Source organism: Streptomyces sp. NPDC029292, from assembly GCF_055569295.1.
The window spans coordinates 1-57,200 of record NZ_JBVHXR010000004.1 but is presented as its reverse complement, the minus strand read 5'-3'; the positions used below and the strand labels follow the sequence as shown (position 1 = coordinate 57,200).

General features: G+C 70.9%; 50 protein-coding genes, 1 tRNA gene, 2 pseudogenes and 1 riboswitch. Of the genes and pseudogenes, 36 read left to right on the top strand and 17 right to left on the bottom strand.

The window, feature by feature from the left end:
• Positions 1–5: 5 nt before the first annotated feature.
• Together ACZ4WS_RS11395 and ACZ4WS_RS11390 are read right to left on the bottom strand one after the other, a co-directional pair.
• On the bottom strand, positions 6–560 hold the full coding sequence (locus tag ACZ4WS_RS11395) for a hypothetical protein (protein ID WP_467979378.1): 555 nt from the start codon (positions 558–560) through the stop codon (positions 6–8).
• A gap of 47 nt (positions 561–607) precedes the next feature.
• The gene (locus ACZ4WS_RS11390) at positions 608–862 is read right to left on the bottom strand and encodes a hypothetical protein (RefSeq protein ID WP_467979377.1); all 255 of its coding nucleotides are present in this window, start codon (positions 860–862) and stop codon (positions 608–610) included.
• 498 nt (positions 863–1,360) lie between these two features.
• Here ACZ4WS_RS11390 and ACZ4WS_RS11385 point away from each other — a divergent pair, with 498 nt between their 5' ends.
• From ACZ4WS_RS11385 to ACZ4WS_RS11320, 14 genes are all read left to right on the top strand, one after another.
• A complete protein-coding gene (locus ACZ4WS_RS11385; RefSeq protein WP_467979376.1) occupies positions 1,361–2,212 on the top strand; it encodes a hypothetical protein in 852 nt (283 codons plus the stop codon).
• A 197-nt stretch (positions 2,213–2,409) separates the two neighbouring features.
• Positions 2,410–3,621 carry an ROK family transcriptional regulator gene (locus tag ACZ4WS_RS11380; RefSeq protein ID WP_467979374.1) on the top strand — a complete coding sequence of 404 codons (1,212 nt, stop codon included), beginning with the start codon at positions 2,410–2,412 and terminating at the stop codon, positions 3,619–3,621.
• 70 nt (positions 3,622–3,691) lie between these two features.
• The gene (locus ACZ4WS_RS11375; protein WP_467979372.1) at positions 3,692–5,038 is read left to right on the top strand and encodes an ABC transporter substrate-binding protein; all 1,347 of its coding nucleotides are present in this window, start codon (positions 3,692–3,694) and stop codon (positions 5,036–5,038) included.
• A 17-nt stretch (positions 5,039–5,055) separates the two neighbouring features.
• Positions 5,056–5,997, top strand: a complete 942-nt coding sequence (locus tag ACZ4WS_RS11370) for a carbohydrate ABC transporter permease (RefSeq protein WP_467979370.1) — start codon at positions 5,056–5,058, stop codon at positions 5,995–5,997.
• A 2-nt stretch (positions 5,998–5,999) separates the two neighbouring features.
• Entirely contained in the window at positions 6,000–6,902 is a 903-nt protein-coding gene (locus ACZ4WS_RS11365; protein ID WP_467979368.1) for a carbohydrate ABC transporter permease, read from the top strand.
• Positions 6,903–6,907: 5 nt separating this feature from the next.
• Positions 6,908–8,173, top strand: a complete 1,266-nt coding sequence (locus tag ACZ4WS_RS11360) for a 6-phospho-beta-glucosidase (protein ID WP_467979366.1) — start codon at positions 6,908–6,910, stop codon at positions 8,171–8,173.
• Positions 8,170–9,183, top strand: a complete 1,014-nt coding sequence (locus ACZ4WS_RS11355; protein ID WP_467979364.1) for an N-acetylglucosamine kinase — start codon at positions 8,170–8,172, stop codon at positions 9,181–9,183. The genes ACZ4WS_RS11360 and ACZ4WS_RS11355 overlap by 4 nt, the downstream gene beginning before the upstream one ends.
• 389 nt (positions 9,184–9,572) lie before the next feature.
• Entirely contained in the window at positions 9,573–11,033 is a 1,461-nt protein-coding gene (locus tag ACZ4WS_RS11350) for a hypothetical protein (RefSeq protein WP_467979363.1), read from the top strand.
• Positions 11,034–11,047: 14 nt separating this feature from the next.
• Positions 11,048–12,064, top strand: coding sequence for a glutamate ABC transporter substrate-binding protein (locus ACZ4WS_RS11345; protein WP_467979361.1), 1,017 nt, complete (start codon positions 11,048–11,050; stop codon positions 12,062–12,064).
• 77 nt (positions 12,065–12,141) lie between these two features.
• The gene (locus ACZ4WS_RS11340; protein ID WP_467979359.1) at positions 12,142–13,473 is read left to right on the top strand and encodes a hypothetical protein; all 1,332 of its coding nucleotides are present in this window, start codon (positions 12,142–12,144) and stop codon (positions 13,471–13,473) included.
• Positions 13,470–16,028, top strand: a complete 2,559-nt coding sequence (locus ACZ4WS_RS11335; protein WP_467979357.1) for a serine/threonine-protein kinase — start codon at positions 13,470–13,472, stop codon at positions 16,026–16,028. Before ACZ4WS_RS11340 ends, ACZ4WS_RS11335 begins: the two co-directional genes overlap by 4 nt.
• On the top strand, positions 16,029–17,393 hold the full coding sequence (locus ACZ4WS_RS11330) for a PP2C family serine/threonine-protein phosphatase (protein WP_467979356.1): 1,365 nt from the start codon (positions 16,029–16,031) through the stop codon (positions 17,391–17,393). It abuts the gene before it with no gap.
• Positions 17,394–17,537: 144 nt separating this feature from the next.
• The gene (locus ACZ4WS_RS11325) at positions 17,538–18,884 is read left to right on the top strand and encodes a vWA domain-containing protein (protein ID WP_467979354.1); all 1,347 of its coding nucleotides are present in this window, start codon (positions 17,538–17,540) and stop codon (positions 18,882–18,884) included.
• A gap of 73 nt (positions 18,885–18,957) precedes the next feature.
• Positions 18,958–20,232: an FHA domain-containing protein gene (locus ACZ4WS_RS11320; RefSeq protein WP_467979352.1), complete on the top strand. Its 1,275-nt coding sequence runs from the start codon at positions 18,958–18,960 to the stop codon at positions 20,230–20,232.
• A 22-nt stretch (positions 20,233–20,254) separates the two neighbouring features.
• On the opposite strand, the gene ACZ4WS_RS11315 is transcribed toward ACZ4WS_RS11320, so the two are convergent.
• Positions 20,255–21,241: a methyltransferase domain-containing protein gene (locus ACZ4WS_RS11315; protein ID WP_467979350.1), complete on the bottom strand. Its 987-nt coding sequence runs from the start codon at positions 21,239–21,241 to the stop codon at positions 20,255–20,257.
• Positions 21,242–21,366: 125 nt separating this feature from the next.
• On the opposite strand from ACZ4WS_RS11315, the gene ACZ4WS_RS11310 reads away from it, so the two are divergent.
• The 9 genes from ACZ4WS_RS11310 (at position 21,367) to ACZ4WS_RS11270 (ending at position 35,501) form a co-directional block, all read left to right on the top strand.
• Positions 21,367–21,771: a globin gene (locus tag ACZ4WS_RS11310; protein WP_467979348.1), complete on the top strand. Its 405-nt coding sequence runs from the start codon at positions 21,367–21,369 to the stop codon at positions 21,769–21,771.
• A gap of 218 nt (positions 21,772–21,989) precedes the next feature.
• Positions 21,990–25,271 carry an FtsX-like permease family protein gene (locus ACZ4WS_RS11305; RefSeq protein ID WP_467979346.1) on the top strand — a complete coding sequence of 1,094 codons (3,282 nt, stop codon included), beginning with the start codon at positions 21,990–21,992 and terminating at the stop codon, positions 25,269–25,271.
• 22 nt (positions 25,272–25,293) lie between these two features.
• Entirely contained in the window at positions 25,294–28,329 is a 3,036-nt protein-coding gene (locus ACZ4WS_RS11300) for an ABC transporter permease (RefSeq protein ID WP_467979344.1), read from the top strand.
• 130 nt (positions 28,330–28,459) lie between these two features.
• Positions 28,460–29,419 (top strand): ABC transporter ATP-binding protein, encoded by a 960-nt coding sequence (locus ACZ4WS_RS11295; protein WP_467979343.1) that lies wholly within the window; start codon positions 28,460–28,462, stop codon positions 29,417–29,419.
• A 181-nt stretch (positions 29,420–29,600) separates the two neighbouring features.
• Positions 29,601–30,365 (top strand): FadR/GntR family transcriptional regulator, encoded by a 765-nt coding sequence (locus ACZ4WS_RS11290; protein ID WP_467979342.1) that lies wholly within the window; start codon positions 29,601–29,603, stop codon positions 30,363–30,365.
• Positions 30,366–30,530: 165 nt separating this feature from the next.
• Entirely contained in the window at positions 30,531–31,988 is a 1,458-nt protein-coding gene (locus ACZ4WS_RS11285) for a four-carbon acid sugar kinase family protein (protein WP_467979340.1), read from the top strand.
• Positions 31,979–32,836, top strand: a complete 858-nt coding sequence (locus ACZ4WS_RS11280) for a class II fructose-bisphosphate aldolase (protein WP_467979338.1) — start codon at positions 31,979–31,981, stop codon at positions 32,834–32,836. The genes ACZ4WS_RS11285 and ACZ4WS_RS11280 overlap by 10 nt, the downstream gene beginning before the upstream one ends.
• A gap of 293 nt (positions 32,837–33,129) precedes the next feature.
• On the top strand, positions 33,130–34,062 hold the full coding sequence (locus ACZ4WS_RS11275) for an NAD(P)-dependent oxidoreductase (protein ID WP_467979336.1): 933 nt from the start codon (positions 33,130–33,132) through the stop codon (positions 34,060–34,062).
• Positions 34,059–35,501, top strand: a complete 1,443-nt coding sequence (locus ACZ4WS_RS11270; RefSeq protein WP_467979335.1) for a GntT/GntP/DsdX family permease — start codon at positions 34,059–34,061, stop codon at positions 35,499–35,501. The genes ACZ4WS_RS11275 and ACZ4WS_RS11270 overlap by 4 nt, the downstream gene beginning before the upstream one ends.
• A gap of 5 nt (positions 35,502–35,506) precedes the next feature.
• Here ACZ4WS_RS11270 and ACZ4WS_RS11265 read toward each other — a convergent pair whose 3' ends face one another.
• The 3 genes from ACZ4WS_RS11265 to ettA are packed head-to-tail and all read right to left on the bottom strand — an operon-like array spanning position 35,507 to position 38,283.
• Entirely contained in the window at positions 35,507–36,205 is a 699-nt protein-coding gene (locus ACZ4WS_RS11265; RefSeq protein ID WP_467979333.1) for a DUF8185 domain-containing protein, read from the bottom strand.
• Positions 36,202–36,612, bottom strand: a complete 411-nt coding sequence (locus ACZ4WS_RS11260; protein ID WP_467979332.1) for an acyl-CoA thioesterase — start codon at positions 36,610–36,612, stop codon at positions 36,202–36,204. The genes ACZ4WS_RS11265 and ACZ4WS_RS11260 overlap by 4 nt, the downstream gene beginning before the upstream one ends.
• 6 nt (positions 36,613–36,618) lie before the next feature.
• Positions 36,619–38,283, bottom strand: coding sequence for an energy-dependent translational throttle protein EttA (gene ettA / locus ACZ4WS_RS11255; protein WP_467979329.1), 1,665 nt, complete (start codon positions 38,281–38,283; stop codon positions 36,619–36,621).
• A gap of 416 nt (positions 38,284–38,699) precedes the next feature.
• Here ettA and ACZ4WS_RS11250 point away from each other — a divergent pair, with 416 nt between their 5' ends.
• Both ACZ4WS_RS11250 and ACZ4WS_RS11245 read left to right on the top strand, forming a co-directional pair.
• On the top strand, positions 38,700–39,047 hold the full coding sequence (locus ACZ4WS_RS11250; protein ID WP_467979327.1) for a toll/interleukin-1 receptor domain-containing protein: 348 nt from the start codon (positions 38,700–38,702) through the stop codon (positions 39,045–39,047).
• A 136-nt stretch (positions 39,048–39,183) separates the two neighbouring features.
• Positions 39,184–39,441 (top strand): annotated as a pseudogene (locus ACZ4WS_RS11245) (tyrosine-type recombinase/integrase); the annotation flags it as partial.
• Between the two features lie 84 nt (positions 39,442–39,525).
• Here ACZ4WS_RS11245 and ACZ4WS_RS11240 read toward each other — a convergent pair.
• Positions 39,526–40,179: a hypothetical protein gene (locus ACZ4WS_RS11240; protein WP_467979326.1), complete on the bottom strand. Its 654-nt coding sequence runs from the start codon at positions 40,177–40,179 to the stop codon at positions 39,526–39,528.
• 370 nt (positions 40,180–40,549) lie between these two features.
• Here ACZ4WS_RS11240 and ACZ4WS_RS11235 point away from each other — a divergent pair, with 370 nt between their 5' ends.
• The 4 genes from ACZ4WS_RS11235 (at position 40,550) to ACZ4WS_RS11220 (ending at position 41,785) form a co-directional block, all read left to right on the top strand.
• On the top strand, positions 40,550–40,837 hold the full coding sequence (locus ACZ4WS_RS11235; protein ID WP_467979324.1) for a DUF1876 domain-containing protein: 288 nt from the start codon (positions 40,550–40,552) through the stop codon (positions 40,835–40,837).
• A 151-nt stretch (positions 40,838–40,988) separates the two neighbouring features.
• Positions 40,989–41,363, top strand: coding sequence for a hypothetical protein (locus ACZ4WS_RS11230; RefSeq protein WP_467979322.1), 375 nt, complete (start codon positions 40,989–40,991; stop codon positions 41,361–41,363).
• Between the two features lie 27 nt (positions 41,364–41,390).
• Entirely contained in the window at positions 41,391–41,633 is a 243-nt protein-coding gene (locus ACZ4WS_RS11225; RefSeq protein WP_467979320.1) for a hypothetical protein, read from the top strand.
• Positions 41,630–41,785, top strand: a complete 156-nt coding sequence (locus ACZ4WS_RS11220) for a hypothetical protein (RefSeq protein ID WP_467979319.1) — start codon at positions 41,630–41,632, stop codon at positions 41,783–41,785. The genes ACZ4WS_RS11225 and ACZ4WS_RS11220 overlap by 4 nt, the downstream gene beginning before the upstream one ends.
• A 172-nt stretch (positions 41,786–41,957) precedes the next feature.
• On the opposite strand, the gene ACZ4WS_RS11215 is transcribed toward ACZ4WS_RS11220, so the two are convergent.
• Positions 41,958–42,030: transfer RNA gene (locus ACZ4WS_RS11215), tRNA-Arg, on the bottom strand.
• Between the two features lie 310 nt (positions 42,031–42,340).
• On the opposite strand from ACZ4WS_RS11215, the gene ACZ4WS_RS11210 reads away from it, so the two are divergent.
• The 4 genes from ACZ4WS_RS11210 to ACZ4WS_RS11195 all read left to right on the top strand — a co-directional run bounded on the left by ACZ4WS_RS11210 (position 42,341) and on the right by ACZ4WS_RS11195 (position 48,402).
• Complete coding sequence (locus ACZ4WS_RS11210; protein ID WP_467979317.1) at positions 42,341–43,948, top strand: GTPase domain-containing protein; 1,608 nt, start codon at positions 42,341–42,343, stop codon at positions 43,946–43,948.
• 5 nt (positions 43,949–43,953) lie between these two features.
• Positions 43,954–45,993 carry a YfjP family GTPase gene (locus tag ACZ4WS_RS11205; protein WP_467979316.1) on the top strand — a complete coding sequence of 680 codons (2,040 nt, stop codon included), beginning with the start codon at positions 43,954–43,956 and terminating at the stop codon, positions 45,991–45,993.
• 275 nt (positions 45,994–46,268) lie between these two features.
• Positions 46,269–46,736, top strand: a complete 468-nt coding sequence (locus ACZ4WS_RS11200; RefSeq protein WP_467979314.1) for a single-stranded DNA-binding protein — start codon at positions 46,269–46,271, stop codon at positions 46,734–46,736.
• A 277-nt stretch (positions 46,737–47,013) separates the two neighbouring features.
• Complete coding sequence (locus tag ACZ4WS_RS11195; RefSeq protein ID WP_467979961.1) at positions 47,014–48,402, top strand: Cys-Gln thioester bond-forming surface protein; 1,389 nt, start codon at positions 47,014–47,016, stop codon at positions 48,400–48,402.
• Positions 48,403–48,528: 126 nt separating this feature from the next.
• On the opposite strand, the gene ACZ4WS_RS11190 is transcribed toward ACZ4WS_RS11195, so the two are convergent.
• A complete protein-coding gene (locus ACZ4WS_RS11190) occupies positions 48,529–48,888 on the bottom strand; it encodes a helix-turn-helix domain-containing protein (RefSeq protein WP_467979312.1) in 360 nt (119 codons plus the stop codon).
• Positions 48,889–48,968: 80 nt separating this feature from the next.
• Positions 48,969–49,222: riboswitch (cobalamin riboswitch) on the top strand.
• A gap of 28 nt (positions 49,223–49,250) precedes the next feature.
• On the opposite strand from ACZ4WS_RS11190, the gene nicT reads away from it, so the two are divergent.
• Positions 49,251–50,354, top strand: coding sequence for a Nickel transporter NicT (gene nicT, locus ACZ4WS_RS11185; RefSeq protein WP_467979310.1), 1,104 nt, complete (start codon positions 49,251–49,253; stop codon positions 50,352–50,354).
• A gap of 28 nt (positions 50,355–50,382) precedes the next feature.
• Here the strand turns inward: nicT and ACZ4WS_RS11180 are convergent, their stop codons facing one another.
• The gene (locus tag ACZ4WS_RS11180; RefSeq protein WP_467979308.1) at positions 50,383–51,123 is read right to left on the bottom strand and encodes a YcnI family copper-binding membrane protein; all 741 of its coding nucleotides are present in this window, start codon (positions 51,121–51,123) and stop codon (positions 50,383–50,385) included.
• A 30-nt stretch (positions 51,124–51,153) separates the two neighbouring features.
• Positions 51,154–51,735: a hypothetical protein gene (locus tag ACZ4WS_RS11175; protein WP_467979306.1), complete on the bottom strand. Its 582-nt coding sequence runs from the start codon at positions 51,733–51,735 to the stop codon at positions 51,154–51,156.
• A 127-nt stretch (positions 51,736–51,862) separates the two neighbouring features.
• Here ACZ4WS_RS11175 and ACZ4WS_RS11170 point away from each other — a divergent pair.
• Positions 51,863–52,821: pseudogene (locus ACZ4WS_RS11170) on the top strand (D-2-hydroxyacid dehydrogenase family protein).
• Between the two features lie 234 nt (positions 52,822–53,055).
• Here ACZ4WS_RS11170 and ACZ4WS_RS11165 read toward each other — a convergent pair.
• Positions 53,056–53,607 carry a DUF2087 domain-containing protein gene (locus tag ACZ4WS_RS11165; protein ID WP_467979304.1) on the bottom strand — a complete coding sequence of 184 codons (552 nt, stop codon included), beginning with the start codon at positions 53,605–53,607 and terminating at the stop codon, positions 53,056–53,058.
• Positions 53,608–53,801: 194 nt separating this feature from the next.
• On the opposite strand from ACZ4WS_RS11165, the gene ACZ4WS_RS11160 reads away from it, so the two are divergent.
• Positions 53,802–54,038, top strand: coding sequence for a chaplin (locus ACZ4WS_RS11160; RefSeq protein ID WP_467979301.1), 237 nt, complete (start codon positions 53,802–53,804; stop codon positions 54,036–54,038).
• A 378-nt stretch (positions 54,039–54,416) separates the two neighbouring features.
• On the opposite strand, the gene ACZ4WS_RS11155 is transcribed toward ACZ4WS_RS11160, so the two are convergent.
• The 5 genes from ACZ4WS_RS11155 to ACZ4WS_RS11135 form a co-directional block, all read right to left on the bottom strand.
• Positions 54,417–54,929: a hypothetical protein gene (locus ACZ4WS_RS11155; protein ID WP_467979300.1), complete on the bottom strand. Its 513-nt coding sequence runs from the start codon at positions 54,927–54,929 to the stop codon at positions 54,417–54,419.
• Positions 54,930–55,064: 135 nt separating this feature from the next.
• A complete protein-coding gene (locus ACZ4WS_RS11150) occupies positions 55,065–55,688 on the bottom strand; it encodes a vitamin K epoxide reductase family protein (RefSeq protein WP_467979298.1) in 624 nt (207 codons plus the stop codon).
• Entirely contained in the window at positions 55,688–56,188 is a 501-nt protein-coding gene (locus ACZ4WS_RS11145; protein ID WP_467979297.1) for a DUF5949 family protein, read from the bottom strand. The genes ACZ4WS_RS11150 and ACZ4WS_RS11145 overlap by 1 nt, the downstream gene beginning before the upstream one ends.
• 158 nt (positions 56,189–56,346) lie before the next feature.
• On the bottom strand, positions 56,347–56,586 hold the full coding sequence (locus ACZ4WS_RS11140; protein WP_467979296.1) for a chaplin: 240 nt from the start codon (positions 56,584–56,586) through the stop codon (positions 56,347–56,349).
• 86 nt (positions 56,587–56,672) lie between these two features.
• Positions 56,673–56,975, bottom strand: a complete 303-nt coding sequence (locus ACZ4WS_RS11135; RefSeq protein WP_467979294.1) for a hypothetical protein — start codon at positions 56,973–56,975, stop codon at positions 56,673–56,675.
• Between the last annotated feature and the right edge of the window lie 225 nt (positions 56,976–57,200).

The following is a 57,200-nucleotide window of genomic DNA, read 5'->3' as shown; positions in this document are numbered from 1 at the left end:
TGCCCTCACGCCGGCTTCTCCTCCGCAAGCCTCTCCGGCCGAACCTGCTCGACGGCCACCAGGCCCCCGGCCCGTGCTATCTGGCACACCGCGACAAAGGATGACCCCTTCCCCAGACCGGCCACCCCCAGGAGGCCTTCTCCGTCGTGGACATCGAGGAGGACGGTCCCCGAGGCCGCGTCGAAGGTCATCGATCCCCAGACGGATCGGTCCGAACGCCCAGGACGCCACCGGAAGTGGATTTCCTCGCGGCCCTTCTCGGCGACGTCGGCGACGAGGAACGCCCGGTCCGACGCGGTCAGTTCGCCACGGATCCGCTCCTGCCAGCCGTCCGAGACGGGTGCCGTGCGCAGCAGATGCGTCTGCCGCTCGTCCAGGGCCCCGGCCGAGAGCGGCACGCCGACCCCACGAGCCCGCCTCCTCAGCAACAGCACCCCGATGGCCGCCGTTGCGAGACTCACGGCGCCCCACCCCGCGAGGCTGCCGGCCACCTGGTCGCCCACGGCTTCCCAGGTGAATTTGTCCGGCCAGAGGGAGAAGGCCAGCTGAGTGACCATCACGGAGACGCACCTGCCCGCGGCCGCGCCCCAGCACGCCAGCAACAGCCTCATGAGCGGGCCGCCGGGCAGAGCATGTCCCAGGCCTCTCGGAACCACTCGTCCTTCGCGGGTACGACGCCACACTCGATCGAGGCGCCACCGCTCCCGTACCAGGACGTGACGCTGCCGTAGAGCGGCGCGGCCTTCCCGCTGCGCCAAGCAGCAGAAGACGGCGTGCCGGAGGCAGCCGACGAAGCACCGGACCGCGTCTCGCAGGACACGGCAGCAGCCGTCAGCAGACACACCGGTCCCGCCCATGCCATGCGGTTCGCCTTCATACAGTCACTTCCGGAGAGTTCGGCTCAGGTTGGGGATGTTCGGGCTGGAGCCCTGGACGCCCGGCACCGTACGTCATCAAAAAACGGGGACCTGTGAGCGTGCACAGGACGGACAGGCCACCGTCACCACATGGTGACCTCGAACCGCGCCAACACCCTTGACGCATCCAGGCACAGAGGACTCAAGCAGTTCACGCCTGTGATGGGACTGTGCGGACACCGCCGAAGCATTCCTGCCACATCGGACAGATGGGCCCCAATGCCCGCCGCACGGCCCCGACCTGCATTTATGGAGGATCGTGACGAAGTCGTGATGGACATGAACCGGGCCGGGATCCATCGCTCCCGCCTGGCAGGAATTAATGCTCTTCACAGGTCGCCCGCACACCCGACACATTCGCCCACCCCTTATCGTCACCCTCAACCGCGGGCCCTTGTTCTGGTGCTCAACGCCCAGGTGTCCGCTTCGAATGTGGGGAATCCATGCGCAAATACGCCATAGGCGCCGCCGTTTCCGGTGCCCTGGCTCTGTCCGCCCTGGCCGTGCCGACCGCGTCGGCCGCCACGCCGGACCTCACCTTCTCCGATGTGGTGGTGAACGGCGGGAAGGCGATCGTCGTCGGGACCACCAGCACGGTGAAGATTCCGGTCACGTACACGCTGACCCGCCCGTCCGACCTCGTGATCGACTACAAGAACAACGCCGCGGGCATCGCGCTCTACCGGGGCTCCCTCTCGGCCATCGGCAACGAGATAGAGAGCGAGGACGCGCCCAGCTGCACCGCCACCGCCACGACCGACACCACGGTGACGGAGTCCTGCACCGAGACGATCGCCCTCGATCCGATGGACTACCTGTTCGAGGCCGCGGACGCCACGACCTGGAAGGTCGCCGGCTTCTACGGACACATCGCCGAGGACAACGACGACTCCGACGGCCACGTCAGCTTCGAGTACGGCTACGACATGTGGGGCGGCCTCGGCACGGCCCAGCTGAAGCGCGCCGCCAAGCTCACCACCAACGCCACCCCGGAGCCGGCCGTCGCGGGCAAGACGATCACCGTCAAGGGCGCCCTGACCCGGGCCAACTGGGAGACGAGCAAGTACGCGGGCTACCAGGGCCAGTCGGTGGTTCTCCAGTTCCGGGCCAAGAGCAGCGACACCTACACGACCGTGAAGACGGTGACCTCCGGCACCGCCGGGGCCCTGTCGACCACCGTGAAGGCCTCGAAGAGCGGCTACTTCCGCTACAAGTTCGCGGGTACGTCCACCACCGGCGCGAAGACGTCCACCGGTGACTACCTCCAGGTGGACCCGGCGCCCATCAAGCTGTAAGGCGCACGCCGGCACCCAGCCGCCCCCGCAGGTAACGACTCTGTTGCCTCGGGGGCGGTTTCTATTGACGCACGCTCTGCCGTCGGCCTACTTTCCTCTCACCCAATAGGAAACTTTCCTAACAATGATCTTGGCGTGGACTTCCCCGCCCGGTCACTGGAAAGCTGGGCAGTCGAGAGAGGCAGGTGTCGACACACATGGCAGGATCCGCCGGTACACCGGGCACTCCGCGCGTCCTGCGCGCCATGAACGACCGCACCGCCCTCGATCTGCTTCTCGCGCACGGACCCCTGTCGCGGACCAGGATCGGGAAGCTCACCGGGCTGTCCAAGCCCACCGCCTCACAGCTCCTCGCCCGCCTGGAAGCGGCCGGACTGGTGCTCGCCACCGGCACCAGTGAAGGGCGCCCCGGCCCCAACGCCCAGTTGTACGTGGTCAATCCGGGCGCGGGCTATGCGGCGGGCCTGGACGTCACCCCCGAACGGATCCTCGCCGCCGTCGCGGACATCACGGGGCGGACGGTGGGCGAGTACGAGCTGCCCACACCCGGACGCCGCCCCGCCCAGCCCGTCGTACGCCAGGTCACCGACGCCCTCGACGGCGCGGTGAAGGCGGCGGGGCTGGCGAGGGACGACGTCCGCCGGCTCGTCATCGGCACCCCGGGCGCCTTCGACCCCAACACCGGCCGACTGCGCTACGCCTCTCACCTGCCCGGCTGGCACTCCCCCAGCCTCCTCGACGAGCTCGCCGCCGCGCTGCCGATGCCCGTCGAGTACGAGAACGACGTCAACCTCGTCGCCATAGCCGAGCAGCGGCTCGGTGCCGCCCAGGGCCACGAGGACTTCGTCCTGCTGTGGAACGAGGGCGGTCTCGGCGCCGCGCTCGTCCTCGGCGGCCGGCTGCACCGCGGCTGGACCGGCGGCGCGGGCGAGGTCGGCTTCCTGCCGGTGCCGGGGGCGCCACTGGTGCGACAGGTGACCAAGGCCAACAGCGGCGGTTACCAGGAGCTGGCCGGTTCGCAGGCCCTTCCCAAGCTGGCGCGCGAGCTGGGCATCAAGGACGTACCCACAGGTCCGTACGCCGAGGTCGCCGCCGCCCTCGTCAAGCAGGCCGCCACCATCAACGAGGGGCCGCACCAGCGGCTCCTGGAGACGTACGCGACCGGTCTCGCCACCGGTCTCGCCTCGCTCGTCTCCGTGCTCGACCCCGAGCTCGTCGTGCTCAGCGGCTCCTCGCTCACCGCGGGCGGCGAACCGCTACGAGCACTGGTCCAGGCCGAGTTGGAGGAGCTGGCCGCTTCCCGGCCGCGCCTCGCCGTCGGCGACGTCCACGAACACCCCGTGCTGCGCGGCGCGTTGGAGAGCGCGCTGGCAGCCACCCGCGACGAGGTCTTCGACACCTCCCGCTGAGTCCCTCCTCGGCCCTTCAGTCCCTTTCGCGAACACCACCACCCCTGCCCTGCCCTAGGGAGACCCCGTCATGCCCGAAATGTCCCGGAAGGCGGCCGCCGCGCTCGCCGCCTCCGCCTCGATAGCCCTCCTCGCCACCGCCTGTACCGGCCAGGCAGACAAGCCGTCCTCTGGCGCGAACGACGACGCGTCCAAGAAGACGACGATCAACTTCTGGCACGCCTGGAGCGCGCCCAGCGAGGTCAAGGCCGTGCAGTCACTGGTCGCGGGCTTCGAGAAGGCACACCCCAACATCCACGTGAACATCGTCGGCAACATGACGGACGACAAGATCAACCAGGCGCTGCGCGCGGGCGGCGACAAGGCCCCCGACGTCGTCTCCTCCTTCACCACCAACAACGTGGGCAAGTTCTGCTCGTCCGGCGCCTTCGTCGACCTCAATCCCTTCTTCAAGAAGGCGGACATCGACCCGGAGAAGACCTTCCCGGCGGCGATGAACGAGTACACCCAGTTCGACGGCAACCGCTGCACGGCGCCGCTGCTCGGTGACGCGTACGGGCTCTACTACAACAAGACCGCCTTCAAGAAGGCCGGAATCACCAGCCCCCCGAAGACCTGGTCCGAATTCGAGGCCGACGCCAAGAAGCTGACCATCACCAAGGGCGACTCCTACTCGCAGCTCGGCTTCATGCCGAACTACCACGGCTGGGAGTCCACCACCGAGCACTACTTCGGGCAGTTCTCACCGACGTACTTCGACAGCAGCGGCAAGTCGAACATCGCCAAGGACCCGGCTTTCACGGCCGGTTTCACCCTCCAGAAGAAGCTCGTCGACGAACTCGGCGGCTACAAGAAGCTGGAGACCTACCGCTCCAAGCTCGGTGACGAATGGGGTGCCAAGCACCCCTTCCAGACCGGTCAGGTCGCCATGCAGCTGGACGGCGAGTGGCGGCTCGGCATGGCCGAGGAGGCCAAGCCCGGCTTCGAGATCGGCGTCGCGCCGCTGCCCGTACCTGACGACCAGGCCGACCAGTACGGCAAGGGCTACATCACCGGCACCATCGCGGGCATCGCGTCCACCAGCAAGAAGCAGAACGCGGCCTGGGAACTGGTGAAGTACATGACCACGGACACGGACGCGGTGGTGGGCTTCGCCAACGCCATCCACAATGTGCCGTCGACACTCGCGGCTCTCAAGTCGCCGAAGCTGAAGTACGACCCGCGCTTCAAGACGTTCCTGGACATCGCGTCGAACCCGAACTCGACGACGACTCCCGCGTCCATCAACGGCGGCACCTACCTCGTGACGATCCAGCAGTTCGGATACGACTACGAGAGCGGCAAGACCAAGGATCTGAAGGCGGGTCTGGAAAGCACCGCCAAGCAGATCGACACGGACATCGCGCAGGCGAAGTAGTACGGAGCCATTCGGAAATGAGCACCGTCACGCTGGCTTCGAAGCGCCGTCGCTCGGCGCTGCGGACCCTCGCCTTCATGTCGCCCTGGCTGATCGGCTTCGCGGTCTTCTTCGCGTACCCGCTGATCTCGACCGTCTACTTCTCCTTCATGCACTACGACGGCTTCAGACCGCCGACGTGGAGCGGGACGAAGAACTGGAAGTACGTCTTCGAGAACTACCCGCTGTTCTGGCCCGCGTTGCGCAACACCCTGTGGCTGGTCGTCGTGACGGTCAGCCTGCGGGTGGTCTTCGGACTCGGCGTCGGACTGCTGATCACGAAGATCAAGACGGGTACCGGCGTCTTCCGCACCCTCTTCTATCTCCCCTACCTCGCCCCGCCGGTCGCGGCGACCATGGCCTTCGCCTTCCTCCTCAACCCCGGTACGGGACCGGTCAACTCGATCCTGGAGAAGGTCGGCATCCCGGCGCCCGGCTGGTTCAACGACCCCACCTGGTCCAAGCCCGCGCTGACCCTGCTGGCTCTGTGGGGCATCGGCGACCTGATGGTCATCTTCATGGCCGCGCTGCTCGACGTGCCTCAGGAGCAGTACGAGGCGGCCGAGCTGGACGGCGCCTCGGCGTGGCAGCGGTTCCGGTACGTCACGCTGCCGAACATCTCGCCGATCGTGATGTTCGCGGTGGTCACCGGCGTGATCCAGGCCATGCAGTACTACACGCAGCCGCTGATCGCCGGAAAGGTCGCCTCGGGTGTCATCCAGGGCGCCGGCACGCAGTTCGAGCCCGGCTATCCCGACAAGTCGACGCTCACCCTGCCGCAGCTCGTCTACAACCTCGGCTTCCAGCGCTTCGACTACGGCTCCGCCTGTGTGGTCGCGCTCGTGCTGTTCGCCCTGTCCATGGTGTTCACCGCGTTCCTGATGCGGCGCCGGGGCGGTCTCATCCAGGCAGGTGACTGACCATGACACAAGCACCCCACGTACTCGACAGGCCCATGCAGTTGAAGGCACCCGTCTCGCCCGCCGAGCGCACCGCCCGCCGCAAGGCCCTCCTGGAATGGGTCGCGATCCACGCGCTGGGCGTGGCGGCCGCCCTCTTCTTCGTCCTGCCCTTCGTGTTCGTGTTCCTGACCTCGCTGATGAGCGACAGCCAGGCACTCAGCCGTGATCTGATCCCGCACACCTGGGAATGGGCCAACTACAAGAAGGTCTTCGACACCCCCGGCTTCCTGACCTGGTGGAGGAACACGCTGCTGTACGCCGGTGCGGGCACCGTCCTCACCGTCGTGTCGTCGATCCCCGTCGCCTACGCGCTTGCCAAGTTCCGCTTCCGCGGCCGGAATCTCTCCCTGATGCTGGTCATCTCGATGATGATGCTGCCGCCGCAGGTCGTGATCATCCCGATGTACCTGTTCTGGGCCAAGCAGCTGGACCTGTCCGGCACCCTCTGGCCGCTGATCATCCCGATGGCGTTCGGCGACGCGTTCTCGATCTTCCTGCTGCGCCAGTTCCTGATGACCATCCCGAACGAGTACGTGGACGCGGCGAAGGTTGACGGCTGCGGGGACCTGAAGACGCTCCTGAAGATCGTCCTGCCGATGGCCAAACCGGGCATCGCCGCGGTCGCGCTCTTCCAGTTCTTCTACGCCTGGAACGACTACTTTGGGCCGCAGATCTACGCCTCGGAGAACCCCGGCGCGTGGACCCTCTCCTACGGCCTGGAGTCGTTCAAGGGCGCACACCACACCGACTGGAATCTCACCATGGCCGCGACCGTGCTGGTCATGGCCCCCGTGATCCTCGTGTTCTTCTTCGCGCAGAAGGCGTTCGTCGAGGGTGTCACGCTCACCGGAGTGAAGGGTTGACAGATATGAAACTCACCGTGGTCGGCGGAGGGTCGACCTACACACCCGAACTCATCGACGGTTTCGCCCGGTTGAGGGACAACCTGCCCATCGAGGAACTGGTCCTGGTCGACCCGGCGGCCGAGCGCCTGGAACTCGTGGGCGGCCTGGCCCGCCGCATCTTCGCCAAGCAGGGCCATCCCGGCCGCATCGTCACCACCTCCGACCTGGACGCGGGCGTCGAGGGCGCGGCCGCGGTGCTGCTGCAACTGCGCGTCGGCGGACAGGCGGCGCGCAACGAGGACGAGACCTGGCCCCTGGAGTGCGGCTGTCTCGGACAGGAGACGACGGGCGCGGGCGGCCTGGCCAAGGCGCTGCGCACGGTGCCGGTCGTCCTCGACATCGCGGAGCGCGTACGCCGCACGAACCCGGACGCCTGGATCATCGACTTCACCAACCCGGTGGGCATCGTGACGCGGGCCCTGCTCCAGGCGGGCCACAAGACGGTCGGACTCTGCAACGTGGCGATCGGCTTCCAGCGGAAGTTCGCCGGACTGCTCGGGGTCGCACCCGCCGATGTGCACCTCGACCATGTGGGCCTCAACCACCTCACCTGGGAAACCGGTGTGCGCCTGGGCGGTCCCGAGGGCGTGAACGTCCTCCCCAAGCTGCTCGCCGAGCACGGCGACGCCATCGCCGACGACCTGCTCCTGCCGCGCAGCATCGTCGACCGCCTCGGCGTGGTCCCGTCCTACTACCTGCGCTACTACTACGCGCACGACGAGGTCGTACGGGAGCTGCGCTCGAAGCCGTCCCGCGCCTCCGAAGTCGCCGAGATGGAACGGCAGTTGCTCGAGATGTACGGCGATCCGGCGCTCGACGAGAAGCCGGAGCTGCTCTCCAGGCGCGGCGGCGCGTACTACTCGGAGGCCGCCGTGGACCTCGCGGCCGCGCTGCTCGGCGGGGGAGGCAGCCCGTACCAAGTGGTGAACACATACAACAAGGGCACCCTCCCCTTCCTGCCGGACGACGCGGTGATCGAGGTGCAGGCGGCGATCGGTTCCAAGGGGCCGAGCCCGCTTCCGATGCCGTCCGTGGACCCGCTGTACGCGGGCCTGATGGCCAATGTGACGGCGTACGAGGACCTGGCCCTGGAAGCCGCCCTGCGCGGCGGCCGCGACCGGGTCTTCCGGGCCCTCCTCTCCCACCCCCTGGTCGGCCAGTACGCCTACGCCGACGCCCTCACCGACCAGCTGATCGCGCACAACCGGGAGCACCTCGCGTGGGCATGACGTCATCGGGACCCGGCGCCGGGACGGCCGCCGGGTCCGGCCCCGCGGGCCTGGTCCTCGCCATCGACGCGGGGAACAGCAAGACCGACGTCGCGGTGGTCGCGGCCGACGGCGAGGTCGTCGGCACGGCGCGCGGCGGGGGCTTCCGGCCTCCGGCCGTGGGGATCGAGGCGGCCGTGGACGCGGTCGCCGACACCGTACGGCGGGCCTTCGCCGAGGCGGGTGTCGGTGCCGTGGCCCATGTCTCCGCCTGTCTCGCCAACGCCGATCTCCCGGTCGAGGAGGAACAGTTGGCGGCCGCCCTGCACGCGCGCGCGTGGGGCACGAGTGTCGAGGTGCGCAACGACACCTTCGCGATCCTGCGGGCCGGGATCGCCGAGCCGCGCGGAGTCGCCGTGGTGTGCGGCGCCGGAATCAACTGCGTCGGGATGCGCCCCGACGGCCGCACCGCCCGTTTCCCGGCGATCGGACCCATCTCCGGTGACTGGGGCGGCGGCTGGAGCCTTGCGGAGGAGGCCCTGTGGCACGCGGCCCGCGCCGAGGACGGCCGGGGAGGCCCCACGGCGCTCGCCCGCACCCTGCCCGCGCACTTCGGCCTCACCTCCATGTACGCCCTCATCGAAGCCCTCCATCTGAAGCACATCGGCAACGCCCGGCGCCATGAGCTGACGCCCGTCCTCTTCGCCACGGCGGTGGACGGCGATCCGGTGGCCCGCGCGATCGTGGACCGGCTGGCGGACGAGGTGGTCGCGATGGCCACGGTCGCCCTGACCCGGCTCGACCTCCTGGCCGAGGAGGCCCCGGTCCTCCTCGGCGGCAGCATCCTCGCCGCGCGCCACCCCCAACTCGACGACCGTATCCGTGAACTCCTCGCGGCCCGCGCCCCCAAGGCGGTCCCCCAGGTGGTCACCGCCAGCCCCGTCCTCGGCGCCGCCCTCCTGGGCCTCGACCACCTACAGGCCCCTGACGAGGTCCACGCACGCGTGCGGGCGTTTTACGAGGGGGGCTGAGCAGAGGGTTTTCGCCCCCGCCGCCCCTACCCGTCCCTTCCTGGGGCTCCGCCCCAGACCCCGCTCCTCAAACGCCGGAGGGGCTGAAGTCTTTTAGCCCGTCCGGCGTTTGAGGACGAGGCCGTTCAGGCCGAAGCGGGAGGCTGGGGGCGCAGCCCCCAGGTACGGGACGGCACCGGGGTCGGGCGGGAACCGAACAACCCCGGAACACGTGTTCATGGACAGGGGGGTGGTGCGGCAAGCTTCGCGCTGCGCTGTAATCCGAACAAGATCCAGTCAAGGCCTGTGCGGATGTCAGTCCCGGCGGCGATACTTGCGGCCGTGCACCCTTGTCCGTGCTCCCGCGCACGGGACGAAGGTGACCGACAGATGACCATGGGGGAGGTCAAGTGACATACCCGCCGAACGGCAGCACGGCGCCACCGGGACAGGTGGCGCCCACGATGCCGTCCGTGCCGCCGCAGTCCGGACCTCCGGCACCGCAGAGCGGCCCCGCTGCACCGCAGCACGGCCCCGCGACGCCCGCACGCCGTACGGCATGGGCGGAGGGCATCGACCGGCTGCGCGCCGCGGCGACGACGGAGCCCGGCCGGCTCCGGATCATCGGCGCCGTCCTCGCCCTGCTGGTCGTCGCCTTCGGCACGGTCACGGCCTGGCAGATGACGGAGCGTTCGGCCGCCGCGGACGACGTGCTGCACCGCAGCCAGCCGCTGAGCGCGAGCGCGGCGGACATCTACCGCTCCCTCGCCGACGCCAACACGGCGGCCTCCAGCGGCTTCCTGGCGGGCGGCCAGGAGACGAAGACCTCGCGGGACCGGTACGAGAAGGACATCAAGACCGCCGCCGCGAAGCTGATCACCGCCGCCGCCAACTCGGATCCGGGCTCCCCCTCGGCGGACACCATCTCCAAGCTGAACAAGCTGCTGCCCGAGTACAAGGGCCTGATCGAGCGGGCCCGCGCCAACAACCGGCAGGGCTTCCCCCTCGGCGGCGCCTATCTGCGGTACGCCAACGAGAAGATGCAGGAGCAGATGCTCCCGGCGTCGAAGGATCTCTACGAGCGGGAGAACCAGCGGCTGAGCGCCGACTACGCCGACGCGAAGCCCTACCCGTGGGCCTCCATCGGCCTCGGCGTACTCGCCCTCGGCGGCCTCGTCTGGGCCCAGCGGCGCAACTACCGCCGCACGAACCGGGTGTTGAACCAAGGCCTGGTCGCCGCCACCGCCGCCTCCACGGTCGTACTGCTCTGGCTCGTCGTCGGGCACAGCGTCGCCCGCGCGGGACTCAACGAGTCGTTCGACCACGGGGTCCGCTCTCTGAACGTGCTGCATGACGCCCGGATCGCCTCCCTGAACGCGCGGGGCAACGAGAACCTGACGCTGGTCAGCCGCGGCGCCGAGACCAAGACACTGGCCGACGGCAAGACCGTGGATCGCTTCGACTACGACTTCCAGCAGGAGATGAAGTCGCTCACCAAGGGTCTGACCCTGGCGGCCGACCTGGCCGACGACCAGGCGGGCGAGAAGCCCGTACAGGCCGCGACCGGCAACATGAAGGTGTGGAAGACCCGCCACACGGAGGCCCGCGCGGCCGACGACGCGGGCGACTACCAGGGCGCACTGGACAAGGTGATCGGCGCCAAGAGCGACCAGCCGACGGGCGAGTGCTTCGACGGCGTCGACAAGAACCTGGCGATCGCGCTGGCGCACGAGGAGAGCGAGTTCAAGCAGGCGGCGACCGACGGCCGGGACGCGATGACCGGCCTCCCGGTGGGCGCGGCGGTCCTCGCGGTGCTGGCCGCGGCGGGCGCGCTGCTCGGCATCGGGCGCAGGCTTTCGGAGTACCGGTGAGAGGGGGAGCGGCGATGACAGCACGACGCCTGAGGGCAAGCCTGAAGGGCTGGGGCGGCGTGGGCGCGATGGCCGTCGCCTGCGTCCTCACCGCGGCCTTCGCGCTGCTGCCGCTGACCGACGCGGGCGGGGACGACAGCACGGGAATCGGCGGCCAGGGCGTCGCCGAGGGCACCCAGGCGAAGGCCGACGAGTGCACCGATCCGCAGGACCAGAGCCTCGCCCCGTCCGGTGACGAGAGCCGCACGGCGGTCGCGGCCATCAAGAAGCGCGGCTATCTGTCGGTCGGCGTCGACCAGAACAGCTACCGCTGGGGCTACCGCGATCCCAACAGCACCAAGAAGAACAGCGACCTGGAGGGCTTCGACATCGATCTCGCGCGCGAGATCGCGAAGGAGATCATCGGCGACCCGAACGCCATCCGGTTCCACGCCATCCCCACCAACCAGCGCATCCCGGCGATCCAGAGCGGCCAGGTCGACATGGTGGTCCGCGCCATGACCATCAACTGCGTGCGTCTCAAGGACGTGGCCTTCTCCGCCCCCTACTTCCTGACCGGCCAGCAGATCCTCGCCTCGAAGACCTCGGACATCACGGGGTACGACAAGTCGCTGGCGAACAAGAGGCTCTGCTCGGCGGCGGGCTCCACCGCGCTCGACAAGCTGACGGCCGACAAGGCCGACGGCAAGCTCGTCCCCTCCGCCGACATATCCACCACCGTCCCCAACCAGCTCGACTGCCTGGTGCGGCTCCAGCTCGGCGAGGTCGACGCCGTCGTGACCGACGGCGCGCTCGCCGCGAGCCAGGCCGCGCAGGATCCGACGGTCGAGCTCAAGGGCAACCGCTTCACGACCGAGTACTACGGCGTGGCGATGAACAAGCAGTCCGACGATCTGGTACGCCGGGTCAACCAGGTTCTCGTGGACTACCGCAAGAGCGGCGGCTGGCGCGCGTCGTACGACAAGTGGCTGTCCCCGACCCTGGGCGCGGACTCCGAGTCGGCGAACCCGCCCGCGGCGAAGTACAAGTAACCGACCTGATACGACTGGAGAGTTACCCGGGCGCACCGGACACGCGCGCAGGGAACGAAGAGAGCGAGAGGTGATCGATGGGCGTCACGGGACCCCCCGGGCCGGTGATGGACCGGGACGAGGTGGACCGTGCGCTGGCGCGGCTCGGCGCGGAGCACGAGGCCATCGAGACCTCGCTCCTCGCCCTGCAGGACCACGCGGGCCGCAGACTCCTCGAAGGCGCCGAGCTCACGGGCACGACGAAGGAGCGCTGGACGTCCGCGGAGGCGTCGATCAGCCTGCTGTGGGCGTACTTCGACGCGTACACGGACGCGCTGCGCTCCGCGCGCGACATCCGTTCCCGCCGCCGCTGGTCGAGCCGCGAGGACCTGGTCGAGCTGACCGAGCTGCTGCGCGGCTCCAGCATCACGGTCGCCGGGTCCACCACCGCCACGGCGAACGCGCCGACGCTCTCGGGGTCGGCCAAGCTCAGCGAGCAGTTCTCGCTGAGCGCGCTGGTGGAGCGGATGAACGAGCTGTACGCGTCCTCGCTCGACATGGTCGTCGCCTCGGACGCCGTGTGGTCCGCGCTGCCCGCCCGGATCGATTTACTGGCCGCGGAACTCCAGCGCACCCGCCAGCTCGCGCACTCCGTCGGCGTACGCCCCGGCGAGCACCCGGCGGGCGACGACCTGGAGCGGATCACCCGCACGCTCACCACGCTGCGTGAGCGCGTGGTCTCCGACCCGCTGGCCTTCTGGCTGCCCGCGCAGGGCAGTTCGGCGCCCGGCGGCGGACGCCCCGACACGACGACGTACGACCGCGAGGCGCGCGCCCTGGAGGACGTGCGCCGGGAGATCGACGCGGTGCTCACCGTCCGCCAGGACGCGGAGGCACGGCTGGTGAAGCTGCGGGACGTGCTGAGCCGCGCGGACCGCACGCTCGCCGAGGCGAGAAGCGCCCGCGGCGAGGTGCTCGCGAAGATCGCCGCGTCCGAGGTGCCCGCCGTCAGCGGTCCGCCGACCGCGCTCCAGGAGCAGCTGGCGACGGCCGCCGAGTACCGCAGACACGCCCAGTGGCACCGCCTCTCGCCGCTCCTGGAGTCGCTGGAGGAGAAGGCCGAGGACGAGCTGCTGCGCGCCCGCGAGTCGTTGACAGCGGTCACCGCGCCGCTGGCGGTCCGCGCGGAGCTGCGCGGCCGCCTCGACGCGTACAAGGCGAAGGTCGCCCGGCACGGCCTCGCGGAGGACCCGTTCCTCATCGAGCGCTACGACGCGGCGCGGCGCATGCTGTGGAGCGCGCCCTGCGATCTGCGCGTCGCGGCGGAGTCGGTGCTGCGCTACCAGCGCGCGGCCGCCGATCTGCTCAACCCGCGGGTGCCCGAGCAGAGCGGGCCCCATGACCGTGTGGACCGGAGGGGGGAATCGTGAGTCAGCAGGCTGTGAGTGGACAGCAGAAGTGCCAGCGGCCCGGTTGCTCGGGGTCGTACGAGGACGTGGGCGGCGGCGAGCTGTACTGCGACACATGCGGTCTGGCCCCGGTCGTCTCGACGAACGGCACGGTGGGCTCACCCCCGACCGGGATCACGGCGGGCGGCAGGGACTCGCGCGGATCGGGCAGAAGTAGCGCGCGCAACAGTTCGCGCGCCAGCTCCCGTACGTCGTCGCGCTCCTCGCAGTCGCGGCGCTCGGTCTCCGGGCGCCTCTCGCGCTCGCTGTCGGGCAGCTCGACGGGCCGCTCGGTGTCGGTCCGCAGCTCCGGTTCGACCGCGGGTTCCTCCGGGCGGGGCCGGCTCGGCGTCGGCCTGGTCGAGGTCCCGGACGTGCCGCGCCCCGACCCGCGCGCGATGGTCCAGGAGAACCCGGAGGTGCCCGAGCGCAAGCGGTTCTGCTCGCGCTCCGACTGCGGGGCGCCGGTGGGGCGTTCGCGCGGCGAGCGGGCAGGGCGCACCGAGGGGTTCTGCACGAAGTGCGGCCACCCGTACTCGTTCGTGCCGAAGCTGGCCGCGGGCGACATCGTGCACGGCCAGTACGAGGTGGTGGGCTGTCTCGCGCACGGCGGCCTCGGCTGGGTCTATCTCGCCGTCGACCGCGCGGTCTCCGACCGCTGGGTGGTCCTCAAGGGCCTGCTCGACACGGGCGACCAGGACGCGATGGCCGCCGCGATCTCCGAGCGGCGCTTCCTCGCGGAGATCGAGCACGCCAACATCGTGCGGATCTACAACTTCGTGGAGCACCTGGACCAGCGGACGGGTTCGCTGGACGGGTACATCGTCATGGAGTACGTCGGCGGCAAGTCCCTCAAGGAGATCGCCAACGACCGCCGTACGGCGGACGGGAAGCGGGATCCGCTGCCGGTGGAGCAGGCCTGCGCGTACGGCATCGAGGCCCTGGAGGCGCTCGGCCATCTGCACACCCGCAACCTCCTCTACTGCGACTTCAAGGTCGACAACGCGATCCAGACCGAGGACCAGCTCAAGCTGATCGACATGGGTGCGGTGCGCAGGATGGACGACGACGAGTCGGCCATCTACGGCACGGTGGGCTACCAGGCGCCGGAGGTGGCCGAGGTCGGCCCGTCCGTCGCCTCCGACCTGTACACGGTCGCCCGCACCCTCGCCGTGCTCACCTTCGACTTCCAGGGCTACACGAACGTCTTCGTGGACTCCCTGCCCGACCCGGACAACATCGAGGTCTTCCGCCATTACGAGTCCTTCTACCGGCTCCTCGTCCGCGCCACCGACCCCGACCCGGCCCGCCGGTTCGCCTCCGCGCAGGAGATGTCCGAGCAGCTGACCGGCGTCCTGCGCGAGGTCGTCTCCCTCCAGTCGGGCCGTGCCCGCCCGGCGCTGTCCACCCTGTTCGGGCCCGAACTGAAGGTCACGGACACGGAGTTGTTCGGCCGACTGGACGGGGATGTGTCGCGATTGGGGACGCGGGAGATTCCCGTACGAGGGAAGAAGGGCGCACCCCGGCTGCCTGCCGGCACGAACGGGACCCCCGTCCTTCCCCCCGTACCCGGACCCGTTCCGGCCACCCTGGTCAAACCCGTCCAGGGTGCCGCCACGGCGCTCGCGCTGCCCGTCCCCCGGGTGGACCCGAGCGACCCCAACGCCGGTTTCCTCGCGGGGCTCATGGCCTCCGCTCCGGCGGAGCTGATCGCGGCGCTGCACACGGCGCCGGCGGGCTCGCTGGAGCTGCGCCTTCGTGAGCTGCGGGCCCGTCTCGAGATGGGCGAACTGGGCAGCGCGGGCAGGGCGCTCGACACCTTGGAGGCGGACCACCCCGACGACTGGCGGGTGGTCTGGTACCGGGGCGTGACGGCCCTCGCGACCGGGGAGTACGAGATCGCGGCGCTGTCCTTCGACGCGATCTACGACGCCTTCCCCGGCGAACCCGCGCCCAAGCTGGCCCTCGGCCTGTGCGCGGAGGTGCTCGGGCAGCTGGACAACGCCGCCGAGTACTACCGCCTGGTGTGGACGACCGACCCCAGCTATGTGAGCTCGGCGTTCGGCCTGGCCCGCGTGCAGCTCGCCGCGGGCGACCGCCGTGGCGCCGTACGCACGCTGGAGTCCGTACCGGAGGCGTCGATCCACTACACGGCGGCGCGGGTCGCGGCCGTACGGGCGCGGCTGCGGCAGCGGCTGGCCCAGGAGGCGGCGGCCGCACCGTTCCTGGACGATCTGACGGCGGCAGCCGGACAGGTCGAGGCCCTTGACGGATACGGTCTGGACGCGGTCCGGCGCGAACAGTTGTCGACGGAAGTCCTTGGCTGCGCGCTGGACTGGATACTCTCCGGTAGCCAGGGTTCCGCTCCGGCCTCCGGCGGCGGACGTGTGCTGCTCGGCAGTGAGCTCGACGAGCGCGGCCTCCGCTTCGGCCTCGAACGCTCGTACCGGACGCTGGCCCGGCTCGCGCAGGGCGGCGAGGAGAGGATCGACCTGGTGGAACGTGCCAATCGTTACCGCCCCCGGACGTGGGTGTGATTGATGTCGCAGATGCCCCAGCCGACGGCCCTTTCGCGGTGCCCCAGTTGCGAGGAGCCGCTGGAGGCCGGTGACCGCTTCTGCGGTGCGTGCGGGTACGACCTGTCGGTGGTGCCCGCACCGCCCGAGGATCACCCCACGATCACCATGAACGGCACCTCGTCGCGGCCCCCTTCGGCCTCCGCGTCGGTGGACTGGCCCGTCGCGCCCGAGGTCGACAGCTCCGACACGCCCGCGCCGGTGCACCGGGCCGCGGACATCCGGGGCACGGACTCGGGCGGCTCGGAAATCCCGCACGCCGCCGCGGGATCCGCCGGCGTGCGGTTCGACAGGCCCTCGGAGCCGGACGAGTACCCCTTGGCCGCACCCCAGGCCGCGCCGCAGGCCCCTCCCTCGGCCGAGGCGCCCGCCGATCCGCGCACCGCCGACCTCTCGACGCCGCCCGCGGGCACCAAGCTGTGTGTCGCCTGCCGCTCGGGCAGCGTGGACAGCGACGGCTACTGCGAGAACTGCGGGCACGCCCAGCCGCGCGAACGCGACCACATGGAGCATGAGTTGGGCGCGGTCGCCGCGGTCAGCGACCGGGGCCTGCGCCACCACCGCAACGAGGACGCGTTCGCCATCTCCTCGGCCGCGCTGCCCGACGGTTCGCCCGCGGTCGTCGCGATCGTGTGTGACGGCGTCTCCTCCGCGACCCGCCCGGACGAGGCCTCGCTCGCCGCGTCCCGCGCGGCCAACGAGGCACTGCTGGAGGCCCTGCCGCTCGGCACGCACCCGCAGCAGGCCATGCACGAGGCGATCATCGCGGCCTCGCACGCGGTCAACGCCCTGGCCGACACACCCACCTCGCACGACGAGCACGCACCCCATGTGAACGCGCCGGCCTGCACGCTCGTCGGCGCCGTCATCACCCCCACCCTGCTGATCGTCGGCTGGGTCGGCGACAGCCGCGCCTACTGGGTGCCCGTCGACCGGAGTTCGCCCCCCGCCCGGCTCACCGAGGACGACTCGTGGGCCGCGCAGATGGTCGCGGCGGGCCTGATGAGCGAGGCGGAGGCGTACGCCGACGAGCGCGCCCACGCCATCACGGGCTGGCTCGGCGCGGACGCGTACGAACTGGAGCCGCACACCGCTTCCTTCAAGCCGGACCGGCCGGGTGTAGTGGTGGTGTGCACCGACGGACTGTGGAACTACGCGGAGGCGGCCGAGGACATGGCGGAGGTCGTGCCCCTCGACGCGGCCGAGAGGCCCCTGCACAGTGCCCAGGTCCTGGTCGGCCACGCCCTGGACGGCGGGGGCCACGACAACGTAACAGTGGCGGTCCTGCCGTTCCCCGCCCCGCCACAGGGGGCAGGATCGGCCTGAGGCCGCGAACCGCAGAACCGCAGAACCGCGAACGAGGCGACGGTCTGGGCCGTCGAACGGGAGCGGCCTCGGACCGGAGGGGACCGGTCCGCATACAGTCATCGCCCCGCGGTACCGCGGGGTCCTGAGGGGGACAGAGAAGGCATGGCCAATTTCTCCAAGTCGAACGTGCCGCAGTTCTCGGTGGACGTGTACCAGAACGAGTACCTGCCCGAGGGCGGCCGCGAGGTCAACGCGATCGTCACGGTGAGCGCCACCGGCGGCGGCACCATCGGAAGCGCCGTCGCGTCGCCACACCTGTACACGGCGGGGCAGGGCCCGGACGCGGCCGTGGCGATCATGGTCGACTGTTCGGGCTCGATGGACTACCCGCCGACCAAGATGCGGGGCGCGCGGGACGCGACGGCCGCCGCGGTCGACTCCCTGCGCGACGGCGTGCACTTCGCCGTGATCGGCGGCACGCACATCGCCAAGGAGATCTACCCGGGCAACGGGCGGCTGGCCGTGGCGGACGCGGCGACCCGCGACCAGGCCAAGCAGGCGCTGCGCAAGCTGAGCGCGGGCGGCGGTACGGCGATCGGCACCTGGCTGCGGCTCGCCGACCGCCTGCTGTCGTCGGCGGACGTCTCGATCCGGCACGGCATCCTGCTCACCGACGGCCGCAACGAACACGAGTCGCCCGAGGACCTGAAGGCCGCCCTGGACTCCTGCGCCGGGCGCTTCACCTGTGACGCGCGCGGTGTCGGCACGGACTGGGAGGTCAAGGAGGTCACCGGGATCGCCTCGGCGCTGCTCGGCACCGCCGACATCGTCGCCGACCCGGCCGCCCTCGCCGCCGACTTCACGCAGATGATGGAGACGGCCATGGGCAAGGAGGTCGCGGACGTCGCCCTCAGGCTGTGGACACCCGTCGGCACGGCGGTCAAGTTCGTCAAGCAAGTGGCCCCCACAGTCGAGGAGTTGACCGACCGCCGCACCGAGGCGGGCCCGCGCGCCGGTGACTACCCCACCGGTTCCTGGGGCGACGAGTCCCGCGACTACCACGTGTGCGTCGAGGTCCCCTCGGCCGGAATCGGCCAGGAGATGCTGGCCGCCCGGGTCTCTCTGGTGATCCCGCGGGGCGACGGCAGCGTGCAGAACCTCGGCGCGCAGGGGCTCGTACGGGCGGTGTGGACCGAGGACATGGTGGCGTCGACGTCGATCAATCCACAGGTCGCGCACTACACAGGTCAGGCGGAACTGGCGCAAGTCATCCAACAAGGTCTGGATGCCCGCAAAGCGGGGGATATCGATGGAGCAACGGCCAAGCTGGGACGCGCCGTTCAGCTCGCCAGCGCGTCCGGCAACGCCGATACTGCGAAACTGCTTGCGAAGGTGGTGGACGTCGTCGACGCCGCGGCAGGTACTGTGCGATTGAAGGCAAGGGTCGCAGAGGCTGACGAGATGACCCTTGAGACACGGTCCACAAAGACTGTTCGTGTAAAGAAGTAGCGAGCCCGGTTCCCTCCTGGGGGCTGGAGAAACCCGGCCATAACGGCCGGAAAGGAAAGGGGGACGCGCCGACATGCCGACCTGCCCGAACGGACACCAGTCGGGATCCGACGACTGGTGCGAGGTCTGCGGTCACCGCATGGCCGGTGCCGTACCTCCGCCCCCACCACCGCCGCCCGCCGCGGGTTACGGCTATCCGGCGCCCGGTTCGCCGCCGCCGCCCGGCGCCGGCGGGCGAGGGCACCTCTCCGCCGTGCCCGACCCCGCGCCGGAGCTCTGCCCGCAGTGCCGTACGCCCCGTGAGGGCGGCGCGCCGTTCTGCGAGCAGTGCCGGTGGAACTTCCTGACGAACACCGCGACCTCGTACACGCCTGCCGCGCCGCGTCCGCCGGCTCCCGCGCCCGGTCCTGCCGGAGGCCCGAATCCGGCGCAGGGGTTCCAGCAGCAGGGGTTCCAGCAGCCGGGGCAGCCCGCCGGTCCCGGTCAGGACCCCTTCGAGTACCAGAGCTCGCGGCCCTCGCAGATGAACAGGCCCGCCGAACCGATTCCGCCGGGTCCGCCCGTTCCGCCGTTCGGCGGCGGCCCCCCGGCGTTCGGCGGCGACCCCTCGCGTCCGGTTCCGCCGCCGCCCGGGCCCACGCCCGGAGGCCCCGACGAGCCCGGCCGCCAGAGCGGCCCCGGCGCCCCGCAGGCCTACAGCCAGCAGCCGGCCGCGCCCTACTTCCCGGTGGGCGCACCACCGCAGGCCCCCGGCCCGCAGCCCGGCGGCCCGTCCTTCGGCGGCGGTGACGACGACTGGGTCATCTCCCCGCCGTCCGCCGGTGCGCCCGGCGGCCCGGGTGGCCCGAACGGTCCCGGCGCCGGCCAGGGCGGCGGCTACGGCTACCCGCAGTCCGGCCCGACCCAGGCCCCGCCCGGCCCCGCCTACCAGCAGCAGCGCGCGCTGTCCTGGACCGTGACGATCGGTCCCGACCGCGAGTACTTCATGGCGATGATGCAGCGCTCCGGCCCCGAGGCCGCGGGCCTGAACCTGCCCGCGTACTCGCCGGAGCAGCAGCGCCCGCTCACCGGCAACCAGTTCACCATCGGCCGCCGCCGGCACTCCACCGGCGACACCCCCGACATCGATCTGTCGGTGCCCCCGGAGGACCCGGGCGTCTCGCACCAGCACGCGGTCCTGGTCCAGCAGCCGGACGGCAGCTGGGCGGTCGTCGACCAGAACTCCACGAACGGGACCACGGTCAACGGCGGCGAGGAGCCCATCCAGCCGTTCGTGCCGGTACCGCTCCAGGACGGGGACCGGGTGCACGTGGGCGCCTGGACGACGATCACCGTCAGGCGCGGCTAGGACCGCCCGCTGAGGTACGTGGTTACGGCAGCGGCCAGGCGTACGGCCCCTCGGGGGCGTCCAGCCACGCCCAGGCGCGTTCGCCGCTGACCGTGATCCCGTACCGCTCGCGCACCGGCTGCTCCTCGCGCTCCCACAGCGCGTACGCCTCGTACGGGTCGAGGCGGCCGGCCGTCAGGGTCAGCAGGAACCGGAACAGCTCGTGGACCCTTGCCCGGCGCGGCAGCGCGCCCAGGTGCTGCGGCTCCGGCTCCGGCTCGCGTCGGGTGCCGCCGCGCAGCGGCACGAAATAGGCGGGCGTGTGCAGGAAGCGCCCCTCGGCGTGCCCGGTGTCCCGGACCCGCAGGGCGATCAGTCCGGTGGCCAGCGGCGCGAGGATGCGGGCGCCCGGGTTGCACTGGAGCAGCCAGGGGTGCGGGATCGAGGTCAGCGTGCAGGTGGCGATGATCCGGTCGAAGGGGGCACGCCCGGGGACCCCGCGGGCGCCGTCGCCGGTGACGACGGTCGGGTGGTAGTCGGCGGTGGCCAGGTGCCGTCGCGCGGACTCGGTGATCTCCGTGTCGAGGTCGATGGTGGTCACGAGGTCGTCGCCGAGGCGGTGGGCGAGCAGGGCCGCGTTGTAGCCGGTCCCGGCGCCGATCTCCAGGACGGCGTCCCCGTCCCGTACCTCCAGCTCGGTCAGCATCTTCGCCATCAGCGACGGCTGACTGCTGGAGGAGACCAGCTCCCCGTCGCGCACCCGGGTGGCCAGCGGGGAGTCCGCGTACGCGCCGCGCACCCAGCGCTCCCGGGCCCGCGGGTCGGGGTCCTCACCCCACACCCGCTCGAAGCCGCCCTTGACTCCGATGTAGTAGTACGGCACGAAGAGGTGGCGGGGGACCGCCTCGAACGCCTCCCGCCAGACCGGATCATCCTCCCAGGCCCCGCTCCGGTCGATCTCGCGCACCAGGGCGGCCCGCGCCAGGGTGGCGAGGTCGTCGAGGTCGTGGTCGAGAGCGTGCGCGCTCATACCTCCACTGTGCTGCGGCGGTGGCCGCGAGGCGAGCACCGGACCCGGCCGATCCGGAATGGCTCACTCAAGCCGGTGGTCCCAAGCCTTGAGTCCTCCGCCACCCGGTCTGAGACCATGGACGGGTGAATGAGATTCGGCGCGGCACGCTTCAGGAGCAGACCTTCTACGAGCAGGTCGGCGGCGAGGAGACCTTCCGGCGCCTTGTCCACCGTTTCTACCAGGGTGTCGCCGAGGACCCGCTGCTGAAGCCCATGTATCCCGAGGAGGACCTGGGTCCGGCCGAGGAGCGCCTCACGCTGTTCCTGATTCAGTACTGGGGCGGCCCGACGACGTACAGCGAGAACCGCGGCCATCCCCGGCTGCGGATGCGCCATGCCCCGTTCACCGTCGACCAGGCCGCGCACGACGCCTGGCTCAAGCACATGCGCGTCGCCGTCGAGGAGCTCGGCCTCTCCGAGGAGCACGAGCACACGCTGTGGAACTACCTGACGTACGCGGCGGCTTCGATGGTGAACACCGCCGGATGATCCTCGGTCGCTGACGCGCGTATTCCGATCGGTCGCTGACGTACGTATTCCGGTCACTCGCTGACGTACGCATTCCGGTTACTCGCTGACGCTCACATTCCGGTCGCTCGACGCCGGATTCCGGTCACGATCCGGTCAAGCCCACCCCACAAGCGCTTACCCGTGTGCCGCCCCTCTGCCAGCATCGCCCGAAGGCCGGGACGACGGCGGGGGGCCGGGTGACGGGTTTCGTACTACTGCGTGCGCGGGCGCATCGCCTGCTGCTCGCCGCCGCGCTGCTCACCGTCCTGCTGACCACGGCGGTGCTCGCCACCCTCACGGTGTACTCCGGCGCAATCGGCGACGCGTCCCTGCGCCACGCGCTCCAGGACCCCCGGACCGCCGCCGACACCGCGCTGGTCGTCAAGGCCGAGGTCCCCGCGGAGCAGCGCGAGGCCGCCGACCGGGCCGTGCGCGAGGGAGCCCGGCAGACCTTCGGCGGGTTCCCGGTCACGCTGCGGACCCTGGTGCGCTCGGGCCCGTACGCGCTGCCCCGCACTCTGCAGCCGCCCGCCGCCCGTTCCGGCGACCCGGATCTCACCCACTTCGCCGCCCTCGACCGCACCCAGATCCGGGTCACCGCCGGGCGGCTGCCCGGCGGGTCCGGTGGCGCGGTCGTGGACGTCGCACTGCCCGCGACGGCCGCCGACCGCCTCGGCCTGAAGCCCGGCGCGCGGCTCACCCTCGTCGACCGGCTCAGCGGCCCGAAGGTGCGCGTCCGGATCACCGGCCTGTACCGGCCCGCCCAACCGACCGCGCCCTACTGGAAGCTGGACGAGCTGGGCGGCCGCGGCATCAACAAGGTCGACTTCACGACGTACGGGCCACTGCTCACCGATCCCGCCGTCCTCGGCGGTGGCCGGGTGAGCGCCGGGGAATCCGCGTGGCAGGCGTCAGCGGACTTCTCGACGCTGACGCCCGGCCGGATCGGCGCCCTGCGGGACGCGGCCGGCGCGGGGCAGCGGACACTGCGCAAGGCCGGTGCCCTGAGCGGCATCACGGCCGTCACGACCTCGCTGCCCGAGGTGCTGAACCGGGTCGAGCGTTCGCTGCTGGTGTCGCGTTCGACGCTGCTGATCGTCGTGTTGCAGCTGGCGCTGCTCGCCGGGTACGCGCTGCTCCTGGTCGCCCGGCTGCTGAGTACCGAACGGGCGGGCGAGACACGGCTGCTGAGGGCGCGCGGCGGTTCGCGCGGCCGGGTCGCGGGGCTCGCCGCCCTGGAGGCGCTGCTGCTCGCCGGGCCCGCCGCGCTCTGCGCGCCGCTCCTCGCCGGGCCGCTGACCCGGCTGCTCGCCGGGCAGGGCGCGCTGGCGCGGATCGGGCTGCGCCTCGACACCTCGGGCGGGCGCGGCGGTGTGTGGCTGGTCGCGGCGGGTGTGGCGCTGGGATGCGCGCTGGCCGTGACGGTTCCGGCACTGACCTCCGGGGACGCGGTCGAGGGGCGGGCCCGCTCGCTGCCCGCTCCGGTGCGCGCGGGCGCGGACGTCGGTCTGCTGGTGATCGCGGCGGTCGCGTACTGGCAGCTGAACCGGCAGACCTCCGGTGCCGTCACCGGCAACCTCCCCCAAACTCCCGGCTCCGCTCGGGCAGGGGGGACCCCCATCGGCACCCTCGGCATCGACCCGCTCCTGGTCTCCGCGCCCGCCCTCGCCCTGCTCGCCGGAACCGTGCTCACCCTGCGGCTGCTGCCGCCCGTGGCCCGGCTCGCCGAACGCCGTGCCGCGAGCGGCCGGGGGCTGCCCGCCGCGCTCGCGGGCTGGCAGTTCAGCCGCCGCCCGATGCGGGGCGCAGGTCCTGTCCTGCTCCTCGTCCTCGCCGTCGCCATGGGCATGCTGGCCATCGGCCAGGGTTCCTCCTGGAACCGCTCGCAGGACGACCAGGCGGACTTCGAGGCCGGTACGTCCGTCCGTGTCCTCCCGGGCGGCGAGGGCGAGTTGGGCCAGGCCGGGACCTACACGGCGCTCCCGCACGTCCGCGAGGCGGCACCCGCCACCCGTACGACCCTGCCGCTGTCCGCCAACCGTACGGCGACGGTGCTGGCGCTGGACACCGCGCACTCGGCGGACGGGGTGCTGCTGCGGGGCGACCTGGCCGACGGGCCGGTGCGGCCGCTGCTGGCGGGGCTCGCGCCGAAGGGGGCGACCGTGGGCACACCGCTCCCGAAGGGCGCCGAGCGGCTCGGTCTGACCGCGCGGATGAGCAGCAGCGGGGAGGAGACGACGACGGACGTGACGGTGACTCTGGAGGACCGCTACGGGACGCCGTACGCCCTGCCACTCGGCCAGCTCGCCGCCGATTCCAGGGCACATACCCTCACGCTGGACCTCGCGGGGGCCACCGGTCCGCTGACGCTCACCGGGCTGCGGCTCGACATGACCCAGCCCATCGACAAGGCGCAGCAACACCGCTTCGGCATCGAGGAGTTGAGCACGACCGGCGGCGACGGCACGCAGCGGCGGCTCCCGCTGCCCGCCCGGTGGAAGGCCACCTCGCACACCACCAGCACGGCGGCGTCTCCCGACGCCTCGACCCGGCCCACACCCCCGCAGGTGGAGACGGCATCGGACTCGGCCTTTGCCGTCCGCTACGGCACCGGCTACGTCCCGCACGACTTCACCTGGCAAATGACTTCCCTGACGGTCCGTCTCCAAGTGCCCCAGCCACCGGTGTCGGAGGTCGCCGCGGTCGCGACCGACCAGTTCCTGAAGTCGGCGGGCGCGCGGACCGGGCAGCGGGTGGACGTGCCGTTCGGCGGCTCGACGGTGCCGGTGCGGATCGTGGACAGCGTACGGGCGCTGCCGACGACCGACAGCACGTCGAACGGTGGAGCGCTGCTGGTCGATCTCCGGTCCGTGAACCGGGTGCTGGAGGCGCGCTACGGGCAGGGCGTCCCGCCCACCGAGTGGTGGCTGCGCACCACGCCCGGTGACGCGGCGCGGGTCGCCGCCGCCGTGCGGGAGCGGCCCAGCGTCGAGCCGTCGCAGGTCGTCGTGCGCGACGAGATCGCGGACCGGCTGCGCGACGATCCGTTCGGGGCGGGCCCCGAGGCCGCGTTCGCCGCGGCGGCCCTGGTGGCGGCAGCGCTGGCGGCGGTCGGTTTCGCGGTGAGCACGGTGGGATCCCTGCGGGAGCGCGGCACCGAGTTCGCGCTGCTGCGGGCGCTGGGTGCCCCGCGCCGCCAGCTGGCCCGCCTGATCGCCGCCGAGCAGAGCATTCTGGTGGCGCTGGCGCTGGTGGTGGGCGTCGCCCTGGGGGCGGTGCTGACCCGGGCGGTCGTCCCGCTGATCGTGCTGACCTCCGAGGCCACCCGGCCGGTCCCGAAGGTCCTGGTCGAACTCCCGCTCCCGCACGTCGCCGCGCTGCTGGCCGCCGTGGCCGTGACACCGCTCGCGATCACGGCGTTCCTGGCGCTGCACCGCCCGGATCCGGCGAGTTCGCTGCGGCGGCACGGGGGTGAGTGACATGACCGGGAACAAGGTGCCTATGACCGGGAACGACGTGCGTGTGCCGGCCCCTTGGGTGCGCACCCGGCTGCGCGTCGCGCGTGGGGCGGCCGTCGCCCTGGCCCTGCTCGTCGCGCTGACCGCGTGTCTGGCCGCCGCCTTCCCGCGAGCGGTCGACCAGTACGAGGACGCGGGGCTGCGCCGGGCCCTCGACGAGGCCACGGCCCGGCGGACCACTGTACAGCTGTATGCCCCGCAGCCCGGCGTCGAACTCCCGCAACCACAACGGGAAAAGGCCGTGCGCGAGGCCGCCCTGCACACGGCGTACGCTCAGGTGCTGGACGCTGTGGAGAAGCCCTTCGCCGTCGACCCCGCGCAGTCCTCGTACGGGGTCCGCACCTCCAACCCCAGTGCTGCTCTGGACCGTTGGCTGCCGCAGCCGAGCGGGCTGCCCGCGCGGATGTCGCTCACCGCGCCGAACGCTCTCGCCGACCACGCCCGCCTCCGCGCCGGACGCCTGCCGCGCGTGACCGGCACGGTGACCGCGGCGACGGCGGAGGTGGAGGCCGCCATCACCGCCGACACCGCCAAGACCCTGCGGATCAAGCTGGGTTCGGTGATCCACGTCCCCGGCGTGGAGCGCGCTCCCCTGTCCATACGAGTCACCGGCATCGTCGCCCCGCGCGAGCCCGCAGGCGCGTACTGGTCGACGAATCCGGTGCTGCGCAGGCCCTCTCTGATGCAACTGCCCACGCAGGGCGGCGAGTCGGACAAGTACTGGCTCGGCGCGCTGCTGCTGCCGCCGGACGCGGCCCCGGTCATGCTCGGCACGCCCGGAAAACCGGAGCGCTACTGGCAGTTGGCCCCCGACACCTCCGCCCTGGCCGCGCACGACCTGTCCGACCTGAACTCCGCGCTCGCCTCGCTGGAGTCGGGGCCGGGCCTGGGCAGGGTGCGGGCCACCCTCGATCCGCTGGCCGACGCGACCACCGACCTCGACGACGTCCTGTCGGACTACGCCCAACTCCGTTCCAAAGTCGGTCCGTTGGTGGCGGTGGCCGCCTTCGGCACAGGTACGGTCGCCGCGGTCGTCCTGCTGATGGCGGGCGGTCTCGCCGCCGACCGCCGACGCCCCGAGCTCGCCCTGCTGCGGGCCCGCGGCGCCTCCCTGCGCGGCCTCTCGGCCCGGCTGCTCGCCGAGACGGCGGTGGTCGCGGTGCCCGCGGGCGCGCTGGGCCTCACCTGCGCGCTGCTCGCCGTCCCGGAGGGGCGCCGGTCGTACGCGGTGGCGGCCGCCGTGGCCGTGACCGCCCTGGCCTGCGCCACGCTGCCGGTGCGGGCCGCGCTCGGACACCGTGCCGTACGTCTCCACGGGGCGCGCGAGGACCTGGTGGCGGTACGTCCCTCACGGCGCCGCACGGTCGCGGAACTCACCCTGTTGGTGCTGGCGTCGGGGGCGGTCGTCGCGCTGCGGCGCCGGGGCGCCTCGGGAGACAGTCTGGTCGCCCTGGCCCCGGTGCTGGTCGGCGTCATCGCCGCGCTGCTCCTCGTCCGGCTCTACCCCCTGCCGCTGCGCCGCCTGGCACGACCGGCCGGGCGGCTGCGCGGCGCGGTCGCCCTCCTCTCGCTGGCCCGCGCGGGCCGCACTTCCACCTCCACCGTCCTGCCCCTCCTGGCCCTCCTCACCGCCCTCACCACCGCCGCCTTCGGCGGCTCGGTCCTCGCGGGCGTACGAGACGCCCGCGACCACGCGGCCCTCCTGGCCACCGGCGCGGACGCCCGGATCGAGGCGTCCCACCCCCTGCCGCCCACGCTCCCGACCGAAGTGCGCCGGACTCCGGGCGTCCACGAGGTCGCTCCGGTGAGCATCGCGTACCGGGCCCAGCTGGGAGTGGGAACGGGTCGGGAGGCGGAGACGGTGCCGGTGGTGGGGGTCGAGCCTGGGGGGTATGCGCGGTTGGCGCGGGGGATGGGGCTTGGGGGGTTTGCGGGGGCGGAGCTGAGGTGGTCGGGCGGGGCTGGCGCGTCGGGGTCGTCTGGCACGTCGGGGACGTCGGACTCGTCGGGCACGTCGGAGTCGTCTGGCACGTCGGCCACGTCGGGGACGTCGGGGACGTCGGGCGTCACTGATTCGTCCAGCGCCTCTGGCTCCTCCGACTCGCCTGGCGCCTCTAGCTCGTCCGGCACCTCTGGCCCCTCCGACTCGCCTGGCGCCTCTGGCTCGCCCGGCACCTCTGGCTCCCCCGACTCCTCCAGCTCTTCCCACTCGTCCGTCTCGTCCGGCATTTCCGACCCCTCCGGCACCGGCACCGGCACGAGGGTGCTCCCCGCCCTCGCCTCCCCCGCCGTCGCCGACCGCTACGGCACGCAGCCGTTCCCGGTGCGGCTGGAGGACGACAGCCAGGTCACCGTGCGGATCGTGCTCGTACGGGAGCTGACCCCGGCCGTGTCGGACTTGGACTTCCTGGTCGTGGACCGCGCGGGCCTCGGTACCCGACCCGCGCGCCCGACCGCGCTGCTCGTGACGGGCGGCCACCTCGACGGGGGCGCCCTGCGCGAGGCGGCGGGCGCCGGCGTGGACGTACGCCTGCGGGCGGAGGAACGGAAGCGGTACGTGGACTCACCGCTCCAGCCCGGCGCCGAGCGGATCTACACGGCGGCGGTCGCGGCGGGCGCCGGATACGCCGTACTCGCCCTGCTGCTGTCCCTCGTACGCGCCGCCCCCGAACGCGCCGCGCTCCTTGCCCGCCTCCGCACCATGGGCCTCACCCGCGCCCAGGGCCGTCGCCTGCTCGTCCTGGAGTCCCTGCCCCAGGCCCTCCTGGCGTCGGCGGGCGGCGCCCTCACGGGCTGGGCGACCATCCGCCTCCTCTCCCCCGGCATCGACCTGACGACCATCGCGCTGGCCACCGCAAAATCCCCCTCCGGTGCCGCCCAACTCCGCACGGACACCTTGTCCTTGCTGCTCCCGTCCCTGTCCGTGCTCGTCCTGGCGACGGGCATCGCGGCGACGCAGGCGTGGTGGACGGGGAGACGGGGGTCGGTACAGGAGTTGAGGGCGGGGGATGCACGATGAGCGGTCACGTCATGGCCGTCATGGCCGTGGGCACCCTGCAAGCGCAGGCAGGCGCACCCGCCCCAACCAGCGCCGCGACCCCGGCGCACCCACAACACAGCGCCCCCGGTGACCACCACAGGAGCCGCCCATGACCACCGCCAACCCCACCTTCACCGACCTGGCCACCCGCGCCGCCGCCCACCGGGACCGCCCCGCCTACGGCCACGACGCCCTCATCACCTGCGACCGCCTGGTCCGGGTCTTCTCCACGGACGGCGTGGAGGTACAGGCACTCCAGGGCCTGGATCTCCTGGTCCGCGAGGGCGAGTTGATGGCGTTGATGGGCGCGTCGGGCAGTGGCAAGTCGACGCTGATGAACATCCTGGCCGGCCTGGACACCCCCACCGCGGGTGCGGCCCGGGTCGCGGGCCGCGACCTGCTGACGATGGGCGCGAAGGACCGCCTCCGCTACCGCCGCGAGGTCGTCGGCTTCGTCTGGCAGCAGACGTCCCGCAACCTCCTCCCCTACCTGACGGCAGCCCAGAACGTCGCGCTGCCGATGCAACTCACCGGCTCCCGCAAAAAACGCCGCGCCCAGTCCGAACACGCCCTGGAACTACTGGAGTTGCTGGAGGTGGCCGACTGCCGCGACCGCCGCCCGCACCAGATGTCCGGCGGCCAGCAACAACGCACGGCGATCGCCGTGGCCCTCGCGACCGACCCCGCCGTCCTCCTCGCCGACGAACCCACCGGCGAACTCGACTCCCACACCGCCGAGCAGGTCTTCGCCGCGTTCCGCACCGCGAACGAACGCCTCGGCACCACCATCGTGATCGTCACCCACGACCAGGCGGTCGCCGGCGAGGTCCGCCGCACGGTCGCCATCCGCGACGGCCGTACCTCCACCGAGGTCCTGCGCCGCACCGAGGTCGACGCGGCCACCGGCCAGGAGGCGGTGGTGGCCCGGGAGTACGCGATGCTCGACCGCACGGGCCGCCTCCAGCTCCCCGCCGAGTACACCCGGGCCCTGGGCATGCGGGACCGCGTGGCACTGGAACTGGAGCCGGACCACATCGGCGTATGGCCGGACGACAGCGGCCGCGAGTGACGCACCTGGCGAACCACGAGTGATCCACTTCCGTAACCGAACGGCAATCACGCGGAGGTATTGACGGGCCCCGACCCCGGTGTCATGGTTACCGACATCGAGACATCAGATGTCTGACGTCAGACCTCTGGATCATCTTTGGATCATCTTCGGACCACCTTCGTCCGAGGGCGATCACCTGATGACAGACTTCTGGATCACCACCGCGATCACACCGCCCGACCCGCCCGCCGGAGGCCCAACGATGTCGCTCTCCGAAGACCTCGCCGAGCGCCTGCTCAGCGCGATCATCGACGGAACCCTGCCGCCGGACGCCGCCCTCCCCCCGGAGGCCGAGCTCGCCGAGCAGTCGTCCGTGAGCCGCCTCACCGTCCGCGAGGCGGTGAAGCAGCTGCGCGCGCAGAACGTCGTACGCGTGGTCCGCGGCCGCGGCACGTACGTGAACCCGCCGGACCGCTGGACCGCCCTGGAAGCGGTCGTCCGCGCCGCCTCCCGCGCCTCCAACACTTCGCTCTCGGAGCGGCTCATCGAGGCCCGCCGCCTCATCGAGAACGGCGCGACCGAGCTCGCCGCGGTCCGCCGGAGCGACGCCGACCTCGCGGAGCTGCGCGAGCACCTCGCCGCGATGCGGGCCGCGGCCGACGCGGGCGACACGGAGCAGTTCGTGCAGGCCGACATCGACTTCCACGACACCGTGATGCGGGCGACCGGCAACCTCTTCGTCCCGCTCCTCTTCGAACCCTTCGGCCCCCTCCTGGCCGAGGGGCGCCGCGAGACCTCCGCGGTCCCCCAGATCCGCGTCAACGCCATCGCCCACCACGAGTCCGTCCTCACCGCCCTGGAATCGGGCAACCCGGACAGGGCCCGCCAGGCAATGGACGCCCACATGACCCAGACGGCGACCGACTATCGCACGCACGTGCTGAAGGACACCGAACCGTCGTAGCCGTGGGCACCCTGCAAGCGCCGGTAAGCCCACCCACCTCGAGCTCAGCCCCGACGCCGGGCCACAAATAGCCCCAGTACCCCGGGCCACTGACAACCCCAGTACCCCGGGCCACTGACAACCCCAGTCCCAGCCCCTGTCGTACCCCCGTCCCCAGGAACCGCCATGTCCCTACCCCGCCATGCCCTCCCCGAGTCAGAGGTCCTCGCCGGCCTCCCGCCCGTCAGGGCAGTAGAGGCCTCCGAGGTCACCGCAAGGCTCAAGGGCGCCCCCCGCCTGGTCGTCCTGGACGACGACCCCACCGGCACCCAGACAGTCGCCGACATCCCGGTCCTCACCACCTGGACGGTGGAAGACCTCCGCTGGGCCCTCCGCCAGAAGAGCACCGCGTTTTTCGTGCTCACCAACACCCGCAGCCTCTCCCCCGAGGACGCCGCCACCCGTAACCGTGAGATCGTCCGCGCCCTGCTCGAGGCCTCCCGGGCCGAGAACATCCCGTACGTCATCGCCTCCCGCGGCGACTCCACCCTTCGCGGCCACTTCCCCCTCGAAACGGACGTTCTCGCCGAGGAGTTGACGACCGCGACCGAAGGAACGGACACCCCCGACGGCGTCGTCCTCGTCCCCGCGTACATCGAGGCCGGCCGCCTCACCATCGACTCGGCGCACTGGATGCGCACGCCGGACGGCCTGCTCCCCGTGGGCGAGAGCGAGTTCGCGAAGGACGCCACCTTCGGCTACCGCTCCTCCGCCCTCCCCGAGTGGGTGGAGGAGAAGACGTCCGGCCGCACCCCCGCCGACATGGTCGCCCGCATCACCCTCACCGACCTGCGCACCGGCGGCCCCGCCCACGTCGCCGAGCAGCTCGCCGCGCTGCGCGACGGCGCCATGGCCGTGGTCGACGCGGTCTGCGACGACGACCTCCGCGTCCTCGCGCTCGCCCTCGCCGACGCCGAGGAGAAGGGCGCTCGCCTCCTCTACCGCGTGGGCCCCTCCTTCGTACGAGCCCGAGCGGGCCAGTCCGCCCACCCACCGCTCACCGCAGCCGAGTTGAGGCCGCTGCGCGCGGACGCTGCCCACGGACTGATCGTGGTCGGCTCCCATGTCTCCCTGACCACCCGCCAGTTGAACCATCTGCGCGAACAGCACGGTGATCTCTCGGAGTTCGAACTCGACGTCGCCCAGCTCCTCGACACCACCCGCCGCGACGCCCACATCGACGAGATCGCCAAGACGGCGGCCGCCGCGCTGGAGCGAGCGGACACGATCATCCGCACCACCCGCACGGTGGTCACCACCGACGACCCCGACGAGAGTCTCGCCATCTCCCGGAGCGTCTCCGCCGCACTCGTCGAGGCGGTCCGCCGCGTCCACGCGGCCCGCCGCCCGGCCTTCGTCATCGCCAAGGGCGGCATCACCTCCAGCGACACCGCCACCCACGGCCTCGAGATACGCCGCGCCTGGGCCCGCGGCACGCTGCTGCCCGGCATCGTCTCGCTGTGGCAGCCCGTCGACGGCCCGGCCGCCGGCATCCCGTACATCGTCTTCGCGGGGAACGTCGGCGCAGACACCGCCCTCGCCGACGCTCTCGCCCTCCTGAGGAGCGCCGCCTGGTGCTGCTGACCGGAACCGAGGGCCTCAAGGCCCTGACCACGGCGTACGAGACCGGGCATGCGCTCCCCGGCTTCGTCGCGTACAACCTGGAGACGGTGCAGGGCATCGTCGCCGCGGCGGAAGCGAACCCCGGCACCCCTGTCCTCCTCCAGGCCGGCTCCAGCCCCTTCAAGCACGCGGGCCGCGAACCCCTGATGCGCCTCGCGCTGGACGCCGCGGCACACTCCGACGCTCCCCTGGGCGTCCACCTCGACCACAGCCGCGACCTGGACGAGATCACCGTCTGCCTGGAGGCGGGCTACACCTCGATCATGGTCGACGGCTCCCACCTCCCCTTCGCCGAGAACATCGCGCTGACCCGCGAGGCCGTACGCCGGGCCCGCGTCCACGGGGCATGGGTGGAGGCCGAGTTGGGCGCACTGGCGGGCGACGAGGACGTCTCGACGAACGCGCACGCGTCCGCGACCGCCATGACCGACCCGTCCCAGGCAGCCGAGTTCGTCGCCGAAACGGGCGTGGACGCCTTGGCGGTCGCGGTCGGCAACGTCCACGGTTTCACCGCGGCCCCGGTCCGCCTGGACCTGAACCGCCTCGCCGCGATCCACTCGGCCGTCCCCGTGCCTCTGGTCCTGCACGGCGCCAGCGGCCTCCCCGAGGAACAACTCCTCGGCGCCCTGTCCAGAGGCGTGGCGAAGGTCAACGTCAACGCCGAACTCCGTCGCGCCTACCTCCAGGCGGTGAGCGACCAACTCCCCAGCGCGCTCCCGGGTTCGGACGTGGTCGCCCTCTGGTCGGCGGGCCGCCACGCGGTAACAGAGGCGGCAACACGCATCATCGCCCAGCTCACGCTCGTTTAGCCCGTCCGGCGCTTGAGGACGAGGCCGTCCAGGCCGAAGCGGGGGCCTGGGGGCGGCAGCCCCCCGGTACGGGACGGGAAGGGGCGGAGGGGGCGAACCCCAGGACGCAAGCCCCCACACACCCACACCCACACCCGCACCGCACCGCACCGCACCCGCACCCGCACCCGCACCCGCACCCGCACCCGCACCCGCACCCGCAGGACAACGCACCTGCACCCACCACGGGCTCCCCACCCGAAACCCCGAAACCCCCGCAAAACAACCCGCTCGCCCCATAGGAGGGCACGCTCATGTCAGCCTCACCCGCCCCCCGTCCCCACACGGCAGTGATCGGCCTCGGTGCCATGGGCCTCCCCATGGCCCACCGCCTGGCCGCCCACCTCCCCCTCTCCGTCTACGACATAGCCCCCGCCCGCCGCGCCCTGATCGCCTCGGCCGGCGGCACGGACGCCGCCTCTCCCGCCGAGGCCGCCCGCGACGCCGACGTCGTCCTCCTCGCCGTACGCGACCAGACCCAGGTCGACGGCGCCCTGTTCGGCGAGAACGGCGCAGCCGAAACCCTCCGCCCCGGCAGCACCGTCATCCTGACCAGCACGGTCGGCCCGGACGCGGCCCGTGCCACGGCGGAACGCCTGGCCGAACGCGGCGTTCTCACGGTGGACGCCCCGGTCAGCGGCGGCCCGGTCCGCGCGGGCAACGGCGACCTGCTGATCGTCGTGGGCGCCGAGGACAAGGCGCTCGACCTCGCCCGCCCGGTCCTGGACCTGCTCGCCTCCACGCTCACGGTCGTCGGCCCGCGCCCGGGCGACGGCCAGGCCCTCAAGGCGATCAACCAGCTCCTCGCCGGCGTCCACATCGCCGCCGCCGCGGAGGCGATCGCGCTGGCCCGCGGCCTGGGGCTCGACCCGGCGACCGTCGTGGAGAGCCTGCGGCACGGCGCCGCCGGTTCGTTCATGTTCGGGGACCGTGGCCCCCGCATGGTCGAGACGTACGAGAGCGACGTCGCCCCCGAGGTGAAGTCCCGCCTCGACATCTTCGTGAAGGACATGGGCATCGTCACCGGCATCGCCAAGGACGCCCACGTCCCGGTCCCCCTTGCGTCCGCCGCGCAGCAGCTCTACCTCCTCGGCGAAAGCGCCGGCCTGGCCGCCCACGACGACTCCTCGGTGGTCACCGTGCTCTCCCCCAAGCCCGTCAACTCCCCAGAGGGAGAGACCCGATGAGCCACACCACGCTCCTCCTGATCGCCGTCGCCGGCGTCGCCACGCTCCTCCTGCTCATCCTCCGCGCCAAGGTCCAGCCCTTCGTCGCCCTGGTCGTCGTCTCCATCGGCGTCGCCCTCGCCGCCGACGTCCCGGCCGCCGATCTGGTGAAGACCATCGAGGAGGGCATGGGCTCCACTCTCGGTCACATCGCGACGATCATCGCCCTGGGCGCGATGATCGGCCGGATCATCGAACTCTCCGGCGGCGCCCGGGCGTTCGCGCACTCCCTGATGGACCGCTTCGGCTCCAAGCGCACCCCGCTGGCGCTCACCGTCGCCGGGTTCGTCCTCGGCATCCCGGTCTTCTTCGAGGTCGGCCTGATCATCCTGATGCCGATCGCGTACGGCGTGGCCCGCGCCTCCCGCAAGCCGCTTCTCGTCTACGCCCTTCCGATGGGCGCCGCGATGCTCACCGTGCACGCCTTCCTGCCCCCGCACCCGGGCGCGGTCGCCGTCACCCAGGCCATCGGCGCCGACCAGGGCCTGGTCCTGCTCATGGGCATCCCGGTCACCGCGGTCGTGATCCTGCTCGGCTACCTGGTCTCACGCCGGATGACCCGCCGCGAGTACCCGATGGACCCGGCGGTGTACGCGGAGGTCTATGGCGAGGACGAGTCGCCCGCCGGTGGTGCGGCTCCCGCCGCGCCGGCCCCCGACGACGGACACGGCACCGCCGTACTCACGAAGCCCGCGCCCGCCCCCACGGCCCTGGACGGGGACGCCCCCTCGCCCTCCTTCGTCATGGTCCTCACCCTGATCGTCGCCCCGATCCTGCTGATCCTGGCCGGCACCCTGGGTCAGAATCTCCTCGCCGAGGGCTCCACGTTCCGTGCCGTCCTCACGGTCCTCGGGGCCCCGATGGTCGCCCTGCTGATCGACGTGGCCCTGTGCGCGTACTTCCTCGGCGCCCGCCGCGGCTGGGACCGCGCCCGCATCGCGGACGTCATGACCTCGGCCCTTCCGCCGGTCGCCATGGTGATCCTGGTGGCGGGCGCGGGCGGTGTCTTCGGCAAGGTCCTGGTGGCGAGTGGCATCGGCGACGCGATCGCCGACGTACTGGACCGGACGGGCCTGCCCGCGCTGTTCCTGGCCTTCCTGATGGCCCTTGCCCTGCGCGCGGCCCAGGGTTCGACGACGGTGGCCCTGATCACCACGGCGGGCATCCTCGCCCCGCTCCTCCAGCGCGCCGACCTGTCGACCGGCCAGCTCTCGCTGGTCGCCCTGGCGATGGGCGCGGGTGGGCTCTCCGTCTCGCACATCAACGACGCGGGCTACTGGATGTTCACCAAGCTGGCCGGCCTGGACGTGGCGACGGGCCTGCGCACCTGGACGGTCCTGACGACCACGATGGGCGTGCTGGGCTTCGGTCTCACCGCGGCCCTGTGGCCCCTCGTCTGAGGTGATCAGCGAACGCTGACGTCCAGCGCCCCAAATCCCGCCTTGCGTACGGCGATCGATCCGTACGGCGTACGCAGCCGGAGCCACGCGCCCGACGAGTACAGCCCCAACTGGGCCTCGTCGGGCGCGCCTTGGCGTTCGGGGCGCACGGGCCGGAGGAATCCGAGCGACTGCGCCGCGTGGGCGGCGCGCACCGGAAGGCCGGTGTCGCCGATCGGCCGGGACCAGATCTCCCGCCCGATACGGTCGAGTTCGGCGCGGGTACGCAGCTCGGGCGCCAACTCCTGTGTACGGGACCGGAATTCGGCCACCGCAGCGGAGACCATCGCGCGCACGGCGTCCGGAGCGGGCAGCCCCGCCTCCTGCCGCCAGCCCCCGCGGGGCGGGAGCACCCCGGCCCACGGCGGCCCGGTGACCGCCTGCGGAACAGTGGCCGTGGCGGCCGACTCGTCGACGGACTCCAGGAGTTCACCGGCGGAGACGGTCACGTCGAGCATGACGTCGAGCCCGTTCTCGTACGGCTTGGCGAGCAGCGCCGTACGGATCGCGAGGACCTCGAACGACGGCGGGCGCCCGAAGACCGCGAGCGCGGTCCCGGCGGCCTGCAGTCGTACCGCCGCCGCGCGGTCGTAGTGGATCAGCCGGGCGAGGAAGGCGGCGAGGTCCGCCGCCTCCCCTTCGTCGGCGAGGTGCAGGACGGTCATGCCGCGACGGCCTCTTCGACGTCGTCCCGGTACCCCTCCAGGAACTCCCGCTCCTCGGAGGTGATGCGGCGCGGACGCTGGGCCGCGAAGTCGAACGGCACGATCACGGTCGAGGCCCGTACGTACACCTCGTCGGGGTCCTTGACCTCGTACGTGATCGTGAACGACGCGGCCCGGATCTCCGTGATCCACAGCTCGACGTCCACCGGCGCGTGCCGGTGGACCAGCTGCCGCTTGTAGTCGATCTCATGGCGAGCCACCACGGACCCCTGCTTGAAGTCCTTCTCCGGGCGGAACAGGAAGTCGATACGGGCTTCCTCCAAGTACCGGAGGAAAACCACGTTGTTGACGTGGCCGTACGCGTCCATGTCCGCCCAGCGCAGCGGGCAGCGGTAGATGTGCCGCAAGATCGATCAGCCCCGGGTCAGCTTCTTGTAGGTGGCACGGTGCGGGCGCGCCGCGTCCGGGCCGAGTCGCTCGACCTTGTTCTTCTCGTACGACTCGAAGTTGCCCTCGAACCAGAACCACTTGGAGTCGCCCTCGTACGCGAGGATGTGCGTGGCGACCCGGTCGAGGAACCAGCGGTCGTGGGAGACGACCACTGCGGCACCCGGGAACTCGAGCAGCGCGTTCTCGAGCGAGGACAGGGTCTCCACGTCGAGGTCGTTGGTCGGCTCGTCGAGGAGCAGCAGGTTGCCGCCCTGCTTGAGGGTGAGCGCGAGGTTGAGGCGGTTGCGCTCACCACCGGAGAGGACACCGGCGGGCTTCTGCTGGTCCGGGCCCTTGAAGCCGAACGCGGAGACGTACGCGCGCGACGGCATCTCGACCTGACCCACATTGATGTAGTCCAGCTCGTCGGAGACGACGGCCCACAGCGACTTCTTCGGGTCGATGTTCTCGCGGCTCTGGTCGACGTACGAGATCTTGACGGTCTCGCCGACCTTGATCGAGCCGGAGTCCGGCGTCTCGAGCCCCTGGATCATCTTGAAGAGGGTGGTCTTGCCGGCGCCGTTCGGGCCGATGACCCCGACGATCCCGTTACGCGGCAGCGTAAAGGAAAGATCATCGATGAGGACCTTCTCTCCGAAGGCCTTGGAGAGGTTGTTGACCTCGACGACGATGGAGCCCAGACGCGGGCCCGGCGGGATCTGGATCTCCTCGAAGTCCAGCTTCCGCATCTTGTCGGCCTCGGCGGCCATCTCCTCGTACCGGGACAGACGCGCCTTGGACTTGGCCTGCCGCCCCTTGGCGTTGGAGCGAACCCACTCAAGCTCTTCCTTGAGCCTCTTCGCCCGCTTGGCGTCCTTCTGGCCCTCGACCTTGAGGCGGGAGGCCTTCTTGTCGAGGTACGTGGAGTAGTTGCCCTCGTAGGGGTGCGCGCGGCCGCGGTCCAGCTCGAGGATCCACTCGGCGACGTTGTCGAGGAAGTACCGGTCGTGGGTGACGGCGACGACGGTACCCGCGTACTTCGCGAGGTGCTGCTCCAGCCACTGCACGGACTCGGCGTCCAGGTGGTTGGTGGGCTCGTCGAGGAGGAGGAGGTCAGGAGCCTCGATCAGCAGCTTGCAGAGCGCGACGCGGCGGCGCTCACCACCGGAGAGGTTGTTGACCGGCCAGTCACCGGGCGGGCAGCCCAGCGCGTCCATGGCCTGCTCCAGCTGAGCGTCGAGGTCCCAGGCGTTGGCGTGGTCCAGGTCGTCCTGGAGCTTGCCCATCTCCCCCATGAGCGCGTCCGAGTAGTCGGTCGCCATCAGCTCGGCGACCTCGTTGAAGCGCTTGAGCTTGCCCATGATCTCGGCGGCGCCGTCCTGGACGTTCTCCAGCACGGTCTTGGACTCGTCGAGTGGCGGCTCCTGGAGCAGCATGCCGACGGAGTAGCCCGGCGACAGGAACGCGTCACCGTTGGAGGGCTGCTCAAGGCCCGCCATGATCTTGAGAACGGTGGACTTACCGGCACCGTTCGGACCGACCACACCGATCTTCGCACCGGGCAGGAAGTTCAAAGTGACGTCGTCGAGAATCACCTTGTCGCCGTGCGCCTTGCGCGTCTTGCGCATGGTGTAAATGAACTCAGCCAAGAGAAACCGTCCGGACGCTTGAAATCGGCAGTGGGCAGATACACCCCATCTTGCCTGACGTCCACCCTTGGGTGGTAACCCGTCTGGCCGTGGGTGTCTGACCTGGGGTTTTGTTGCTCGCTTCGGTAGCTCGGCTGTCACTGTCGGTCGTCGTTGAGTGGCCTCGGGGGGCGTCGGACGGCCCAGAGACGGCCCAGCGATCTCTGCTCGCCCCTACCGCGATCGATAGGAACCGTCCCCCAGGATGCTCTGCACCACGGCTACGTTCAGGCGATCGGGTTGCCTCCGTGCTTGGTGGTCGCCCCGCGTCGTGCTTGGTGGTCGCCCTGCGTCGGCCGTTCAGCGCGATGTCGGCAAAGCCACTGCGTGTCGACGGGGACTAGCACTACTGTCGCTTCGAGGACAGCGACCGTTACGTGACGTTTCCATCCGCTGTGGGGCGCAGGAGGGGCGGCTACACGGTGACAGAGACATCCGAACAAGCGGAGAACGAGGGCGACCCAGAAGGCCCCCGCGTCTTCATCTCATACGCACACGAGGCTGACGGTGGGAGCCACACCGAGCGAGTCCGTAGCCTGTGGCTGCTACTACGAGCCAACGGTGTGGACGCACGGTTGGCTCGTCCAGCTGCGGAGCAGCCACAGGACTGGGCTGCGTGGATGCAGCATGAGGTGGAAGCGGCAGAATTTATACTGGTCATTGCTTCCCCTGCCTATAAAAAGCGAGCTGAAGGTGCCGGGGCACCCCATATGGGTGAGGGGTAATCTTCACAGAGGTCTGCAATCTCGCCGCGCGAATGCGTAAGGTTTGCGTGGTCTGTTTTCGAGAATCCTCCGCTCCTGCAGGTCCGGCCACTGCCATGATCGAAGGGACCCTTGATATCCGAGCATGTCGAGCTAGCAGCGATACGCGGCGGCCCGCGAACACGTCATGCACGCCCTCCGGCACTTCTATGCCTCGGTCCTTCTGAACGCCGGAGAGAACATCAAGGCCCTGAGCCCGTACCTAGGTCACAGCGATCCGGGCTTCACGCTCCGCGTCTACACGCACTTCATGCCGCCGAGTAGCGAGACACGGACGCGGAAGGCCATCAGCGCCATGTACCGAGCTGCCGGTCACATCCATGATGGCTCCGAAACCGCCCAAGCAGCTTCCTAGGCCTCATGGGGGGGGAGAGCATCCAGGGCGTACGTAGCCGGGGCACAGTGACCCGAAGCCGCAAGAGCCCCGCCTCCTGCTGAACTAGCGTTCATCAGGGGGCGACCCTTCCCTCAGGGTTTGCCACGCCGTGCTCTGCCGGTAGAGACCGAGCCACTCCACCATCGCTTTACAGCTCTCAACGTAGTCGGCCGCAGCTTCAGGACTAGGCATGCGGTGTTGATCGGTGGTACGGCTCACCTGGTTGCGCACATCCTTCAACTGACGCAGCACTCTGGAAATGTCGCCAGGGAGCAAGTGCTCGCCCGTGGACAGCAAGGCAAAGAGACTCTCACGCTGATCAAGGGCTCCGTATTCGGGGACCATCTGAGAGAGTTGGCGCTCCACCAGGCGCCAGGCCGCCAACATTGCGCCGTCCGGACTGCTGTGGGCCATCGCAGAAATCCAGGCAAAGGAGCTCGTGTTGGGGGTTTGAGGCGCATCCGGCGTGTGCGCCTCCGTGTCTGTAACCGGAGGTTCCCCAGCCGCAGCGAGTCTCTCACGCACCGCAGCCTCTGCCTCGGCGCTAACTTGCTCAACAGCCTCGGAGAACTCTAAGTCGACTCCAGCAGCTCTCAGGTTCTTCAGGCGACGCAGCAGCCCGTTGACTTCATCCCGGAAGGTGTACGTGATGAACAAGGCTGCGACGGGCCAGACGAGAGCCTTGCAGAAATCAAGGACCAAGTGCCCTATCTCCATGCGCCCATCTTCCGCCCCTACCAAGCCGCAACGTCGAGCTTTGGAAGATGCGTAAGCGATGGGCAGCGGCGATGCGTGCACCCGTCCACGGCCCACAGACGGCCCAGGCGGCATGAGACGACCCCTGGCTTGCGGTTCCGCCGCAGGTCAGGGGCTACTTTTCGTGATCGCCCGGCAAGTAACACGCCATCTTGCCTGACGGCTGGCCCTCGAAGGAAACCGTCCGGCCGGACCCCCGCGACCTGGACGTCCACCGCCCATCCGGTAGTCACTCCGTCACGCCACGTCAAAGTCACCGCCGCCTCGTGCGGCGGCGGGCGAAGGGGCGCACCCTGTTAATAGGGGCTGGAGAGCCCCGGAGGTGATCGTGATGACGCAGACGACACAGGCACGGACCGCTGTCGGATGGCACGTCGAGCTGGAATTCGAGGAGGACGACCACCGCACCCGCGCCGCCGCCCTCCTACGACTCCCCGACGGCAGCGAAGTGCGCGCCCACGGATACACAAGCCGCCACCCCTCCGACTCGAACCAGCCGAGGGTCGGCGAGGAGGTCGCGGGGGCCAGAGCCCTCAACGAACTCGCGATGCAGCTGCTGACCAAGGCCCACGACGAGATCGACGAGGCATCGGGCAGGACGTCGCATCCGTTGACGTGACCTTCCATGGCCGCCACGGTGATCACGCGGAGGGTCGCCGTGGCTGTCGTCGTGTTCGCGGATCATGCGGATCATGACGTAGGCGGGGCGTCCGCGGACAGGGCACCCATGGTTCCGGCATGCCAGAAACGCTGGGTGGGCAACGAGAACGGTGACCAACTGGCGTACGACAGTCCGCACTTCGCCCGGCGGGGCCGTCTCGCTCGCGCCGGCCGTGCCGGCCGACGGCGAGGAGCCGGTGGCCGAGGCGCTCGCCGACATGCTGTGGTCGGTGTGCGACGAGTACTCCTGGGCCCTGCCCGCACACGACCTCCAGGCGCAGCAGGCGGGCCGGGATCTCGACCGGTGCGTCGACCTCTTCGCCTGCGAGACCGCGCACACCGTGGCCGAAGTCGTCACCCTGCTTGCCGACCGAGTGCCCGGGCCGGTGACGGAAAGCGTCCGCGCCGACATCCGCCGCCGGGTGCTGGATCCGCTGTTCACCGATCCCCGCCCGTGGCCGTGGGAGACGTACACGACGAACTGAGCCGCTGGGTGCGGTGGAGCCGCGGGCATGGCGGCACTCGCCGTCGAACACGATCCCGTACGACTGGCCTCGGCCCTGCACCGCACCCTGGCCGCCCTCCGCTGCTACCTCAATGGGCTTGGGTCGCAAGGAGGTTGTGCCGAGGGAGTCGGCTATTGGGCGTACGGCTTCGGCTACTTCACCTACTTCGCGGAAGCCCTGCGCGAGCGCATTCGTCAGCCGTCTCCCGCCCGCCTGCGGGCCCGGATCGGCGACGCGCGGCCACCGTGACGCTGCACTACTTCTCGGACGCCTGGCAGCCCACCGTCGACCGCCTCGACACCACCACCCACGAGGGCGCCCCGGACACCGCGTACCGACTGCGCCTGCGCTCCCTCCGCACTCCTGCGAAGTCGGCGGAATTCCGGTTCACGGTGAATTGATACGGGCGCACTGCTTCCGACCCGGACCCCGGTATTGGCTGTCTACCTGCGGCGACGTCCAGTGGGGCGTGAAGACGGCTTTTCCGGCCATAGTCTTCAGCGCGCCACCGCAGCAGTCCATCCGTAGCCCGGATGACACACCTGACCTGCGTAAACGCAGCCAGTAGCGGAGCGCCCCCGGCAGGACTCGAACCTGCGGCCAAGCGCTTAGAAGGCGCCTGCTCTATCCACTGAGCTACGGGGGCCGGGTGTGGTGGCCTGTGTCCTGGTGCCCGAGTGTGGGCTGATCCGTGACCTTGCCGGGGACAAGGATAGGGCTCCCGGATCCCTGTCCCCCGCGCTTCGCCTCCGTGGCTCGATGTGGAGGTTCAGTGAAGCGGTCCTGATAATCGCAGGCGGGTGCGAATCGTGCACCGCTTTTGGCGTCTCACGCATCGGGTGTTGTGCACTCGTTATGCCTGCGTCCCAGTCATCCCTTCCGCCCCGTGTGTCCTGTCGGCGCGCAGACATAGTCATATGCTTCAGAAAGCCTCCAAAATTGGGCATTCTTCGCATGTGGTGACCTTGGACGTACGGCCTCAGCTGCTCGACGCACTCTCCGCCCTGCGCGACCGTGTCGCCGCCGCACGCTTCCCGCTGCCCCTGGCGGGGGCTCCACGCGCGCGTGCCAACCGCGACGAACTGCTCGCACAGCTCGACGACTATTTGGTGCCCCGGTTGAGGGAACCCGAAGCACCGCTCCTCGCCGTCATCGGGGGGTCCACCGGCGCGGGCAAGTCGACCCTCGTCAACTCCCTTGTCGGGCGCCGGGTCAGCGAGGCCGGAGTGCTGCGGCCGACGACCCGTACGCCGGTGCTGGTGTGCCATCCCGAGGACCACCACTGGTTCAGCGGGATGCGGGTACTGCCCGCCCTCACGCGCGTGTGGGTGCCCCATCAGGAGCCCGGCAACGACCTGCCCGGACTCGCCGAGCGTGGCGAGCGGGTGCTGCGGATCGAGACCGCCGACACCCTGCCCCGCGGCCTCGCCCTCCTCGACGCGCCCGACATCGACTCCCTGGTCGCCGACAACCGGGTGCTCGCCGCCGAACTGATCTGCGCGGCCGACATCTGGGTCATGGTCACCACGGCCGCCCGGTACGCCGACGCCGTGCCCTGGCATCTGCTGCGGACGGCCAAGGAACACAAGGCCACCCTGGTCACCGTGCTCGACCGGGTGCCGCATCAGGTGGTCTCCGAGGTCTCGCGGCAGTACGGCGCCCTGCTCACCAAGGCCGGACTCGGCGAGATGCCCCGCTTCACCGTGCCCGAGCTGCCCGAGTCCGCGTGGGGCGGCGGCCTGCTGCCCGCCACCGCCGTCGCGCCTCTGCGTACGTGGCTCACGCAGCAGGCGCAGGACCCGGGAGCCCGGTACCAGTCGATGGCCCGTACGGCCTACGGAGTCCTCGACTCGCTGAAGGCGCGGATGCCGGAGCTGGCCAGTGCGGCCGCCGCGCAGTACGCCGCCGCGCTGCGGCTCACCGCGGCCGTCGACGGGGCGTACGACAGCGAGCACAAGCGCGTGAGGGGCCGTTTGCAGGCCGGGGCCGTGCTCTCCGGGGACGCGCTCAAGCGGTGGCGCGCCTATCCGCTCGACTGCACCGCCGGCGAACTGCTCGACGCCCTCGTGGAGAGTCTCGGCGCCCTGCTGCTGTGCGCCGTCACGGCGGCCGACGAGCGCGTGGGCGAGGCGTGGCGGCGCGAACCGGCCGCGGACGCTCCGGGACTGACGGACCGTGATCCGACGCTGGAGAGCGCCGAGCACCGGATCGGGATGGCCGTACGACGCTGGCGGCGCGTCCTGGAGGAGTACGCCGAGGACGAGGTGCGCACCCTCGACAAGAGCGTCGCGCCGGACGCCGAGGTGGTCGCCGCGCTGGTCGCCACCGCTCTGCTGGGCGGCCGCAGGGCGCGGGCCGCGGGCGAGGGGCTCGCCGAGCGGATCGGGGCGCACGGTGCCCTGCGGCTGCGCGACCGGGGCGGACGGCTGCTCACCGACTTCCTCGACAAGGCCCTGCACACCGAGCGCGAGCGCCGTCTCGCCCCCCTCGACGCACTCGACGTACATCCAGAGCCCCAGGCCGAAATCATCGCCGCGCTGTCCGTACTGCAGAAGGAGAGGTGACCGCGGTGACTGCCGTCACTGACCACGACCACACGGATCACGCAGACCGCCCGGGAGACGATCCCTCCGAAGAGGGCACTTCCGAGGAGAGCACTTCTGAAGAGGGCACTTCTGAAAACGGCCTCCCCAAGGACGCGAGTTCCGAGGACGCGGCCCAGGAGGACGCCGAGGAATCCCAGGGTTCCCGGGGCTCCCAGGGCTCCCAGGGCTCCCAGGGCTCCCAGGACGGCGAGCGTGCCGAAAGCGAGCTCTCCGAAGAGACGCGCTCTGAGGACACCTCTTCCGACGAGAGGCACGCGCGCGTGAAGGACGACGACGCCTCCATGCACGCGGAGAGCGAACCCGTCTGGGACGACGGGCTCATCGCGCGGCGCGTGACCGAGACGACCACCGGGCAGGAGGCCCCGGTGCTGGAGCCCAGGATCACCGTGCAGGACCCGCCCGCCCCTCTCGCGTACGACGGGCCGCTGCGCTCGCGCCTCGACGCGCTCCGCGAGCTGGTGGGCCTGTCACGCACCCGGCTCGACAGCCGCACGCTCGCCGAGGCGGGCCGGGTTCTCGACGAGGCGGCGGCGCGGCGCAGGCTCTCCGGGCAGCACACCGTCGTCGCCATCGCCGGGGCCACCGGGAGCGGGAAGTCGCAGCTCTTCAACGCGCTCGCCGGTGTGGCCATCTCGGAGACCGGCGTGCGCAGGCCGACCACGGCGGCACCCATCGCGTGCAGCTGGAGCGACGGCGCGGCGACGCTCATCGACCGGCTCGGCATCCCGGGACGGCTGCGCAGACGCCCGCTGCAGAGCCCGGAGGCGGAGGCCCAGCTGCGCGGCCTCGTCCTGATCGACCTGCCCGACCACGACTCCGCGGCCGCCCAGCACCGCGAACACGTGGACCGCATCCTGGCCCTCGTCGATGCGGTCATCTGGGTGGTGGATCCCGAGAAGTACGCGGACGCCATGCTCCATGAGCGCTATCTGCGGCCCATGGCGGGGCACGCGGAGGTCACCTTCGTAGTCCTCAATCAGGTGGACCGGCTGCCCGGGGAGGCCACCGACCAGGTCCTCGACGATCTGCGGCGGCTGCTCGACGAGGACGGGATCGCGCTGGGCGAGTACGGCGAACCGGGCGCGACCGTGCTCGCGCTGTCCGCGCTCACCGGCGACGGCGTCGGCGAACTGCGCGAATCGCTCGCACAGTTCGTGGCCGAGCGGGGCGCCGCGGCGCGCCGGATCTCCGCCGACCTGGACGCGGCCGCGGCGCGGCTGCGGCCCGTCTACGCGACGGGGCGGCGCGTCGGGCTCAGCGAGGAGGCGCGCGACGAGTTCGCCGACCGGCTCGCGGACGCGGTGGGTGCCGTCGCGGCCGGCGAGGCGGCCGAGCGCGCGTGGCGCCGCAACGCCAACCGCGCGTGCGGCACGCCCTGGCTGCGGCTGTGGCGGTGGTCCCAGGACCGGCGCGAACCACAGACCGGACGTCTGCCGGTGCGCGCGCCGGCCGATGAGGAGGCCACGGCACGTCAGCGCGTCGAGCAGGCCGTACGCACGGTGGCGGACCGGGCGGTGTACGGGCTCCCGGCGCCCTGGGCACAGGCGGTGCGCGAGGCGGCCGTACGCGGCGCGCAGGGGCTGCCCGAGGCACTGGACGACATGGCGGCACGCGCCGCGACCCCGGCGGGGCGGCCGCTGCGGCCCGGCTGGTGGCCGGTCGCCGTCCTCGCGCAGGCCTCGATGACGATCCTCCAAGTCCTCGGCGGGCTCTGGCTGCTGGGGCAGATCATCGGGGTCACCCCGCCCAACCTCGGGGTGCCGGTGCTGCTGATGGTGGCAGGCATCATCGGCGGTCCGGCCGTCGAGTGGAGCAGCAGGATGGCGGCGCGCGGGCCCGCCCGGCGCTACGGGCTGGACGCGGAACGGCGGCTGCGCGAGGCCGCCGCCGGGTGCGGCAGGGCCCGCGTACTGGACCCGGTGGCGGCGGAGCTGCTGCGGTACCGGGAGGTGCGGGAGCAGTACGGGCGGGTCACGGGGGCGGCGTCCGCGCCGGTCGGGTGATGGCGTCACCGACACCGACCAGCGGCGGGACTTCAGCACAGACTGGCGGTGGGACCTCGGCACGGACCGACGGTGGGGGCGCCCGTCCCCGTCAGTTGGTGCGGCACCACCCCGTCGGGTGACGCGGTTGTCCACAACCGGCCGGTAGCACACAGCGCTCAGCGGGCTCGGCCCGGCGAAGGCAGTCTGAACTCGCGGCGATCGCAGCGCATGCGGTCACCGCGAGAAACGGCAACAGACGCCACAGACGCATTCGTACGGGAGAGGGGTTCGCGATGAACGAGACGATGGTCTGCGCGGTGGGCAACGTCGCGACGCAGCCGGTGTACCGGGAGCTGGCGAACGGGGGGTCGGCGAGGTTCCGGCTGGCGGTGACGGCGCGGTACTGGGACCGCGAGAAGAGCGCGTGGACGGACGGGCACACCAACTTCTTCACGGTGTGGGCCAATCGGGCGCTCGCCACGAATGTGGGGGCATCGGTGTCGGTGGGCGATCCCGTCATCGTGCAGGGCAGGTTGAAGGTACGCAACGAACAGCGCGACGGTCAGAGCCGGACGTCGGTGGACATCGACGCGGTGGCGATCGGCCACGACCTTTCCCGCGGTACGTCGGCGTTCCGACGCCCCTCCAAGGAGGGGGAACCCGCTTCGGCGCCCCGGCCGGAGCCAAACTGGGAGACAGAGCCGGAAAGTCGGTCCGAGGCCCGGGCACAACAGCAGCCGGAGCCAGCCGGAGTGACGTGATGTCAGGTCCCGGCACGAACTGACCGAACTGCGGCTTATCGACAAATGCGTTCCGATCGACCCCATGGATTTGTCGATAAGCGCAGCTCACAGGCGTGCTGAGCGATAACGATTCCGAGTCGGATCGGTTATCCGATGGCATGACCGGGGAGCGTGGTGCGCCGCGTCCCTAGGATTCCGGACATAGCTCACGGGGCTTCTGATTCTGCTGGCGGGACCTTCCCCCCATGTCAACGGGTCCTGCTCGAAGGGGAATTCTGTGTTTTCTTCGTTCTCTGTGTTGTCCGCGCGCAGGCGAGGGGCCGCCCGCCTCGCCGCCGCGATGGTGGTGTCAGGGCTCGTCGCCGCGGGGGCGATGACCACCGCCGGTACGGCCGTCGCCGACGAGACCCCGCAGAACCAGAGCGGTGCCACCGCCACCATAGGCGGCCTGAAGACGTACGGGTCCGCCGTGATACACGACAACGGCGAGGACCAGCAGGTGTCCGCGGGTCTGTTCGAGATGTCCGTCGACGACGGCGGCATGCTGCAGACGTACTGCATCGACATCCACAACCCGACGCAGAGAGACGCCAAGTACCAGGAGACCCCCTGGAGCGGCACGTCACTGAACGGCAACGCGGACGCGGGCAAGATCCGCTGGATCCTGCAGAACTCCTACCCGCAGGTGAACGACCTCGCGGCGCTCGCCGAGAAGGCCGGCGCCGGCAGCCTCACCGAGCAGGACGCGGCGGCCGGCACGCAGGTGGCCATCTGGCGGTACTCGGACGGCGCCGACGTGGACGCGGTGGACCCGCAGGCGGAGAAGCTCGCGGACTATCTGCAAAAGAGTGCGCGGAACCTGGCGGAGCCCAAGGCCTCGCTGACCCTCGACCCGCCCGCGGTCTCCGGTCACGCCGGCGAGAAGCTCGGCCCGGTCACGGTGCACACCAACGCGGACAGCGTGACGGTGACGCCGCCCGCGGACGCCGCCGCCGGCGGAGTGAAGATCGTCGACAAGGACGGCAAGGCGATCACCTCCGCGGCCGACGGCAGCCGCATCTACTTCGACGTGCCGAAGGACAGCGCGAACGGGTCTGCCTCACTGACGGTGCAGGCGTCCACGACCGTGCCGGTCGGCCGCGCCTTCGCCTCGGAGACCCGCAGCCAGACACAGATCCTCGCGGGCTCCAGCGAGTCGACGGTTTCCGCGGCGGCGACCGCGAACTGGGCCAAGAAGGGCGCGATACCGGCCCTGTCGGCCGAGAAGAACTGCGCCAAGGGCGGCGTGGACATCACGGCGGCCAACGAAGGTGACGAGGCGTTCACCTTCGAGCTGATGGGGAGCGAGCACACCATCGCGGCGGGCAAGTCCCAGACGGTGACGATCCCGCTGCAGGAGGACCAGGCGTACGACTTCACCATCAAGGGTCCGAACGGCTTCGAGAAGCGGTTCACCGGCATGCTCGACTGCAAGACACAGGGCAGCGCCGGCGACGTCACGACCCAGACGGTCGGTGAGAGCCCGGCGTCGGTGGGCGGCACCTCCACCGGAGGCACCGACCTCGCCGAGACCGGCAGCTCCGGCGCGACCCCGATCATCGCGGGCATCGCCATCGCCCTCGTCGTGATCGGCGGCGCGGCGGTGTTCCTCGTCCGCAAGAAGAAGGCACCGGCGCAGGACTGAGCAACAACCGCACCTTGGCAACTCAACAGTGAGTGAGCGCACCACGGAAACTCCGTGAGCCCGCGGCCCCGGCCCGCCCCAGGCGTCCGGGGCCGCCGCCTTCCCGGCTCCCGCGCCCGGGGCGGCTCAGCCCCCGTCGGACACGCAGTGCTCGAGGAGTGCGGTGGTCGGCCCGTCGGTCACCCGGTAGCGCACGACCCGCCCGTCCTTGTCGCCCTCGACGACCCCGGCCGTACGGAGCAGACGCAGGGCCTGAGAGACGGCGGGGTCGTTCATGCCGGTGGCGATGGCGAGGTCGGAGACGGCAAGCGGGCCGGCCCGGTGCAGGGCCAGCAGAAGGGCGAGGCGACGCGGGTCGGCGAGGAGGGAGAAGCGGTCGGCCCAGGTGCGTACGTGCCCGGGCTCACCGATGGCTGCGACGGCGTCGCAGACGCGGTGGCCGTCGATGGTCCGGCGGTCGGCGCGCTCGGCGGGGACGAGGTGCATGAGCTCATCTTCGCAGGCGCCGTTATGTGATCTTCAATACCTGCGCAGGTATGCAGCTTTGCAGGGGAGCCCGGCCGCCTCTACGGTTGATGGGCCGTGGTGTTCGGGAAGACCGGTGACGGCCTCTTCATCCTCGAAGGGGCCCAGGCCGGAGCGGCCCTCGCCACTGTGATCGGGCCTCAGATCAGATACATGCGTGGTGAATTCACCTGCGCACGAAGTGACTTGAGGCGCCCCGTCCCACTTCGGCCACTGGTCGCCACACGGCGGCCGGGAAGGCGGGACGGTGCGGACCCCCGTCAGCCAGGAGACCGGCCACGGCATCTCACGAAGTGATCCACGAGGTGCTGGAGCGTGACCATATGACCCTGCCCACGCAGTCGTCCCCACCCGCCGCCGGATTCCGCTGGCGGCGCGAGGACACCGTCCGAACCGCCGTACTCCTGGCCGTGATAGCCGCGCTGCACGTCGTCGCGTTCGGCATCCTGTTCCTGCTCGTCGTCCCGGAGCACTACGAGGTCGGCTCCAAGGCGTTCGGCATCGGTCTCGGCGTCACCGCGTACACCCTGGGCATGCGGCATGCCTTCGATGCCGACCACATCGCCGCGATCGACAACACGACACGCAAGCTGATGGCCGACGGCAAGCGGCCGGTGTCGGTGGGCTTCTGGTTCGCCCTCGGGCACTCCAGTGTGGTGGTCGTCCTCGCCGCACTCATCGCCGGAGGCACCCAGCTGGCCGGGCGGATCATGAACGAGGGATCCAGTACGCACCAGGTGCTCGGAGTCATGGGCACCATGATCTCCGGGTCCTTCCTCTACCTGATCGCCGCCCTCAACCTCGTCGCGCTCTTCGGCATCCTGCGGGTCTTCCGGGCCATGCGGGCCGGTACGTACGACGAGGCCGAGCTCGAACAGCACCTGGATTCCCGGGGGTTCATGAACCGCATCCTGGGCCGGTTCACGAAGTCCATCACGCGGCCCGGGCAGATGTTCCCGCTGGGCTTCCTCTTCGGGCTCGGCTTCGACACCGCCACCGAGGTCACGCTGATGGTGATGGCGGGCAGCGGCGCCGCGGCCGGGCTGCCCTGGTACGCGATCCTGTGCCTGCCGTTGCTGTTCGCGGCGGGGATGAGCCTGTTCGACACGCTGGACGGCACCTTCATGAACTTCGCCTACCAGTGGGCCTTCTCCAACCCGGTGCGGAAGGTCTTCTACAACCTCACCATCACCGGCCTGTCCATCGCGGTGGCCTTCTTCATCGGCACGATCGAGCTGGTGGGCGTGCTGCACGACAAGTTCGACCTGCGCGACGCGGTGACCGGCTGGATCGCGGGGCTCGATCTGGACAAGGTCGGGTACATCATCGTCGGCCTGTTCGTGGTCGTCTGGGCGGCGGCGGTGGCGTACTGGCGGCTGGCCAAGGTCGAGCAGCGGTGGGCGGTCCGCCCCGCCGACGGAAGTTGAGACCGGCGGGGCGGCAGCCGCACGCAGGCTAGGAGCGGGCGCTCCGGGCGCGCGCGAGGGCGAATCCGGCCGCGATCAGGCCGAGGACGCCCACGACCAGGCCCGCGATGCCCAGGCCGCGAGCAGTCGAGTCACTGCTCTTACTGCTCGCTGCCGAGCTGTTCGCGGGCGAAGCCGAGGACGAGGCCGAACCGGAGCCCTCGGCACCGCCGGTCTCCCCCGCGGACTTGGCCGTGAGCGTGAGGACCGGCGCCGGGTTCTCCGGCTCCGCCCCGCCCTTCTGAGCCTCCTCGATCCAGCGGGCGACATTGCCGTCCGAGTAGGTCTGCAGCGTCTTGAAGCTCAGCTGGTCGACGTCGTCGGGCAGTTGGCCGAAGGCGACGTTGAAGTCCTGGAACTCGCCGTGGCGGATCCTGCCGCCGGTCCAGGTGATCTCGGAGACGGCGTCGGTGATCGTGCCGTCGTCCGTCTTGAGGGGGGTCTTGAGCTTGGTGGTCGTCACCTTCGCGGTCCAGCCCGACTGCGGAGTGACCAGGACACCCAGGACCGGGTGGTCGGTGGGCAGGAAGACCTGCACCTTCGTGGTGCTGGCGGTGTCCTCCTCGTTGGGGACGCGGAAGGTCAAGACACCGTCCGTGGCCCCCTTGGCGTAGCTCTCGGGGTGGACCGTCACATGCGCGAAGGCCGCGCCCGCGGCGGTCAGGACGCCGGCCGTGGTGAGGGCGGCGACGAGGCCGGCCCGGCGCAGGGTGGTGCTTGTCGGGGACATCAGGGGAACTCCGTACTGGTGTGGATGCGGTCAGGGCGTGTACGAGAGCCCGGCCGGCGGTCCCCGACGGGAGACGGCGTGCCGCAGCAGCACCTGCCGAAGCGGCCGCGGCACAACGGTGTTCCGGCATACGGCATCCCCGTGCGCCCGCGCGTGAGAGGGTCCCGTGCGCACCCGCCACCACGCCGCGAGCCCCGGCACGAGCGTCACGGCCCACCGCAGCAGGGACCACAGCGCGGCCTCGCCGCGCCGCAGCCACCAGGTGGCGAGAAGAGCGGCCGCCACATGGGCGGCCGTGGCGTGGGGCGTCATCGCATGCGGGTGCGTCATGTGCGCTCCGTGCATGGCCATCGCCATCTGCGGCCGGGCCGCCTCGAACCCGAGATGGAGCGCGGCCTGTGCGGCCAGCATCCCGCCACCTATCCCGACGAGGGACCGCTCCCTGCCGCCCAGCAGACAGCCGGCCGCGAAGACGGCGAGGAACCCGACTCCGTCCGCCCACAACGGCGGCATCTCGCCCGTCGCCAGCCCGTGGCCCCCGGCGGCCAGCAGCACGCAGAACGCGGCGAACACCGCCGCGCGCAGGATCCGTACTGCCAGGGACGCACTCATGGAGCCCAGATACTGCCATGGGCGGCGAGCGGCCGTCGAAGGTTCGCGGGAGCCGCCTCCTGCCGGGCGGCCCAGGTGTCTTCACGTCGCTCGGGTAGGGTCCGGTTGAGCCTGGGAGGGACCTGACATGCGACTTCGTTGTGCCGTGCTGGATGACTTTCAGAGCGTTGCGACCGAGGTCGCCGACTGGTCGCCGGTGTCCGACGAGGTGGAGGTCGTCAGCTTCGGCGAGCACTTCACCGACGAGGAGTCGCTGGCCGCGGCGCTGGCGGACTTCGACATCGTCGTCACCTTGCGCGAGCGGGTGCCCTTCCCGGCATCGCTGCTGGCTCGGCTGCCCCGCCTGAAGCTGCTCATCGCGTCCGGGATGCGCAACACCGTGATCGACTACGCGGCCGCCGAGGCGCACGGCGTGACCGTGTGCGGCACCCCGAGCTCCTCGACGCCCCCGGTCGAGCTGGCCTGGGCGCTGCTGCTCGGCCTCGCGCGGGGCATCGTCACGGAGAACAACGCCCTGCGGACGGGCGGCCCCTGGCAGAGCACCGTCGGCGCCGATCTGCACGGCCGGCGGCTCGGTCTGCTCGGGCTCGGGAAGATCGGCGGCCGGGTGGCGCAGGTGGGCCTCGCCTTCGGCATGCGGTCAGCGCGTGGAGCCAGAACCTCACCAAGGAGCGCACCGACGAGGCCGGGGTGGAACTCGCCGCCTCCAAGGAGGAATTGCTCGCGAGCAGCGACTTCGTCTCCGTCCACCTCGCGCTCGGCGACCGCACCCGGGGCCTGATCGGCGCCGCAGAGCTGGCCCTCCTCAAGCCGACCGCCTACCTCGTCAGCACCTCACGGTCGGCGATCGTCGACCAGGACGCGCTGCTCGCCGCGCTGCACGGCGGGCGGATCGCCGGAGCGGGCGTCGACGTGTTCGACATCGAGCCGCTCCCCGCCGACCACCCGATGCGCTCGGCCCCACGTCTGCTGGCCACCCCGCACCTCGGCTACGTCTCGCGGTCCAACTACGAGACGTACTACAACGCGGCGGTCGAGAACATCCAGGCCTTCCTGGCAGGCACACCCATACGCCGCCTCGGCTGAGCGGTCGGGCATCCCGTACGCCGCCTCGGCTGAGCGGTCGGGCATCCCGTACGCCGCCTCGGCTGAGCGGTCGGGCATCCCGTACGCCGCCTCGGCTGAGCGGTCGGCCGTCCCCTGCGCCACCTCGACCGAGCGCCTGGGCGTCCCATCCGCCGCGTCGACCACGGGCCCGGGCGCCCCATCCGCCACCTCAACCGAGCAGCCTGGCACCCCGTCCGCACCGCACGCTCCCGTTCACGCCTCCGCGGGTCGCCAGTAGACGCCGTACTGCCGCCGCAGATGATGCAGGTCCACCAGGTACCGCCGCAGCGTCACATGGTCGGTCGGCGCGTCCTCGCACCAGGCGCGCAGCCTCTCGTTGACGATCCGCTCCGGGTATTCGACGCCCGGTTCGAAGGTCCGCTCGGCGATGTGCCGGAGCACGACCAGCTTGCGCTCCCACTGGGCGGGCAGCCGCACCAGGCGCCCGTCGCGCACGAAGGTCCGCAGCACCGCCTCGGTCTGCCCGTCCCCGGAGCCATAGCTCTCGACGGGCTGCGGTGCCTGTGCGGAACGCGCGAGGTCCCGGAAGCGGCCGTAGGCGACGCCCAGTCCCCCCTCGCCCTGCGTGATCACGCCCTGGTCCCGGAGCCGCCGCAACGCCACGATCGCGTCCTTCGGAGACAGCCCCGCCTTCTCCATGACCTTCGCGGGGGTGTCCGCGCCCAGGGCCACCGCGGCGAAGGCGCGGGCCCGGGTCTCCTCGGCGAACAGTCCGATCACACCGGTCAGTTGGTCGGTTGGCATGTCCGGCAGGCTAGTTGAGGGCATGCCGTCGGCCGTAGTGAATTTCCGCCCGGGATACGGCAGGCGGAGGGAATGGCCTGTTCGGAGAGGGTGATCCCCAGATGAACGCCGTGACCAGGTGTGGGTGGGCGCGTTGAAGGGGGGAGTGCGGTCGCGTCCGTGCAGCCGCACTTATCGAGTCAAAGGAGAACGTGATGTCTCGCATCGCGAAGGCCGCCGCTGTCGCTGTTGGCACGGGTGCCGTGGTGCTCAGCGGGGGCGGCCTGGCCATGGCGGACGCCGGCGCTCAGGGCCAGGCCGTCGGCTCGCCCGGCGTCGTTTCGGGCAACGTCGTTCAGGTCCCGATCAACGTGCCGGTCAACGTGTGCGGGAACGCCGTCAGCGTCATCGGCCTGCTGAACCCGGCCTTCGGCAACACCTGCATGAACTAGGGCCACGAGGACAACGGCGGCTACGGCTACGGCAACCGACGCCGGACACACGCACGGCGAGGCCCTCGGCAGCATTCACTGCCGAGGGCCTCGCCGTTGCCGCGTCCAACGATCACGCCGCCGCGCGCGTACACGGACGCACGCTCGCACCGCCCTACGCGTACCGGTAAATCCCGCTGTGGTCCTCCAGCGCGTCCCGCGTCACACCCCGCCGGGTCACCGACACTCCGCTGGACACACGGCTCGGCACCCTGCTGACGAACATGGTTCTCGCCTCGGCGGATTCGGTCGGGTTCAGTGTCGGTGGCCCCGGTGGCGTCGGCGGCGGTATCGGCGGCAGGACCGGGCCCGACACCCGGGCCCCGCCCCTGGGTGCGGCTACGCCCCGCTCCCCATCTCCAGGTTCGCCCCGGGCATCGTCTTCAACAGCGGGGTGCGGACGGCCGCCTGAGGGAGCTTCGGGGAGCCGAAGTTGTCGGCGCTCGGCGCGGTGAGCGGGGTGTCCAGGGACAGCCCGGGGGTCAGCGCGCGCAGGCCGGCCGCGGGCGCGCCGACACCGAGGTGGTCGAAGCCGTCCCCGAGGACGTGCGGAAGGGGCGTGCGTGCGTCCGCCCCGGGCAGTCCGCCGGTGACGGGCAGCTGGGGCAACGCGTGCTCGGGGATCAGCCGACCCTCGACGTACCGAGGCCCTTCCGGCGCGCCCGGCATGGGCACCGGCAGCTCCCCGGCGATCTTGGGCATCTGCACGTTGAGGGCGTTCTCCACACCGTTGAGCGGTACGGGGACGGGGACCGCCTCGGCCGCGACGGCGGGGGCCGCGGCGGCGGCACCCACCGCTGCCGCGACGCCGGTCAGGACGGCGGCAAGTGTTCCTCGTGTGGTCGGCTTCATCTCAGGTACGGTCCCTTTCGGAATTCGGGTGGCTCAGCGTCCGTACCGCGTAACGATCCTGAGAACGCCATCAGTTCAAGATTCCCTCGACGGGCCCAATAGTCAGCTCGTCCGCGCATTCGGCCGGGTCGATATTCAGCTGGTCCAGAAGTCCCACCAGCGTGTCAGGATCAGCATCCCGATGATGCCGATGTGCAACAGGGGAAGCACCCAGGTGAATTCACCGAGGAATCCCTTCAACCAGCCCGGCGCGGGCAGGAATCCATGTCGTACGTCGAACGACGTCACATACCAGAACATGATGATCGTGGCGACCCACGCCAGGCAGCACCACAGGCACAGCGAGTTGATGCGGTAGAGCGACTGGAACTGCAGCCAGGTGCAGAATCCGACGCCGAAGAGCGTGCCCGCGTTGAAGGTCAGCCAGTACCAGCGCGGGAAGGCGGCGCGGGCGAGCAGGCTCATGCCGACGCAGATGACGATGCCGTACGCCACCAGGCCCAGCATGGGGTTGGGGAACCCGAAGGCCGAGGCCTGCTCGCTCTTCATGATGTTGCCGCAGGAGACGACCGGGTTCAGGCTGCACCCGGGCACGAAGTTCGGGTTCTCCAACAGCTTGAACTTGTCGATCGTGATGACCCACGCGGCGAGGAGACCGGCCGCACCGGTGATCACCAGCAGCAGGGCGAACACGCGGCTGCCGCCCGCGGTCCGCACGGCCGCACCGCCGCCCGTCACCCGTCCCGCAGCGGCTGTCATCAGCTGCGCAGGCTGCGCGCGGGCAGCAGCACGTGCGCCGCGCTGAGCAGGGTCTCCTCGTCACCCGCGAAGGCGGCCAGGCTCTCCGGCGCGACGGGCTTGCCGGGCGCGGCGTCGGGCCAGGCGCGGGTGGCGAACAGGAAGTAGGCGTAGCCGCGTGCGCCGACCGCGGCGAGCCACTCCGGCGGCACGACGCACTGGGCGTTGAGGTACGACGGCATGGTGACGACGGCCTGGCCCGCCTCCACGAGGAGGGTGAGCGGCAGGCTCGGATGCTGGGAACCGTCGACGAGCCTGTCGCCGACGGGCAGACCGTTGTCGCTCAGCAGCTGCTCGATGGCGGCCGAAGTGCCCTCCGGGCCGCCCTCGCTGTCGCCCAGGGAGTAGGCCAGGAGATAGGGCATGTCGCCGTCGGGCACTTCACCGCTGAAGGCCATGACGGCGAGCGTGCCGAGATCGGCGGCCCGGAAAGGGCGCGTTTCGCTTGAGGTTGAGGTCACCGCGGAACCTTATCGACGCGCCCGAACGGGTCCGGCTGTTTCTTCACCCACCCGGGCGATGACCCGGCAACCGACCACACGAACGAGGGAGTCCTTTCGAACAACGGGGAAGGGCCGACTCCGCGGGGTGCGGAGTCGGCCCTTTGCGCGGTACGACGTCAGCCGTTGGCGCAGCCGTTACCGGAGGTTGGGTTCAGCGCGCCGATGACGTTGAGCGTGTTCCCACAGAGGTTGACCGGTACGTGCACGGGGACCTGAATGACGTTGCCGGAGGCGACGCCCGGGGAATTGAGCGCGGCGCCCTCGGCACCGGAGTCGGCGAAGGCGCTGCCCGAGGCGGCACCCGCGGCCATTCCGGCGGCGGCGAAAATCAGAGCGGCCTTCTTTGCGGTGTTCATCGTCAGCCCTTTCCTTGGAGATTTGCCCCAAAGCCTAGGGAAATGCCCGCAAGCCTTACGGAAAGACACGCGATGAAATGAGCCGACTAGCCCTGGAGGGGAAGACCGCCGAGGAGCTGCGCGGGGCCGGCTGCCGTGTTCAGCGCCTTCGCCGCGCCGTTCACGGTATGGAGCAGGGAGCTCTTGTTCTCGGTGTCCAGCGTGTTCGACTGGTGCTGCAGGGGCATCACGTCCTGCACATTGAGCTCGCGCTGGCTACTGATGGTCTCCAGGGCGCCGTTGAGGCTGGAGGGCGTGAGGTCGGAGGCGTCGGCGGCAAAGGCGGGCGCGGCGGCACCAGCGATGACCATGGACCCGGCGACGACAGCGGCGGCCTTCAGGGACTTCATCGTGTTCCTTTCTTCGGCAACTCATGTCACCAGAGAGAATTCCTCTTTGCGCTGGCTAACGAGCCCCGGACGCGACGGAAACCCTGCGTGCAGAAAATTCCTGCACCCCACCCGACTGAACGGCGTGTCGCATTCTCATACAAAACAGCCGTGGGGGGGGGGGGGGGGGGGGGGGGGGGGGGGGGGGGGGGGGGGGGGGGGGTGGGGCGGGGAATCTCACTGCTG

Excerpts from the sequence above, each read along its gene's own strand:
- ACZ4WS_RS11390 (WP_467979377.1), bottom strand. The coding sequence starts at position 862 with ATGGCATGGGCGGGACCGGTGTGTCTGCTGACGGCTGCTGCCGTGTCC.
- ACZ4WS_RS11385 (WP_467979376.1), top strand. The coding sequence starts at position 1,361 with ATGCGCAAATACGCCATAGGCGCCGCCGTTTCCGGTGCCCTGGCTCTG.
- ACZ4WS_RS11380 (WP_467979374.1), top strand. The coding sequence starts at position 2,410 with ATGGCAGGATCCGCCGGTACACCGGGCACTCCGCGCGTCCTGCGCGCC.
- ACZ4WS_RS11375 (WP_467979372.1), top strand. The coding sequence starts at position 3,692 with ATGCCCGAAATGTCCCGGAAGGCGGCCGCCGCGCTCGCCGCCTCCGCC.
- ACZ4WS_RS11370 (WP_467979370.1), top strand. The coding sequence starts at position 5,056 with ATGAGCACCGTCACGCTGGCTTCGAAGCGCCGTCGCTCGGCGCTGCGG.
- ACZ4WS_RS11365 (WP_467979368.1), top strand. The coding sequence starts at position 6,000 with ATGACACAAGCACCCCACGTACTCGACAGGCCCATGCAGTTGAAGGCA.
- ACZ4WS_RS11360 (WP_467979366.1), top strand. The coding sequence starts at position 6,908 with ATGAAACTCACCGTGGTCGGCGGAGGGTCGACCTACACACCCGAACTC.
- ACZ4WS_RS11355 (WP_467979364.1), top strand. The coding sequence starts at position 8,170 with ATGACGTCATCGGGACCCGGCGCCGGGACGGCCGCCGGGTCCGGCCCC.
- ACZ4WS_RS11345 (WP_467979361.1), top strand. The coding sequence starts at position 11,048 with ATGACAGCACGACGCCTGAGGGCAAGCCTGAAGGGCTGGGGCGGCGTG.
- ACZ4WS_RS11340 (WP_467979359.1), top strand. The coding sequence starts at position 12,142 with ATGGGCGTCACGGGACCCCCCGGGCCGGTGATGGACCGGGACGAGGTG.
- ACZ4WS_RS11325 (WP_467979354.1), top strand. The coding sequence starts at position 17,538 with ATGGCCAATTTCTCCAAGTCGAACGTGCCGCAGTTCTCGGTGGACGTG.
- ACZ4WS_RS11320 (WP_467979352.1), top strand. The coding sequence starts at position 18,958 with ATGCCGACCTGCCCGAACGGACACCAGTCGGGATCCGACGACTGGTGC.
- ACZ4WS_RS11315 (WP_467979350.1), bottom strand. The coding sequence starts at position 21,241 with ATGAGCGCGCACGCTCTCGACCACGACCTCGACGACCTCGCCACCCTG.
- ACZ4WS_RS11300 (WP_467979344.1), top strand. The coding sequence starts at position 25,294 with ATGACCGGGAACGACGTGCGTGTGCCGGCCCCTTGGGTGCGCACCCGG.
- ACZ4WS_RS11295 (WP_467979343.1), top strand. The coding sequence starts at position 28,460 with ATGACCACCGCCAACCCCACCTTCACCGACCTGGCCACCCGCGCCGCC.
- ACZ4WS_RS11290 (WP_467979342.1), top strand. The coding sequence starts at position 29,601 with ATGACAGACTTCTGGATCACCACCGCGATCACACCGCCCGACCCGCCC.
- ACZ4WS_RS11285 (WP_467979340.1), top strand. The coding sequence starts at position 30,531 with ATGTCCCTACCCCGCCATGCCCTCCCCGAGTCAGAGGTCCTCGCCGGC.
- ACZ4WS_RS11275 (WP_467979336.1), top strand. The coding sequence starts at position 33,130 with ATGTCAGCCTCACCCGCCCCCCGTCCCCACACGGCAGTGATCGGCCTC.
- ACZ4WS_RS11270 (WP_467979335.1), top strand. The coding sequence starts at position 34,059 with ATGAGCCACACCACGCTCCTCCTGATCGCCGTCGCCGGCGTCGCCACG.
- ACZ4WS_RS11265 (WP_467979333.1), bottom strand. The coding sequence starts at position 36,205 with ATGACCGTCCTGCACCTCGCCGACGAAGGGGAGGCGGCGGACCTCGCC.
- ACZ4WS_RS11240 (WP_467979326.1), bottom strand. The coding sequence starts at position 40,179 with ATGGAGATAGGGCACTTGGTCCTTGATTTCTGCAAGGCTCTCGTCTGG.
- ACZ4WS_RS11235 (WP_467979324.1), top strand. The coding sequence starts at position 40,550 with ATGACGCAGACGACACAGGCACGGACCGCTGTCGGATGGCACGTCGAG.
- ACZ4WS_RS11225 (WP_467979320.1), top strand. The coding sequence starts at position 41,391 with ATGGCGGCACTCGCCGTCGAACACGATCCCGTACGACTGGCCTCGGCC.
- ACZ4WS_RS11200 (WP_467979314.1), top strand. The coding sequence starts at position 46,269 with ATGAACGAGACGATGGTCTGCGCGGTGGGCAACGTCGCGACGCAGCCG.
- ACZ4WS_RS11190 (WP_467979312.1), bottom strand. The coding sequence starts at position 48,888 with ATGCACCTCGTCCCCGCCGAGCGCGCCGACCGCCGGACCATCGACGGC.
- nicT (WP_467979310.1), top strand. The coding sequence starts at position 49,251 with ATGACCCTGCCCACGCAGTCGTCCCCACCCGCCGCCGGATTCCGCTGG.
- ACZ4WS_RS11180 (WP_467979308.1), bottom strand. The coding sequence starts at position 51,123 with ATGTCCCCGACAAGCACCACCCTGCGCCGGGCCGGCCTCGTCGCCGCC.
- ACZ4WS_RS11175 (WP_467979306.1), bottom strand. The coding sequence starts at position 51,735 with ATGAGTGCGTCCCTGGCAGTACGGATCCTGCGCGCGGCGGTGTTCGCC.
- ACZ4WS_RS11165 (WP_467979304.1), bottom strand. The coding sequence starts at position 53,607 with ATGCCAACCGACCAACTGACCGGTGTGATCGGACTGTTCGCCGAGGAG.
- ACZ4WS_RS11160 (WP_467979301.1), top strand. The coding sequence starts at position 53,802 with ATGTCTCGCATCGCGAAGGCCGCCGCTGTCGCTGTTGGCACGGGTGCC.
- ACZ4WS_RS11155 (WP_467979300.1), bottom strand. The coding sequence starts at position 54,929 with ATGAAGCCGACCACACGAGGAACACTTGCCGCCGTCCTGACCGGCGTC.
- ACZ4WS_RS11150 (WP_467979298.1), bottom strand. The coding sequence starts at position 55,688 with ATGACAGCCGCTGCGGGACGGGTGACGGGCGGCGGTGCGGCCGTGCGG.
- ACZ4WS_RS11140 (WP_467979296.1), bottom strand. The coding sequence starts at position 56,586 with ATGAACACCGCAAAGAAGGCCGCTCTGATTTTCGCCGCCGCCGGAATG.
- ACZ4WS_RS11135 (WP_467979294.1), bottom strand. The coding sequence starts at position 56,975 with ATGAAGTCCCTGAAGGCCGCCGCTGTCGTCGCCGGGTCCATGGTCATC.